Annotated in this window: 55 protein-coding genes and 1 pseudogene (1 of these 56 cut by a window edge); 22 read left to right on the forward strand and 34 right to left on the reverse strand. The window is 61.0% G+C overall.

Annotation, left to right across the window (positions count from 1 at the left end):
• The 4 genes from cobD to FB009_RS23765 form a co-directional block, all read right to left on the reverse strand.
• Positions 1–14: the start of a threonine-phosphate decarboxylase CobD gene (cobD, locus tag FB009_RS23750; protein ID WP_011975882.1), read on the reverse strand. The gene continues 988 nt to the left of window position 1, outside the view; 14 of the gene's 1,002 nt are visible here — the first part of the coding sequence; its start codon is at positions 12–14; its stop codon lies beyond the left edge, outside the window.
• A gap of 2 nt (positions 15–16) precedes the next feature.
• The gene (locus FB009_RS23755; protein ID WP_145161991.1) at positions 17–1,306 is read right to left on the reverse strand and encodes a cobyrinate a,c-diamide synthase; all 1,290 of its coding nucleotides are present in this window, start codon (positions 1,304–1,306) and stop codon (positions 17–19) included.
• Positions 1,303–2,142, reverse strand: coding sequence for a uroporphyrinogen-III C-methyltransferase (gene cobA, locus FB009_RS23760; RefSeq protein ID WP_011975884.1), 840 nt, complete (start codon positions 2,140–2,142; stop codon positions 1,303–1,305). The genes FB009_RS23755 and cobA overlap by 4 nt, the downstream gene beginning before the upstream one ends.
• Positions 2,143–2,272: 130 nt before the next feature.
• Positions 2,273–2,710 (reverse strand): cobalamin biosynthesis protein, encoded by a 438-nt coding sequence (locus FB009_RS23765; protein ID WP_018208207.1) that lies wholly within the window; start codon positions 2,708–2,710, stop codon positions 2,273–2,275.
• Between the two features lie 327 nt (positions 2,711–3,037).
• On the opposite strand from FB009_RS23765, the gene FB009_RS23770 reads away from it, so the two are divergent.
• Entirely contained in the window at positions 3,038–3,823 is a 786-nt protein-coding gene (locus FB009_RS23770) for a TSUP family transporter (RefSeq protein ID WP_145161994.1), read from the forward strand.
• Positions 3,824–3,871: 48 nt separating this feature from the next.
• Here FB009_RS23770 and FB009_RS23775 read toward each other — a convergent pair whose 3' ends face one another.
• The 12 genes from FB009_RS23775 to cobU all read right to left on the reverse strand — a co-directional run bounded on the left by FB009_RS23775 (position 3,872) and on the right by cobU (position 18,912).
• Entirely contained in the window at positions 3,872–5,647 is a 1,776-nt protein-coding gene (locus FB009_RS23775; RefSeq protein ID WP_024311613.1) for an ABC transporter ATP-binding protein, read from the reverse strand.
• A gap of 67 nt (positions 5,648–5,714) precedes the next feature.
• Positions 5,715–6,659 carry an acetamidase/formamidase family protein gene (locus FB009_RS23780; RefSeq protein ID WP_011975888.1) on the reverse strand — a complete coding sequence of 315 codons (945 nt, stop codon included), beginning with the start codon at positions 6,657–6,659 and terminating at the stop codon, positions 5,715–5,717.
• Complete coding sequence (locus FB009_RS23785; protein WP_011975889.1) at positions 6,649–8,265, reverse strand: ABC transporter substrate-binding protein; 1,617 nt, start codon at positions 8,263–8,265, stop codon at positions 6,649–6,651. The genes FB009_RS23780 and FB009_RS23785 overlap by 11 nt, the downstream gene beginning before the upstream one ends.
• Before the next feature lie 40 nt (positions 8,266–8,305).
• Entirely contained in the window at positions 8,306–9,226 is a 921-nt protein-coding gene (locus FB009_RS23790) for an ABC transporter permease (protein WP_011975890.1), read from the reverse strand.
• Complete coding sequence (locus tag FB009_RS23795; protein WP_024311615.1) at positions 9,226–10,122, reverse strand: ABC transporter permease; 897 nt, start codon at positions 10,120–10,122, stop codon at positions 9,226–9,228. The genes FB009_RS23790 and FB009_RS23795 overlap by 1 nt, the downstream gene beginning before the upstream one ends.
• Entirely contained in the window at positions 10,103–10,717 is a 615-nt protein-coding gene (locus FB009_RS23800; protein ID WP_011975892.1) for an ANTAR domain-containing response regulator, read from the reverse strand. Before FB009_RS23800 ends, FB009_RS23795 begins: the two co-directional genes overlap by 20 nt.
• Positions 10,714–11,880 (reverse strand): transporter substrate-binding domain-containing protein, encoded by a 1,167-nt coding sequence (locus FB009_RS23805; RefSeq protein ID WP_011975893.1) that lies wholly within the window; start codon positions 11,878–11,880, stop codon positions 10,714–10,716. The genes FB009_RS23800 and FB009_RS23805 overlap by 4 nt, the downstream gene beginning before the upstream one ends.
• A 495-nt stretch (positions 11,881–12,375) precedes the next feature.
• A complete protein-coding gene (locus tag FB009_RS23815) occupies positions 12,376–12,801 on the reverse strand; it encodes an EamA family transporter (RefSeq protein ID WP_011975895.1) in 426 nt (141 codons plus the stop codon).
• Positions 12,801–13,445: a cob(I)yrinic acid a,c-diamide adenosyltransferase gene (gene cobO / locus FB009_RS23820; protein ID WP_011975896.1), complete on the reverse strand. Its 645-nt coding sequence runs from the start codon at positions 13,443–13,445 to the stop codon at positions 12,801–12,803. The genes FB009_RS23815 and cobO overlap by 1 nt, the downstream gene beginning before the upstream one ends.
• A gap of 10 nt (positions 13,446–13,455) precedes the next feature.
• Positions 13,456–17,277 (reverse strand): cobaltochelatase subunit CobN, encoded by a 3,822-nt coding sequence (gene cobN / locus FB009_RS23825; RefSeq protein WP_127581350.1) that lies wholly within the window; start codon positions 17,275–17,277, stop codon positions 13,456–13,458.
• Positions 17,278–17,316: 39 nt separating this feature from the next.
• The gene (gene cobW, locus FB009_RS23830) at positions 17,317–18,381 is read right to left on the reverse strand and encodes a cobalamin biosynthesis protein CobW (protein WP_011975898.1); all 1,065 of its coding nucleotides are present in this window, start codon (positions 18,379–18,381) and stop codon (positions 17,317–17,319) included.
• A gap of 3 nt (positions 18,382–18,384) precedes the next feature.
• Complete coding sequence (gene cobU / locus FB009_RS23835) at positions 18,385–18,912, reverse strand: bifunctional adenosylcobinamide kinase/adenosylcobinamide-phosphate guanylyltransferase (protein ID WP_011975899.1); 528 nt, start codon at positions 18,910–18,912, stop codon at positions 18,385–18,387.
• Between the two features lie 763 nt (positions 18,913–19,675).
• Here cobU and FB009_RS23840 point away from each other — a divergent pair.
• Entirely contained in the window at positions 19,676–20,560 is an 885-nt protein-coding gene (locus FB009_RS23840) for a FecR family protein (protein ID WP_024311617.1), read from the forward strand.
• A 27-nt stretch (positions 20,561–20,587) separates the two neighbouring features.
• On the opposite strand, the gene FB009_RS23845 is transcribed toward FB009_RS23840, so the two are convergent.
• The 3 genes from FB009_RS23845 to FB009_RS23855 all read right to left on the reverse strand — a co-directional run bounded on the left by FB009_RS23845 (position 20,588) and on the right by FB009_RS23855 (position 25,351).
• On the reverse strand, positions 20,588–22,765 hold the full coding sequence (locus tag FB009_RS23845) for a CHASE2 domain-containing protein (protein ID WP_011975901.1): 2,178 nt from the start codon (positions 22,763–22,765) through the stop codon (positions 20,588–20,590).
• A 224-nt stretch (positions 22,766–22,989) separates the two neighbouring features.
• Positions 22,990–23,805, reverse strand: coding sequence for an alpha/beta fold hydrolase (locus tag FB009_RS23850; protein ID WP_011975902.1), 816 nt, complete (start codon positions 23,803–23,805; stop codon positions 22,990–22,992).
• Between the two features lie 91 nt (positions 23,806–23,896).
• Positions 23,897–25,351, reverse strand: a complete 1,455-nt coding sequence (locus tag FB009_RS23855; protein ID WP_011975903.1) for a cobyric acid synthase — start codon at positions 25,349–25,351, stop codon at positions 23,897–23,899.
• Positions 25,352–25,596: 245 nt separating this feature from the next.
• Between FB009_RS23855 and FB009_RS23860 the strand changes: the two genes are divergently transcribed.
• From FB009_RS23860 to FB009_RS23870, 3 genes are all read left to right on the forward strand, one after another.
• Positions 25,597–25,740 carry a hypothetical protein gene (locus FB009_RS23860; RefSeq protein WP_011975904.1) on the forward strand — a complete coding sequence of 48 codons (144 nt, stop codon included), beginning with the start codon at positions 25,597–25,599 and terminating at the stop codon, positions 25,738–25,740.
• Between the two features lie 450 nt (positions 25,741–26,190).
• Positions 26,191–27,189, forward strand: coding sequence for an ABC transporter substrate-binding protein (locus FB009_RS23865; protein ID WP_102045527.1), 999 nt, complete (start codon positions 26,191–26,193; stop codon positions 27,187–27,189).
• A gap of 171 nt (positions 27,190–27,360) precedes the next feature.
• Positions 27,361–28,407, forward strand: a complete 1,047-nt coding sequence (locus tag FB009_RS23870; RefSeq protein ID WP_011975906.1) for a quaternary amine ABC transporter ATP-binding protein — start codon at positions 27,361–27,363, stop codon at positions 28,405–28,407.
• A 64-nt stretch (positions 28,408–28,471) separates the two neighbouring features.
• On the opposite strand, the gene FB009_RS23875 is transcribed toward FB009_RS23870, so the two are convergent.
• A complete protein-coding gene (locus FB009_RS23875; RefSeq protein ID WP_011975907.1) occupies positions 28,472–28,879 on the reverse strand; it encodes a tautomerase family protein in 408 nt (135 codons plus the stop codon).
• A 102-nt stretch (positions 28,880–28,981) separates the two neighbouring features.
• Between FB009_RS23875 and FB009_RS23880 the strand changes: the two are divergent.
• Positions 28,982–29,864, forward strand: a pseudogene (locus FB009_RS23880) (LysR substrate-binding domain-containing protein).
• Between the two features lie 75 nt (positions 29,865–29,939).
• Entirely contained in the window at positions 29,940–30,953 is a 1,014-nt protein-coding gene (gene bmt, locus FB009_RS23885; RefSeq protein WP_011975909.1) for a betaine--homocysteine S-methyltransferase, read from the forward strand.
• 42 nt (positions 30,954–30,995) lie between these two features.
• On the opposite strand, the gene FB009_RS23890 is transcribed toward bmt, so the two are convergent.
• The 4 genes from FB009_RS23890 to FB009_RS23905 all read right to left on the reverse strand — a co-directional run bounded on the left by FB009_RS23890 (position 30,996) and on the right by FB009_RS23905 (position 36,418).
• Positions 30,996–33,047 carry an acyltransferase family protein gene (locus FB009_RS23890; protein ID WP_011975910.1) on the reverse strand — a complete coding sequence of 684 codons (2,052 nt, stop codon included), beginning with the start codon at positions 33,045–33,047 and terminating at the stop codon, positions 30,996–30,998.
• Positions 33,048–33,201: 154 nt separating this feature from the next.
• Positions 33,202–33,954, reverse strand: coding sequence for a phosphodiester glycosidase family protein (locus tag FB009_RS23895; protein ID WP_011975911.1), 753 nt, complete (start codon positions 33,952–33,954; stop codon positions 33,202–33,204).
• Between the two features lie 80 nt (positions 33,955–34,034).
• Entirely contained in the window at positions 34,035–34,739 is a 705-nt protein-coding gene (locus FB009_RS23900; RefSeq protein WP_011975912.1) for a 4Fe-4S dicluster domain-containing protein, read from the reverse strand.
• 107 nt (positions 34,740–34,846) lie between these two features.
• Positions 34,847–36,418, reverse strand: a complete 1,572-nt coding sequence (locus FB009_RS23905; RefSeq protein ID WP_011975913.1) for a trimethylamine methyltransferase family protein — start codon at positions 36,416–36,418, stop codon at positions 34,847–34,849.
• A gap of 525 nt (positions 36,419–36,943) precedes the next feature.
• Between FB009_RS23905 and FB009_RS23910 the strand changes: the two genes are divergently transcribed.
• Positions 36,944–37,642, forward strand: coding sequence for a corrinoid protein (locus FB009_RS23910; protein ID WP_011975914.1), 699 nt, complete (start codon positions 36,944–36,946; stop codon positions 37,640–37,642).
• 106 nt (positions 37,643–37,748) lie between these two features.
• Here FB009_RS23910 and FB009_RS23915 read toward each other — a convergent pair whose 3' ends face one another.
• Positions 37,749–37,907 carry an entericidin domain-containing protein gene (locus FB009_RS23915; RefSeq protein WP_018208194.1) on the reverse strand — a complete coding sequence of 53 codons (159 nt, stop codon included), beginning with the start codon at positions 37,905–37,907 and terminating at the stop codon, positions 37,749–37,751.
• A 39-nt stretch (positions 37,908–37,946) separates the two neighbouring features.
• Between FB009_RS23915 and FB009_RS23920 the strand changes: the two genes are divergently transcribed.
• Complete coding sequence (locus FB009_RS23920) at positions 37,947–38,567, forward strand: DUF1638 domain-containing protein (protein ID WP_018208193.1); 621 nt, start codon at positions 37,947–37,949, stop codon at positions 38,565–38,567.
• A gap of 20 nt (positions 38,568–38,587) precedes the next feature.
• Here FB009_RS23920 and FB009_RS23925 read toward each other — a convergent pair whose 3' ends face one another.
• A complete protein-coding gene (locus tag FB009_RS23925; RefSeq protein WP_011975916.1) occupies positions 38,588–38,740 on the reverse strand; it encodes an entericidin in 153 nt (50 codons plus the stop codon).
• A 246-nt stretch (positions 38,741–38,986) separates the two neighbouring features.
• On the opposite strand from FB009_RS23925, the gene FB009_RS23930 reads away from it, so the two are divergent.
• On the forward strand, positions 38,987–39,166 hold the full coding sequence (locus tag FB009_RS23930; RefSeq protein WP_011975917.1) for a membrane protein: 180 nt from the start codon (positions 38,987–38,989) through the stop codon (positions 39,164–39,166).
• A gap of 68 nt (positions 39,167–39,234) precedes the next feature.
• Here the strand turns inward: FB009_RS23930 and FB009_RS23935 are convergent, their stop codons facing one another.
• Positions 39,235–39,705 (reverse strand): BA14K family protein, encoded by a 471-nt coding sequence (locus FB009_RS23935; RefSeq protein ID WP_011975918.1) that lies wholly within the window; start codon positions 39,703–39,705, stop codon positions 39,235–39,237.
• Positions 39,706–40,103: 398 nt separating this feature from the next.
• Here FB009_RS23935 and FB009_RS23940 point away from each other — a divergent pair, with 398 nt between their 5' ends.
• The 7 genes from FB009_RS23940 (at position 40,104) to FB009_RS23970 (ending at position 46,358) form a co-directional block, all read left to right on the forward strand.
• Complete coding sequence (locus tag FB009_RS23940) at positions 40,104–40,406, forward strand: virulence factor (protein ID WP_011975919.1); 303 nt, start codon at positions 40,104–40,106, stop codon at positions 40,404–40,406.
• Positions 40,399–40,986 carry a methylenetetrahydrofolate reductase C-terminal domain-containing protein gene (locus FB009_RS23945; protein WP_011975920.1) on the forward strand — a complete coding sequence of 196 codons (588 nt, stop codon included), beginning with the start codon at positions 40,399–40,401 and terminating at the stop codon, positions 40,984–40,986. Before FB009_RS23940 ends, FB009_RS23945 begins: the two co-directional genes overlap by 8 nt.
• Positions 40,983–42,086: a methylenetetrahydrofolate reductase gene (locus tag FB009_RS23950; RefSeq protein WP_011975921.1), complete on the forward strand. Its 1,104-nt coding sequence runs from the start codon at positions 40,983–40,985 to the stop codon at positions 42,084–42,086. Before FB009_RS23945 ends, FB009_RS23950 begins: the two co-directional genes overlap by 4 nt.
• 145 nt (positions 42,087–42,231) lie before the next feature.
• On the forward strand, positions 42,232–43,191 hold the full coding sequence (locus FB009_RS23955; RefSeq protein WP_020487353.1) for a methyltetrahydrofolate cobalamin methyltransferase: 960 nt from the start codon (positions 42,232–42,234) through the stop codon (positions 43,189–43,191).
• 1 nt (position 43,192) lies between these two features.
• On the forward strand, positions 43,193–43,531 hold the full coding sequence (locus FB009_RS23960) for a hypothetical protein (protein WP_011975923.1): 339 nt from the start codon (positions 43,193–43,195) through the stop codon (positions 43,529–43,531).
• 19 nt (positions 43,532–43,550) lie between these two features.
• The gene (locus FB009_RS23965) at positions 43,551–45,602 is read left to right on the forward strand and encodes an ASKHA domain-containing protein (RefSeq protein ID WP_011975924.1); all 2,052 of its coding nucleotides are present in this window, start codon (positions 43,551–43,553) and stop codon (positions 45,600–45,602) included.
• Positions 45,603–45,695: 93 nt separating this feature from the next.
• Positions 45,696–46,358 carry a phosphotransferase-like protein gene (locus tag FB009_RS23970; RefSeq protein ID WP_018012387.1) on the forward strand — a complete coding sequence of 221 codons (663 nt, stop codon included), beginning with the start codon at positions 45,696–45,698 and terminating at the stop codon, positions 46,356–46,358.
• 30 nt (positions 46,359–46,388) lie between these two features.
• On the opposite strand, the gene FB009_RS23975 is transcribed toward FB009_RS23970, so the two are convergent.
• A complete protein-coding gene (locus FB009_RS23975) occupies positions 46,389–47,285 on the reverse strand; it encodes a LysR substrate-binding domain-containing protein (RefSeq protein ID WP_011975926.1) in 897 nt (298 codons plus the stop codon).
• Between the two features lie 14 nt (positions 47,286–47,299).
• Positions 47,300–47,587: a hypothetical protein gene (locus FB009_RS32820; protein ID WP_153321230.1), complete on the reverse strand. Its 288-nt coding sequence runs from the start codon at positions 47,585–47,587 to the stop codon at positions 47,300–47,302.
• Between FB009_RS32820 and FB009_RS33975 the strand changes: the two genes are divergently transcribed.
• Positions 47,496–47,765: a hypothetical protein gene (locus tag FB009_RS33975; RefSeq protein WP_375714203.1), complete on the forward strand. Its 270-nt coding sequence runs from the start codon at positions 47,496–47,498 to the stop codon at positions 47,763–47,765. The two genes, FB009_RS32820 and FB009_RS33975, sit on opposite strands and share 92 nt — an antisense overlap.
• 95 nt (positions 47,766–47,860) lie before the next feature.
• The gene (locus FB009_RS23985) at positions 47,861–48,061 is read left to right on the forward strand and encodes a hypothetical protein (protein ID WP_011975927.1); all 201 of its coding nucleotides are present in this window, start codon (positions 47,861–47,863) and stop codon (positions 48,059–48,061) included.
• 119 nt (positions 48,062–48,180) lie between these two features.
• Here FB009_RS23985 and FB009_RS23990 read toward each other — a convergent pair whose 3' ends face one another.
• The gene (locus tag FB009_RS23990) at positions 48,181–49,044 is read right to left on the reverse strand and encodes an alpha/beta fold hydrolase (RefSeq protein ID WP_127581353.1); all 864 of its coding nucleotides are present in this window, start codon (positions 49,042–49,044) and stop codon (positions 48,181–48,183) included.
• Positions 49,045–49,259: 215 nt separating this feature from the next.
• Between FB009_RS23990 and FB009_RS23995 the strand changes: the two genes are divergently transcribed.
• Entirely contained in the window at positions 49,260–49,859 is a 600-nt protein-coding gene (locus tag FB009_RS23995; RefSeq protein ID WP_011975929.1) for a YdeI/OmpD-associated family protein, read from the forward strand.
• A gap of 22 nt (positions 49,860–49,881) precedes the next feature.
• On the opposite strand, the gene dmeF is transcribed toward FB009_RS23995, so the two are convergent.
• Both dmeF and FB009_RS24005 read right to left on the reverse strand, forming a co-directional pair.
• Positions 49,882–50,853: a CDF family Co(II)/Ni(II) efflux transporter DmeF gene (gene dmeF, locus FB009_RS24000; protein WP_011975930.1), complete on the reverse strand. Its 972-nt coding sequence runs from the start codon at positions 50,851–50,853 to the stop codon at positions 49,882–49,884.
• Positions 50,850–51,122, reverse strand: a complete 273-nt coding sequence (locus tag FB009_RS24005) for a metal/formaldehyde-sensitive transcriptional repressor (RefSeq protein ID WP_011975931.1) — start codon at positions 51,120–51,122, stop codon at positions 50,850–50,852. The genes dmeF and FB009_RS24005 overlap by 4 nt, the downstream gene beginning before the upstream one ends.
• 490 nt (positions 51,123–51,612) lie before the next feature.
• Here FB009_RS24005 and FB009_RS24010 point away from each other — a divergent pair, with 490 nt between their 5' ends.
• Complete coding sequence (locus FB009_RS24010) at positions 51,613–52,617, forward strand: GlxA family transcriptional regulator (protein ID WP_024311620.1); 1,005 nt, start codon at positions 51,613–51,615, stop codon at positions 52,615–52,617.
• A gap of 32 nt (positions 52,618–52,649) precedes the next feature.
• Positions 52,650–53,006, forward strand: coding sequence for a hypothetical protein (locus FB009_RS24015; protein ID WP_024311621.1), 357 nt, complete (start codon positions 52,650–52,652; stop codon positions 53,004–53,006).
• 164 nt (positions 53,007–53,170) lie between these two features.
• Here FB009_RS24015 and FB009_RS24020 read toward each other — a convergent pair whose 3' ends face one another.
• On the reverse strand, positions 53,171–53,995 hold the full coding sequence (locus FB009_RS24020; protein WP_024311622.1) for a response regulator: 825 nt from the start codon (positions 53,993–53,995) through the stop codon (positions 53,171–53,173).
• Between the two features lie 174 nt (positions 53,996–54,169).
• Positions 54,170–55,783: an SMc04171 family calcium-binding repeat protein gene (locus FB009_RS24025; RefSeq protein ID WP_011975934.1), complete on the reverse strand. Its 1,614-nt coding sequence runs from the start codon at positions 55,781–55,783 to the stop codon at positions 54,170–54,172.
• Between the last annotated feature and the right edge of the window lie 196 nt (positions 55,784–55,979).

Raw genomic sequence — 55,979 nt, forward strand, 5'->3', positions numbered from 1 at the left:
ATCGGATTGGGCATGGTCATTGCGAAAGATCGATGAGGTGCATGAAGGATCCGGCGACGTTCCGGCGTCTGAGCCCGGCGCGGCCAAGATCAACGCCTGCCGCATCCCTTACCGCGAAGAGAGGCTCGGCCGTGCCCTCTGAAACAATCGTGGCATAGTGAAATTCGTGCGCCGTCATCGGTCCCCGAAAGAATGCGTCGTCAAGCGGCGTCACGTGCCGATAGCCAAGATGTCGCTTGCGTTCGGCAAAGCTGGTGACAAGCGGCAAGAGCCCGAGCATCTCGTACTTCCCGCCATCCGCGGCAATAAGCCCCTCACCCAGCGTCATGTAGCCGCCGCACTCTCCGAAGATGCGCGTCCCGGCGCTGGCGGCCTTGTGCATGCCGATGCGGAAGGCCGCTGCACTGGCGAGGCGTTCGGCATGGAGTTCGGGGTAGCCGCCGGGGAGGTAGATCGCATCGGCATCCGGATGCGGTGCCTCGTCGGCAAGAGGCGAAAAGAATGTAATCTCACATCCTTGCGCGCGCCAGCCTGCGAGAAGATGCTCGTAGCAGAAGGCGAAGGCGACGTCGCGAGCAACGGCTGTCCGCTGTCCGACCGGCCTTGCCGCCTCGACACCCTCGCCCCTCGTCAGGGGCGTCGCGGCGCCAAGCATTGCATCGATATCGCAAGCCGATGCAACGCTTGTGGCCGCATTGTCTATGAAGGCTTCAAGCGAGCCGTGCTCGCCCGCCTGCACCAGACCCAGGTGGCGTTCCGGCAGCTTCAGCGCAGCGTCCTGCCGCAGCACGCCGAAGACCGGCATCGCGATTGCGGCAAGCGCATCGCGCAACATCCCCTCGTGCCGGTCGCTGCCGACCCTGTTTAGGATGACGCCGGCGACGTGAACGGTGTCGCGGTGGCGGGCATAACCGCCGACCAGCGCGGCCACGGAATGCGAAAGGCGCGCACAATCGACGACGAGGATCACGGCAAGCCCGAGCGCCGAGGCAAGGTCCGCCGGGGCGCCGGTGCCGTCCGCGGCACCATCATAAAGGCCCATCATCGCCTCCATGATGAGCACGGAGCCATCTTCAGTCGCGGCCGCCGCGTTGGCGAGGAGCAGTCCGGGGCGCATGGCCCAGGGGTCATAATTAAGGCAGGGTTTGCCGCTCGCAGCGGTGTGAAACGCCGGATCGATATAATCCGGTCCTGCCTTGCCAGGGGCGATCGATACTCCGCGCCGCTTCAGCGCCCGCATCAGGCCGAGGGTCACGGTGGTTTTGCCAGAGCCGGAACTCGGGGCTGCAATCATGATCCCCTTCATGCCGGATTCCGGAGAATGCGGCTCGAAAACGGATCGGGAGCAAGCGCTCGGCCTCCGAGCGCACCGAGCCAATCGAGTGAGGCGCGCAGCCGCACGACCTCGCCGACAACGACGATTGCCGGCGGCTCGAGTCCCGAAGCGGCGATGTCGGTTTCGCAGCGGCAAAGCGTTGTTTCAAGCACCACCTGCTGCGGTGTCGCGGCGTTGCAGACAAAGGCGACCGGCTCATCCGGCGAGCGACCGGCGGCGATGAGGTTGGCGGAGATCTGGCCGATATGTTTCATCGCCATGTACATGACGATGACTGGAGAGCCCCTGGCAATGCCGACCCAGTCGATCCTGTCCGGGACGACACCCGAAGAATCATGGCCCGTCAGGAATGTGACAGCATGATTGACCTCGCGATGGGTTACCGGAATACCGGCATAGGCAAGCCCGCCTATCCCGGCTGTGATGCCGGGAACGATGCGGAACGGTATGCGGTGCTCGACCAGGGTCAGTGCCTCTTCTCCGCCTCGCCCGAAGACGAAAGGATCACCGCCCTTGAGACGCAAGACTCTTTTCCCCTCGCGTGCCAGTTCGACGAGACGCAGCGAGATGTCGCGTTGCTTCGGCGAAGGCTTGCCGCCGCGCTTGCCCGCAAATTCGAGAGTTGCGCTCGGCTTGGCCAACTCAAGACAATCCGCGTTGACCAGGGCATCGTGAACGATCACATCGGCCTGACGGAGCGCATTCGCGGCATGCAACGTCAAAAGGCCGGGGTCGCCCGGACCCGCTCCGACGAGCCAGACCGAACCAGCCTCGAGTTCAGGCAAGCCGGTAAAGATATCCGTCATCGGTCGACACTCCGGGCAAAGCAAGGCATTCCATATGGTCGGACCGAGCAAGAACTTAAAGTCAGTATGAAGGAAACTGCCACAGACAATTGAATCGGCTGGTTAAAGGAAGTCCGTGTTTGAGCCAGCGTCATCGCAGGGTTCCCCTTGCAAAGTCAGCCGGTCCGGCGATTGCCACCGTTGCCCGAGCCGAGCGGATCTTAGGTACGAGCAGCACCGCATCAGATCCCGCACCCGACAGAGCCGCCCCCTCGGCAACACCGTGGCAGCCCGTATGAGCAAAGACCACTTTTGACGGATTTTTTAGACGTGGCGATTGCGCCTCCAGCGTGGCAGCGTCGAAGAAACGCGGCGGCACGGAAAAATGCCGCGCGACCGCGTGGATCGCCGGCTCCTCGGCGCGTGCGTCCAGCGAGGCCACAAGCGCGACATCCCGGCCGGAGACACCGGCGTGCGCGAGAGCCTGCTCTGCAAGCGCGATCACCTCTTCGGGCGCCGTGTCGCGTTCACATCCAAGGCCCATCACGAGCTTTGCGGTAACGAGGGTCATTCCTTCGGCGGAAGGCATATGCGGTGTGGCTCCCTGCAGCGTCGGCGTTCATACGAAGCGCCGGCGCGTGGCGAGATGCCTCATACCGGTCTGGACAGCACCGGGTAAAGCCCCCTGAATGGGTCGGCCGCACCGGACGCTCTTTCAGTCCGCCTGAACGGACGCCGTCGCATGATTGTCATTTTTAACGAAGGGCCTCTGGACGGTCAAACCGGATTGCGCCATTGGCGTGTCGTAAACCGTACGGAAGTCCGAAAATCGCGCTGAAGACAAATCTTTGCATTTCGGTATCACCTCTGACACAAGGCTGATGCAATTCAGCCGACCACTTCATCCGAGACGCCAGTGCACGACCTCGCCCTCCACATCCTTTTCTTTCTCTTCGCTGCGGCATTCCTTGCCGGCTTCATCGATTCGATCGCCGGCGGTGGGGGGATGATCACCATTCCGGCCATGCTGATTGCGGGGATTCCTCCGCTCGAAACGCTCGGCACCAACAAGCTGCAGTCCCTGTTCGGCTCCGGCTCTGCGAGCATCGCCTACGCCCGGCGCGGCCACGTCAACCTCAGGGAGCAACTTCCTATGGCGCTGATGTCGGCGGCCGGCGCCGTATTGGGCGCATTGCTTGCGACGGTCGTTCCCGCCGACATACTGGAGGCGGTGCTGCCCTTCCTGTTGATCGGAATTGCGCTCTACTTCGGTTTCAAACCTGATGTCGGCGACATCGACAAACACCGGCGGCTGTCGGTTTTCCTGTTCACCATAACCTTCGTCCCCCTGATCGGCCTCTATGACGGCGTTTTTGGTCCGGGCACGGGCTCTTTCTTTATGCTCGGTTTCGTCTCGCTGGCCGGGTACGGCATTCTGAAGGCGACGGCGCATACCAAGTTTCTGAACTTCGGTTCCAATATCGGTGCATTCTTCGTCTTTCTGCTGAGCGGCGTCGTGCTCTGGAAGGTGGGGCTGACGATGGGTGTCGGGCAATTCCTGGGCGCGCAGGTCGGCTCCCGCTATGCGATGGCCAAGGGTGCAAAGATCATCAAGCCGTTGCTGGTGATCGTGTCCATCGCGCTCGCCATCCGGCTGCTGGCCGATCCGGCGCATCCACTGCGGGTCTGGGTGGGGCTGTAGGCCGGTCGATGACCGACTGGCGGCGGACCGGCTGAAATGGCACTCGTTTCAAACGTTCCAGACGAGATGCCCGCCGCCCAGATCCGATGCCGGCGGGAAGGATGGCGTATAGTCCAGTGGGCGCACGGGACTTGGCAGGTCTTCCGCTTTTGGTACGAAATCCCGACGTGGTCTCGTCGGATCGGCCACGGGGACCGCAGCCATCAGTTTCTTCGTATAGGGATGCTGCGGATTCTCGAATATCTGTCGCCGCGTCCCCATTTCGACGAACCGGCCCATATACATGACCGCTACCCGATGGCTGATCTGCTCGACGACCGCCATGTCGTGAGAAATGAACAGGTAGGAGATGCCTGTCTCGTCCTGGATGTCCTGCAGGAGATCGAGCACCTGAGCCTGGATCGACACGTCGAGTGCCGCAACGGATTCATCTGCGACGATGAGCTTCGGTGACAGCGACAAAGCCCGAGCAATGCAGATGCGCTGCCGTTGCCCGCCGGAAAACTCATGCGGGTAACGCTTCATCTGCTCAGGCGATAATCCAACCCGCTTTAAGAGATATTCCACCCGGTCACGCAATGCGCTGCCGGTTGCCAGCCCATGGATTGCCAGAGGCTCCGCCACCAGATCGCCAACCCGCATGCGCGGATCAAGGGATGCGTAAGGATCCTGGAAGATCATCTGGACGTCTCGAAGGATGGGCCGCATCGTGCTCCCCCGTAAGCCGCGGGTGGAGCGTCCGTTGACGCGTATCTCCCCCGCCCATGGCAAAAGGTTCAACAGAGCCTTTCCGGTCGTCGACTTGCCACAGCCGGATTCTCCGACAAGAGACAGCGTCTCCCCCTTCAGCACATCGAATGAGATGCCCTCCACCGCGTGAAGGCGCTTGACCGGGCGCTGTAGAATGCCGCCCTTGATGTCGAAACGGACCGTCAGGTTTTTGACCTCGAGCATCGGCTGCTCGGCGTCGCTCGAAGATCCGGCGACCGCCCTTCCCGCAGCGCGCTTGGGTATCTCCGACCCTGCCATTTCGCCGAGACGCGGCACGGCCGAAAGAAGCTCCTTCGTATACGCATCCTCAGGACGCGCGAAAAGATCCTTGGTGGTTGCATGCTCGACAGTTCGGCCATGCTTCATCACCAGCACCTCGTCGGCCATCTCCGCGACCACGCCCATGTCATGGGTGATCATGATCACCGAAATTCCGTGATCGGCCTGCAGCTTGCGGATAAGCGCCAGGATCTGGGCCTGAACCGTTACGTCGAGCGCAGTCGTCGGTTCATCCGCGATCAGAATGCGCGGGTTCTGCGCGAGCGCCATCGCGATGACGATACGCTGACGCAAGCCACCGGAAAGCTCGTGCGGATACTGGCCGAGCCGGCGCTCCGGTTCCGGAATCTGGACCTGGTCCAGGAGTTCGACGGCGCGCGCATGCGAAGCGCGCCGGCCTCGGCTGCCGTGGGCGGTGATCGCTCCGACCAGTTGCGCACCGACGGTCATCACGGGGTTGAGCGAGGTCATGGGCTCCTGAAAGATCATCCCGATCTTGCGCCCGCGAACCTGCCGCATGCGTGCTTCGGGAAGAGCGAGTATGTCGTCACCATCGAGAATGGCCGAGCCGTCCGCGATTCGCGCCGTCGGCTTCGGCAGCAGTTGCATCAGCGACAGGGCCGTCATCGATTTTCCAGATCCGCTCTCACCTGCAAGGCAAAGCGTCTTGCCTGGAAGCAGATCGAAGGACAGCCGCTCCACGACGACCTTCGGCCCGGTCGGCGTGGCCACCTGGACGCTCAGGTCGTTCACGGAAAGCAGAGGGAGAGTCATCGGGCAAAGCCTTGGCAATGTCATCGAAGAACGTCCTGCCCCTCCAACCGGGGCAGGACCGGTTTCGTCACGCGAACACGACGCGCGGAAAATAGAAGGATACGACCCAGTTCGGCTGGTCGACGATCTCGCTGATGCGCAGATCACCGCAGACCGAGCAGAGCATATAGGCATCTTCCGGTTTCATGCCGTGTGTCGCACAGAGAAGGTCAATCATGCCGGATACGGCTGCACGCGCACCTTCCATCAGATCGCTTCCGATACCCGTCGTAACTTCATAGCCTTCGGCATCGAGATGCCGCGTGACCGGTCCGGGTGTGGTAAAGCGCGGCATGTGAAGATTCGCGCCCTTGACCACATCCAGCTTCACGACCACATCCATGGCGCTCTCGATGGCGGTTCCGCAGACTTCGCCATCACCCTGTGCCGCATGCGTATCGCCGATGGAGAACAAGGCGCCTTCGACCTCGACGGGCAGGTACAGGGTCGTTCCCGCCGCAAGGTCGCGAATGTCGAGATTGCCTCCCACACGCCGCGGCGGAACGACGGAATGCAGCCCCGGCTCCGCCGGGGCAAGCCCGATCGTGCCGGCGAACGGCTTCAGCGGAACCCGGCCGAACTCGCCAAAGGCAGCCGGAGCAAGGGTATCCGGATCATATTTCCAAAGGGCCAGCGCCGGCTCCTCAAATTGGTCGGCGAGGAGCCCGAAGCCGGGAATGTTGGCGGTCCAGCCAAAACCGCTTGGCTTGAAATGCTCGATGGTGACCTTCAGGGCGTCACCCGGCATGGCTCCATCGACATAGATGGGGCCGGTGACCGGATTGACCTTCGTGAAATCCACCGTCGAGACATCGGCCACCGTGCTGCCGGCAGTAAAATGGCCGGAGCCTGAATCGAGGCAGTTGAACTCGAGCCTCGATCCGGACGCCACGGTCTCCGCCGGCGGGATCGAACGATCCCAGCCGTAGTGGTGATGGCGTCCATGGATGGTGTAGTCGCAGTTACTGCACATCTTTTGCATATACCTGATCGTAGTGAACGGGAATGTGGACCGGATCGACGAACAGCTTGTCGTCGCCGCCGATACGCTCCGAGCGAATGGTAAAGCGCTCCTCGTTGAAGATCGGTGCCCAGGGTGCGTCCTCCATGATCTTCACATAGATGTCGCGCCACATGGCCTCGCGCTCGGCGGCCTTTGCCGGGTCTACGATGGCATCGGCTTCGGCTGCCTTCTTGTCGAGCTCCTCATTGCAGTACCAGGACCAGTTCCAGCCTCCCGGCACGGCACCGCCGCACCCCAGAATGGGGCCGTAGAAATTCGAGGGATCCGGGAAGTCGGCAATCCATGCCATGCCGCCCGACCAGACCATCGGCGCCTGGTTCTCCTCGCCGCCCGCCGCGATGACATTGGCCTGTGCCAGCGACTTTATCGATGCCGTGATGCCGATCGCCTTCAGGTCCTGCTGGATGGCCTGGGCGATACGCGGCTGAGGGTCGGTGTTCATGACATAGAGTTCGGTCGAGAACCCGTCGCCCAGGCCGGCCTGTTCGAGCAGCTTCTTGGCGCCCTCGGGATCATAGGCATATCCTTTATAATCCTTGGCATATCCCGGCATCGAGGGCGGCAGCGGCTGATTGGCGGCGACTGCGCGACCGTTGATGATGCGCAGGATGCGATCCTTGTTGATGGCCATGTTCACAGCCTTGCGCACCTCGACCTTGTCGAAGGGGGCCATCTTGACGTTCATCGTCACATAGCCGGTGTGCAACTGACCGCCCTGAATGATCAGCTCCTTGAAATTAGGATCTTTGGTCACCTCGACGAACTTCGCCGGCGGAATGCCGTCTCCGGGCACGTCGATTTCGCCGTTCTGCAGGCGAAGGAGCGCGACAACGGGCTCCTGGCCGACCTCGAAGGTAATGCGGTCAAGCTTCGGAAGCCCTTCGTTCCAGTAGTCGGCGAAGCGTTCGAACACCAGGCGTTGCCCAAGCGTCCACTCGGCAAGCTTGAACGCTCCGGAACCGACGGGATTTTTCCCGAAATCCGCACCGTGTTTCTCGACCTCTTCCTTTGGCACGACATGGGCAAAGTTGAGCGCCATGACGTGGAGGAAGGTGGCGTCCGGCCGGCTCAGTTCGAACCTGATTGTGTGCGGATCCTGCACGGCGATGCCGGACAGATCACCCCCCTTTCCGGCCGAGACATCTTCGAAGCCTTTGATCGATGAGAAGAACCCGGCACCCGGGCTCTGGGTCGTCGGATTCACCACGCGCTCAATCGAATATTTCACGTCCTCGGCAGTCAGCTCACGACCATTGTGAAACTTGACGCCCTGGCGCAGCTTGAACGTGAAGATTTTGCCGTCCCCGGAGATTTCATAGGCTTCGGCAAGATCGGGACGCAACTCGGTCGTGCCCGGGACATAATCCATCAGGCCGTCGAACAGCGACTTGATCATCGACCAGTTCTGCCAGTCGTAGCCGATCGCCGGATCGAGTGTCGAAACATCGTCCTTATAGGTGACGGTCATTTCGCCACCCTGCTTGATGTCGTCGGCGAATGCGGGATTTCCCATCAGTGCGGCGGCGCAGACGCCGGCCAGTAACAAGTTCCTCATCTGAAGTTCCTTTCTGTTGCTGCAGTTTGTTCTTCCCGCGTCAGCGCAGCTTGATGCGCGGGTCGATAAGCGGCGTGATGAGGTCGGCGAGCAGATTGCCGAGCACGATCGCGAACGCCGAGACGAGCGTGACGCCCATGATGATCGGGATGTCCACCCGCTGGATCGCCTGCCAGGCCAGCTGGCCGATCCCGGGCCAGCCGAAGACGCTTTCCACCACCACGATACCTGACATGAACAGGCCGATATCGATGCCGATCATCGCGATGACAGGAAGGATCGCGTTGGGCATTGCGTGCCGGAACAGGACCTTGGCGCGACCGTTGCCGGTTGCGCGCGCCGTACGGATGAAATCCTGACGCATCACTTCGATCAGCGACGAACGCATCATGCGCGAATACCAGCCGGCCCCCAGAAAACCGAGCGTGAGGGAGGGCAAGACCAGATGGGCGAAGGTGCCGTAGCCGCCGATCGGAAACCAGCCGAGCTTCACGGCGAAAACGTAGAGGAGCAGGATTCCGACCACGAACTGCGGCGCCGATACACCGACAAATGACGCGATCATCAGCGTATCGTCGGTGCGTGAGCCGCGCCGAAGTGCTGCAACGATGCCCATCGTCAGCCCGAAGATCAGTTCACAGGTAATGGCTCCGGCCATCAGCAGGAGACTTGCCGGAAGGCGCGATGCGATCAAAGTCGAAACTTCGGTCTTCTGCAGATAGGATCGGCCGAAATCGCCCTGCACGAGGCCCCCGACATAACGCATATACTGTTCGTAGAAGGGCAGATTGAGCCCGAGCTGTTCGCGGATGTTCTCCACGGTCTGGGCCGTTGCACTGCGGCCGGCGATCTGCCTCGCCGGATCGGCCGGGATCAGGTACAGCAGAATGAAGGTGACAAAGCTGATGCCGAGCAGGATGACGACCGTCTGAAGCAGTCGCCGCGCAATATAGGCCATCATCAATGCCTCCCCTGCTGCGTCGGATCGAGAACATCGCGCAGCGCATCACCGACCAGATTGAAGGCGAGCGCAAGCGCGAGGATCGCGGCACCCGGTATGAACACCAGCCAGGGTGCCGAGGTGAAATAGGTCTGGTTTTCGAAGATGATGTTGCCCCAGGAGGGAATGGGCGGCTGCACGCCGATGCCGAGGAAAGAAAGCGTCGCCTCCAGAAGTACTGTCGTCGCGATACCGAGCGTCGCCCAGACGATGATAGTGGACAGGAGATGCGGCAGGATGTGACGGAAGAGAATTCGCCCGGCACCGGCCCCCAGAGCGCGCTCCGCCGTGACGAAATCGCGCTCGGCAATCGAGCGGGTTTCCGTATAGACGACGCGGGCGATCTGCACCCAGTTCACCATGGCGATGACCATCGCCACGATCCACAGGCTGGGGGTGAAGATGGCGGCCAGAACGATGGCGAGGAGAAGCGCCGGGAAAGCCATCATCAGATCGGTGAAGCGCATCAGCACGGTGTCCACCCAGCCCCGAAAATAGCCGGCTGCAATGCCGACGAGCGAGCCGATGAGAACGGCAATGCCATTGGCGACCACGCCGATGATGAGCGAGGTACGCGCACCGTATATCAGGCGGCTCAGCAGATCGCGTCCGACAAGATCGGTACCCAGCCAGAATTGGCTATTGGGCGGCAGCGGCGCGCCTTCGATGGTCAGGCCCTCGAAGAACTGCTCGTGCGGGTCATATGGCACTATCCATGGCGCAAGCGCTGCTGCGCTTACCACCACGACGATGATTGCAAAGCCGATGATCGCGAGCGGCCTCCGCAGGAGACGCGCCAACACGCCCGGTGTCCTATTATCTTTACTGCGCGCCGTTTCAGCGACCATTGTCGGCATTCTTCAATCCGTGGTTAGCGAATTCCTCAACGATGGCTGCAGCGACGTCCTCGATGCTGCAGCGTCGTGTCATCGCGGTCAGACGCAGATGCTGGTAGGCTTCATTCGCCCCGCAATTTTTGCGAAGCATCAGCAGCGCGGTCGCCTGTGCGAGTTCCTGGCGCCTCGCGAGGCGCTCCTTCAGCGCGGCGACATTGCGATCGAGCGCGCGGCGGCGGGCGAAACTGTAACTCGCGACCATCAGAGCACTGTAAAGTCCGGCGCTCCCGATCGGCTTCAGAAGCTGGGCGTCGGCCCCTTGCGCGATGGTCCAGGCAATACGGCCGGGTGCCTCCGAGCCGATCAGCGCGATGAGCGGCAGAGGCGCCTCCCCCGGTCGCCAGGGAAACTGCTCGTCATGCCCCATATCCGCATCGATCAGGAGGACGTCGAACTCCTCGGCAGATCGAGCCTCGGGAAAGGTCGGCCAGGCCTGCTCCGCCGCAGCCCCGATACGGGCGCATTGCGCGAAGAGCGCGTCTACGTTCCGGTGAGGCCGGTGCAGGATGAGCATCCGCCAGCCGTCGAAATTCGGGGTGACATGAACAGAACTCATTTCACCACCCTCAGTTCAGGCCGCACTTCATCCCGCCCAAGTGGGCGGACGAGCGGCGTGGATGTCAGAAAAGGATCCGGCGCGATGGCTTCATGTGAGCGCTTGACGATTTCGAAACTGCCGTCCGCACGCGCGCGGCCGATATGGGCCGGCAACTCCACATGGTTGGTCCATCGGTCGACGCTGATTGCGCCCAAAGGCGTGTCGACAGACTGGCCGCGCAGGGCGCCGCGCACGAGATCCGCATCGTCGCTGCCGCAACGCATGATCGCCTCGGCTATCATCACCACGGCGCTGAATGCCTGCGCGTAGAAAGCATCGACAATGGCACCGGGATCCAGGGCCGCAAGCGTCTTCAGGAAGGAGTCGTTTTCCGGCGACTGGAGCGTGCGGAAATAGCAACTGACCGTGAAATGCCCCGCCGCGGCGTGTCCGAGCCCGGTGATCTCGCCCTCATAGAGGTTGCAACTGATGATCGGGCATTTTTCCGGGCGGAAGCGATCATCGGCTTCACCGAGCGCCTGGTATGCGCGCAGGAAGGCATAGGAGGACGGGCCAATCAGATTGTTCAGGATGAAGTCCGGTCTCTTCTCACGCACTTCATCGATGAGGTGGTCGATATCCGTGTCTCCGATCGACACAAAGCGCTCGCCCAGGACCTCGCCACCCGAGCGGTGGAGAATGTCGCGTGCGATCCGGTTGTTCTCCCAGCCCCAGATATAGTTCGCGCCCACAAGCATCGCTCTGCTGCCGAAGCGCGGCGCGATATAGTCGAGAAGCGGCACCAAGTGCTGGTTGGCACAGGCGGCAACGTAGATAAGGTTTTCGGAAACCTCGAAGCCTTCGTAGACGCATGGATACCAGAGCAGCGCGTCGAGTTTCTCGACCACCGGAATCGCTTCCTTGCGGCTCCAGGACGTGGTGCAGCCCACCACGTGGCGGACATCACGCTCGCGGATCAGCTGCCTGCAAAGCGATGCATAGCGGTCCGCCTCGCCCGCGGGATCGAAATGATGTGCCTGCAGATTGAATGGAAAACGCCGGGATGCATTGATATGCGCAATCGCCGTCATGGCGCCGCGAAAGCCCTGCCTCGCAGGCTGCGCGTAGCTGCCGCTTCCCGAGAACAGTACCCCCACCGGAAAGGAAATTTTGCCTGCCATCCGCCCCTCGAAAAGCAAAAAGGCCCCGCCGAGAAACAGAGTTTCTCTTCGAGGCCCAGATGCCGATACGTAATTTCAGCCAAGCCTAACGTTAGGATACGGCTTGTCAATACGGATGGACAGATTTCCGCCTGGGATGTGCCCACCGGACCGGCTGTATTACAGGAAATAAGGTGGAGATTTGTCGTGGACAGCTCTGCGCGACGCACTCCAGAAGTGGTTCTCCGGGCGGCCCTCTCCTCGACGATAGGCGGGGCTGATCTTGGCGCGGCTGATGGCGGAGGTGAAAGCGGCGGGCCAGCCACCCAGCGCGCTCATGACTATCGCCGCAGTCGCCGGTGCGAATGAATGCAAGGTGGTGACGGATAACGAAAAGGACTGCGCCGGAATTCAGGTCGTCAATCCAATACGCCGGCCAACACGCCGGCCAATACGCCGGGCTGTCTGATACCGACAGCCTAACCGGAAGTCCGCGGTGACCGTTGTGCAGAACTATCAGAATACCGCCAGCAGCAGAGCGCCAGCCGCGATCAGGCCCACACCGAGCCAGTTCATCAGGTTGAGTTTCTCGCCGAGAAAAAGCACGCCGAACAGTGCAACCAACACGATCGACAGCTTGTCGATCGGTGCGACGCGAGCGGCATCGCCGAGCTTCAACGCGCGAAAATAGGCAAGCCAGGAGGCCCCTGTCGCAAGACCGGATAGGCCAAGGAAGAGCCAGGTCCGCCCGGAAATCTCCGTCGGGCGCTGCCATTGTCCGGTCGCGGCAACGATGCCGACGACCACAACAAGAATGACACCCGTCCGGATCAGCGTCGCGAAATCGGAGTTGACATTGGCGACACCGACTTTGGCGAAGATGGCAGTCAGCGCTGCGAAGGCCGCGGACAGCAGCGCCCAGAACTGCCAGCTCTGCGTCATCAGAATTCGACGCCCTTCTGGCCCTTGATACCCGAGCGGAATGGATGCTTCACCAATTCCATCTCCGTCACAAGATCTGCAATCTCAATCAGGTCCTCCTTGGCGTTACGGCCTGTCAGGACCACATGCGTCATGTGCGGCTTCTCCTCCTTGAGAAAGCGAACGACCTCGGCGACGTCGATGTAGTCATAGCGCAGGGCGATGTTGATTTCGTCGAGGAGGACCATGGAGTTGCGCTCGTCGCGGATGAGTTCCTTGGCTTTCTCCCAGGCCTTGGCCGCCATGGCGATGTCGCGTGCGCGGTCCTGCGTTTCCCAAGTGAAGCCCTCGCCGAGCGTGTAGAACTGGCAGATGTCGCCGAAGTGTTTCTCGATCAGGTCGCGCTCGCCGGTGTGCATGGCGCCCTTGATGAACTGAACGACGGCACAGGGCATGCCGTGGGCGATGTGGCGAAAGATCATGCCGAAGCCCGCGGTCGATTTGCCCTTGCCCTTGCCGGTGTGGACGATGATCAAACCTTTTTCGTCCGTCTTCGTGGCCATGATCTTGTCACGGGCGGTCTTCTTCTTCGCCATCTTCAAGGCATGACGCGCTTCGTCCTTTTCGGCAGTCGGTTCGCCGGTATTCGCGATTTCCTCGCTCATGTTGTCCTCCCTATTGATTTCCGGCCAGAAGGCGGTCAGTAGCCGCGCGGCCGGAAAGGCTGTTCAGTTCGAATCGCGCCGAATTGGAGCGCGGGTTCCACAGTCCTCTATCGATAGCCTCCAGCAGCCGCTCGGACATTTCCGAAAGCGCGGCCGGGTTCTTCTCGCGAAGAAACCCGAGAACCTTCTCGTCGGCGATATAGGCTCGATAGGCGGCCTCGAAGTGATGATCGCGCACCGCGCCTGTGGTCGCAGCGAAGGCGAACATGTAATCGACCGTCGCGGCGATTTCGAAGGCGCCCTTGTAGCCGTGCCGCATCACGCCGTCGATCCATTTCGGATTGACGACACGGCCACGCACGACGCGGCCGATCTCCTCCTCTAGCGAGCGGATGACGGGCTTTTCCGGGCGCGAATGGTCGTTGTGGTAGATGGCCGGACGCTGGCCGGCGAGATGCTCCGCCGCCGCGCTCATGCCGCCCTCGAACTGGTAATAGTCGTCGCTGTCGAGCAGATCGTGCTCGCGGTTGTCCTGGTTCTGGACAACAGCCTCTATCGAGCGCAGGCGATCCTCGAAAATGCCACGCTCCGCCTTTCCATCCTCGCCGGCACCGTAGGCATAGCCGCCCCAGGTGAGGTAAGCCTCTGCAAGATCGCCGCGCGTTTGCCAGCCCTTCTCGTCGACAAGCGCTTGCAGGCCCGCGCCGTAAGCGCCGGGCTTCGAACCAAAGACACGATAGGAGGCACGGCGTTGAGCCTCTTTTGGGTCGGTGCCCCGCTCTTCCCATCGCCGCGCTTCGGCACGCATGCGGGCGGCGATCACATTGTCGGCATCGTCCTCGTCGAGAGCCCCGACGGCGCGGACCGCTTTGTCGAAGAGAGCGATCTGCTCCGGAAAAGCATCACGGAAGAAGCCGGAAATTCGCAAGGTGACGTCCACGCGGGGGCGGCCGAGGATGGCGAGCGGTACGATCTCGTATCCGGTCACCCGCCGCGAGGCCATGTCCCAGACGGGCTTGGCGCCGATCAGCGCCAAAGCCTGAGCGATGTCGTCGCCGCCCGTGCGCATGTTGGAAGTGCCCCAGGCCGTCAGTCCGAAGGAAGATGGCCACTCGCCATGATCCTGCAGATATCGGCGGATAAGCAATTCCGCCGATTTCTTGCCAAGCTCATAGGCCGCGGGCGTCGGCACGGAACGGCTGTCGACCGAATAGAAATTGCGGCCCGTCGGCAGCACGTCCGGCCGGCCGCGCGTCGGCGCACCGGACGGACCGGGGGCGACGAACCGGCCGTCGAGACCGGTCAGAAGACCCTTGATTTCCGCCTCGCCCGAACGCTCGATCGAGGGCTTCAGGCGCATCTCGACCTCGTCAAGTACGGCTCGGGTGTTGGCCCAATCCATCGAGCAGGCGATTTCGCCTGAAACGAGCTTCGCCGCAAGCAGTTCGATACGCTCGACGGTGTCGCCGGCGGTGCGCCAGGGCGCATCCGAGAGGGTCGCGAGGAGATCGGGCCTCGTACCGGTCCAAGGATCGGACATGACGCAATCCAGCGGGTCGAAGGGTTGGGTGCGTGGCAGTGCCGCTGCATACAACCCCAGGTCCGCCGCAATCGCACGCTGCAGGCTCTGATCCCCACCCTCACCCATGCCCCGCGGTACTCGGGCGAGCGCGACGGTGAGATCGGTCAGGAGCCGCCCCTTGGGCGCCAGGCCGAAAACGTGCAACCCGTCGCGGATCTGCATTTCCTTCAGGTCGCAGAGATAGGCGTCGAGCTTTTCGAGAGCCCGGTTTTCAGTGTCAGCCTTGTCGATGCCGGCGTCGTGATCAAGCCCGATATCTCGTACGAGGTCGAGAATCTGCCGGCTCAGCAGCCTCAGCCGGCGCGGATCGCCGCCAGCAGCCTCGTAATACTCATCGACCAGCGCCTCCAGGTCCTTCAGCGGTCCGTAGGACTCGGCCCGCGTCAAAGGTGGCGTGAGATGGTCGATGATGACGGCACTCGTTCGCCGCTTGGCTTGCGTGCCCTCTCCGGGATCATTGACGATGAAGGGATAAAGATGCGGCGTCGGACCGAAAATCGCCTCGGGATAGCAATCCTGGGAAAGCGCCAGCGCCTTTCCGGGAAGCCATTCGAGATTGCCATGTTTTCCCATGTGAACGATGGCATGTGCGCCGAAAACCGCGCGCAGATAGGCATAGAAAGCAAGGTAGCCGTGCGGCGGCACAAGGTCCGGAGCGTGATAGGTTTCCTTCGGATCTATATTGTAGCCACGCGCCGGCTGGATGCCGACAAGCACTTCGCCGAAGCGCGCGAGCGGCAGGGCGAAGACGCCGTCGAGGAAGAACGGGTCGCCCTCGGGCGCGCCCCAACGCGCGGTCATCTCCTGATGAATCTTTTTCGGAAGAGTGCCTAAGAAGTCTCTGTATTGGCTCAGCGAAATCGTTTCGCGAACTTCACGGTCGCGGCTCGCGGCATTTGTCGGCCCGGCCATCAGAAAACGCATGAGGGCGTCGCCGTCTTCGGGCACATCGCCGACAGCGTAACCCTCTGTCGCCATGGCCCTCAGCACCTCGATTGTCCCTGCTGGCGTGTCGAGTCCAACACCGTTGCCGAGCCGGCCGTCGCGGTTTGGATAATTGGCCATGACGATGGCGACCCGGCGCCTTTGAGGTTGTGTTCGACGCAGGCGAGCCCAGTTCGAGGCAAGGCGCGCGGCAAAACGGACACGGTCTGCGAGCGGCTCGTGGCCGACGATGTTCGCTTCGACGAGCGGATCATAAATCGACGCTGCCTTGAACGATACGGCGCGCGAGAGGACGCGCCCATCGACTTCCGGCAAGGCGACGTTCATGCCGAGATCGCGCGCCATCAACCCTTGCGCCGAGGCTTCCCAGGCCTCCCGCGACGACCCGGAAAAGATCACCTGCAGCACCGGCGCGCCGTTTGCTTCGAGTACGGTCGGCCGGCGATCCGCGCCGGGAGCGGAGACGGCAAAGCCGGTTGCGTTCATCACGACATCCGGCACAGCCTCGGCGAAGATCGCTTCGAGTGTTCCGATCGAGACCTGATCCTTGAGACTGGAGACGAAAACAGGAAGTGCCCGCACACCCTCGGCCGCAAGCGCCTCGATCAGCGCTTCCACCGGTTTCGTCTCCCCGCTCTGCACGAGAGCACGGTAGAAGCAGATGGCGACCATCGGTTCGGATTCCGGACTGTCCGCCGGATCTTTGTCGCCCCGACGCAGTTCCGACAGGCGCCCCCATTCCTCGACGCCGATTACCCCCGCGCCGGGCCACCAGATACCGGCCTTGAGCAGCGGCCGCGCCTGCTGCGGCTTCTCGCAGCCATCGATCAGTGCCTCTGCATAATCGAGGAGAAGGGCGGCATTATCGGCGCCGCCTTCGTTGAAATAGGCCCAAAGGTGCTGACGGTCTTCCACTGACACGGTCGAAAAGGGATCGAGGCCGGGGTCCCGCTTGTCGTCACCCGGCAAGACAGCAATCTGGAACTTGTTGGTGACCGCGGCGGCGTACAGCGCCTCCACGATATAGCGGAAGTAGCTTGCACCGCCGAGCGTCCGAACGATGATCAGTTTCGCATGTCTCGCCGTGCGCTCGACATAAGTGTCGACGGACATCGGATGCATGAGATTCATCAAGCTGGCGATCCGCAGGCTTCTTGCGCCCGCGCGCTGGCGGTGGGCAGCAGCGACCGAGGCAAGCTCCGTATCGGCCGCGGAGAGGAACACGATGTCGCCCGGGCTCTGCCCGAGGTCGATCGCCTCGTTGCCGTCGGCGATCGTACCTTTCTGGGCTAGGAGGAGATGCATGGATGCTCCTCGATTTCCGCGCGCAAGGTCAAAACCACCTTACACAAGTGCCGATATTGCCGCCCGCAGGGCAGGCTCATCCATGTCATGCAGGCCTATGACGACCAGCCGTGTGCTGCGCGTTTCGCCCGGAGCCCATGCGCGATCGAAATACTGGTCGATGCGGCTGCCCACCGCCTGTATCAGGAGGCGCATCGATTTGCCGGGAACGTCGACGAAACCCTTGAGGCGCAGCACGTCGTGCTGTGCGATCACATTTCTGAGCCGTTCCACGAAAACGGCAGGATCGGCTATGGCACCCAGTTCGACGACGAAGCTGTCGAATTCGTCGTGATCATGCTCCTCGCCCGCCTCGTGCTCCATCTCGTGGTGAGACTTGCGGTTGACGATGTCGCCCTCCGTACCCACCCCGAGCCCGAGCAGGATGGCAGCTGCTACCTCACCGTTCTTCGCCTCGATCATGGTGGGCTTGCGGTTGATGCGTGAGGCCACTTCATCGCGCACCGACTTCAACCCCGCGGCATCGATGAGATCCGTCTTGTTGAGAACGATGAGGTCGGCAGCTGTGAGCTGGTCCTCGAAGAGTTCTTCGAGCGGGCTCTCATGATCGAGATTTTCATCGCCTGCGCGGAGTGCGTCCACCTTGTCATGATCGTCTGCGAAGCGGCCCGCGGCAACGGCGGCGCTATCGACGACGGTAACGACGCCGTCGACCGTTACCTCGCTGCGGATGTCCGGCCAGTTGAATGCCGCGACGAGCGGCTGCGGCAGCGCCAGGCCCGAGGTCTCGATGATGATATGGTCCGGACGGTTCTCTCTTTCGAGCAGCTTCGTCATGGTCGGAATGAAGTCGTCGGCAACAGTGCAGCAAATGCAGCCATTGGTCAGCTCGATGATATCATCCTCCGTGCAGGCTTCAGCTCCGCAACCCTTCAACACGTCGCCGTCGACGCCTAGGTCGCCGAACTCGTTGATGATCAGCGCGATGCGCTTGCCGTCGGCATTCTGCAGCAGATTGCGGATCATCGTCGTCTTGCCGGCACCGAGAAACCCGGTGATGACGGTAGCGGGAATCTTGCCCTGCTGAGACTTCGCGAGTGTCATGGATCAACCCTTCATTTTCAGCGGCAGTCCGGCCGCGACAAAGTAAACTTCTGCGGATTTCTCCGCCACGATCTGGTGGAGCCGGCCGGAGTGATCGCGAAAGTCGCGCGCCATCCGATTGTCCGGGACAATTCCGAGACCGACCTCATTTGAAACGAACACGAGGCGCGAGCGTGCCTCGGGCAGGAAGGCGGCGAGCGCTGCGAATTCAGCGTCCATGTCGCGCTCCTCCATCATCAGGTTGGTCACCCACAGGGTCAGGCAGTCGATGAGGACAGCACGCCCGGGATCATTGATTCGGCGAAGCAGTCCCACGAGCTCGAGCGGTTCCTCATGGGTGGTCCAGCCCTTGCCCTGCCGTGCAGCCTGATGAAGGACGATGCGTTCCCGCATCTCCTGGTCAAAAGCCCGGCCCGTCGCAAGGTAATGCATCGGCAACCCGAAGGTCTCGACGCGCTTTTCTGCGAAACTGGATTTGCCGGAGCGAGCGCCGCCCAACACGAGGGTGGGGCCGACGGAGGAAGTGGCCATGCTGCTCGCCTCAACTCTGGGTACGGAGGCAAAAGCAAAAGCGCGCGCAATAAGCGCGTTCGATCAGAAATCTATGAGCCACGACAACCTCCGTGCTGGCATTGGGGAGCATCTCCCCTCGGGCGGAATACCCTGACGGATGGCAGGTCTCCTGGCTCACGGCGCCACGGTCCTCGTCCGCACGTTTCCGACGGACCGATCCGGTCCGGAAAACGATGCGCAGAAGACCGAACGGTTCGCCTCGCCTTCCCGGCGTCTGCGGCATCGCGAAAGGCGGACGATTCGTAGAAGAAGAGGCGTCCTGCCCGGCTGATCGCGATGCCACGCCAGTGGCTTTTCCGGTATCCTGCCGAGGTTCGACGAAACTGCCCCATGCAGCGCCTCGAAACCGGCAAAATCCCCGATGGCGAACCCTGACCGTTCTACAGTCGCGGGGTCGGCTGCGATAAGGGCGCCCGGCATGGGTCCGCCCCGTCACATTCCCATTTACTCCCTCGCCCCACCTCGGCACGAGGGAACCATCCATGCTGCGTTAATTATGAAGCGTTGGCGGCAAAGTCAATCGACGGCCTGCGACAGCGCGTCCGCCGATTACGGCAGAAGCGCGCTTTCGGCTACTCCGAACGGGTAGGCAGACGGTTCCGCCCACATCATGGTAATAATCACGCTTGGGGTCCGCCGACATCGTGTCGATACGGTCATTCTCATTCACGCTCATGATCGCGGCTTTCATTGGCCGCAGAGGATCATCGTGGAGGGTGCGATGTTTGACTTGCGTCGTGTCGCAGTCGCTGCGTTGGGGGCAGCGCTTTACGGTTCCACACCGACAATTGCGGCCGAACCAGTTGGAGAGGCGGTCCGAATCAGGACCTCGGTCACCGGCAGCGGTGGACCGCTCGCGGAGCGGGACGCCGTTCATCGTGATGAGCGAATAAGCACGTCCAGATCGGGCCTCGGTCAATTCGTGTTCCGCGACGGCAGTAAATTGGCAGTGGGAGCCGGCTCTTCCGTCGTCATCGACAACTTCGTCTTCGACGACGCAAAAACCGTACAGAAACTGACCGTCGCCGCTGCCAAGGGAACGTTCCGATGGATCAGCGGGAATTCGAAGCACTCGGCCTATCAGATCCTGACGCCGGCCGGAACGATCGGCGTACGCGGAACCGTTTTCGATTTCTACATCGGCAAGGATGGAACGACAGCGATTGTTCTTTTGGAGGGGGCGGCCCGATTCTGCGGCCCGGCGGGGTGTCAGCAACTCACGCGCCGCTGCGATTGCGTGATCGCAAAACGCGACGGCACCATGACGGACACGCATAGAGCCGGGCGCAGCACGCTTTCGACGCTCGGCAACCGTAAAGCCCTTCCCTTCCTTTCAGGCGATCAAAAACTGTCCGCCTCCTTCGGGAGCATGAGCGGCAGTTGCGGAATTTCTGCGGCAATCGAGATCAAGCCGACAGCTCCGCACCGGGCACGCCCGCCGGAAAGAGCAACCCCGCAGAAGGCGCGCCCGGGCAAGACGCGCAGCAACGAGCCCGGTAAACGAGGTCTCGACAAGGGAAAGAAGGGACAAGATTCGGGGAAAAAGGGGCAGGACACCGGCAAGAAAGGCCAACTGGATACCGGTACGAAGAAGGGCCGCGGCTGAACGGGAGGAGACCCCTCCTCATGCGGGCTATTCAGCCGACCTGCCCTCGTTCTCGACGGCCATTTGTTCACCTGCGAAATGTTCCGCCCGGCGCGTGATCCGGCGGTAGAAATCCGACAATCCACCACATAGAGCCGACGCCTTTAGCTTCGCCGCATTCACGATTTCGCGACGCGGACGAAATCTCAATCGCAGAGATCCGATCAACTGCTCATGAAGGTGCTGCAGCTCTGAAAACTCGGGCGATGCGGCCACCCGCTCGTCACCCACGACGGCAAAGACCTGTGTTCGCGTGCTCTTGCCTTTCAACCCCAGCGACCCTGCCTCGAGCAAGGCGCATCTGCCGGCCGCTTTTGCCGCCGTATCGGATATCAGAATGTCGAAGCCTACATCCTTGCAGGCGGCCTCGATCCGAGCAGCGACATTGACCGCGTCACCAACCGCGGAATAGTTGAAGTGCATCTCCGCTCCCATGTTGCCGACGCAGGCAACCCCGGTATGAATGCCCACGCCGATGGCCACCGTTTGCTTGCTGCCGAAACCGAACGCATCGCTCTCATTCAGACGAGCGAGCGTTTCGCGCATGGCCAGGGCGGCGCGGACGGCTTTGCCCGTGTGATCGGCGACGTCAACAGGCGCGTTCCAGAATGCCATGATCGAATCGCCGATAAACTTGTCCAGCGTGCCCTCGTTCGCGATCACGTGGCGGCTCAACGCATCGAGAAGCGTATTGAGGAACCGGACCACCTCTCCCGGCGTGAGGCGCTCGCTCATCTCCGTAAAATTGCGCACGTCGACGAACATGATGGTCAATTCCCGATCGTCACCGCCAAGACGCAGGGCGTCTTGCGTATGCTCGATTCGATAGAGTAGCGACGGCGACAAGTATTGCCCAAAGGCGCGCCGCACCACGCGCCGCTCCCGGTCGATGACCAGGAAACGATAGGCCGTTGCCGCAAAATGGGTGATCGATCCGGCGAGAATGGGCGCCAGGGGGTCGAGTAACAAGCCCCCATAGAGAAAGGCGGACCAGGAGGCCACGAGGGCCAGCGCCGTTATCATGAGGCCGCATCCAAGCGCGACGGCTGGGCTGACGAAGGTGGTCAGCAGGACGAGCAGAATTCCGGCCACGGCAATGGCGAGTATCTCCAGCCCGTCTGCCCAATCCGGCCGTGAGAGAAACCGGCCGGACAGAACCTGTTCGACGGTCTGCGCGTGCAGCGACACGCCGGGCACGTTGTGCCCAAGCGCGGTGGTCCGAATATCCTGAAGGCCCGCTGCCGACGTGCCCACAAAGACAATGCTGCCTTCGATGGCCGCCCGCGTTTCAGAGGAGGCGCCGGCGGGCGCCAGCACCTGGCCGGCCGAGACATATCTTTCAGCACGGTCGGGACTGACATAAAGCCAGAGCTCACCGGTTGCCGTGACCGGCACGACGAACGCCCCAACCTTTATCAGTGTGATTGTGTCGGGTATGTCCGGAGCACCGGCAATAACGTATGTGGAGACCCCTTGGGCAACGCGGAGCGCTTCAATCGCCAGGTTCGGATAGAGCTGGCCGCCATCACTCAACAGCAGCGGGACGGCGCGCACGACCGCGGACCGGCTCCCGGGATTGAGACTGATATGTCCTAATCCGGCAGCACTGGTTTCGAGTTGCGACCTCAAAGGCGTCGCGGCCGTCAGTCGCGGCGGGGCATCGAACGGGCTTTCACCGGTGAAGGCGAAACCGGCTTTCACCGGTGGCCGGTAGTCTCCTGCATTTGAAAGGCCGAAGCCGAGGACGACGGGCCGGTCGGCGATGGACCGGGCAAATATCTCGTCATTGTCCGGCAGTAGCCCGAGGAGATCGGGATCGACGCCGGCGACATCGCGCATGACGCTGCGTGGCGACAGACGGTCGGGTTCGGAGAACAGGATGTCAAAGGCAATGACCGCCGCACCCAGTTCCGAGAGCCTGTCCACCAAGGCCGCAATGCGATCGCGCGGCCACGGCCACTGGCCGAACTCTGAGAGCGATGCCTCGTCGATGTCGACGACGCGAACGGGAACGTTCTCGAAGCTGCGCGGCGCCAGGCGTTGATATTCATCGAAGGTGAGGTCGCGGGCGAGCCGCAGAAGTGGTGGGTCGCTTGCACGCAGGGTCGTAAGCGCCGCCACGATCACAAGGCCGACGATGACCCCAAATAGCTGCGTGCGTGTCATGGCAGCGCCCTTCGCGCCGGACGCCGTCGCCATAGCGGCGAAAAAACCGTCCTGCCCCGAAGCCATGCTGCATTTTTCGCAGGGCGTATGCAACGGAGAACATTAGGAGGGGTTGAGCGCCTTAAAAACAATTCCAGGAAAAGTGCGTAGCGGTTTTCCGTCCGGATTTGCGGCAAAGTAAAGGATTAGAGAGTTTCCGCGATTCGGAAAAAAGCGGAAATGCTCTAACTACCCGCGGGACGTATTCGCTCCAGGAACGCAAGCATGGCACCATTGAACACTTCCGGTCTCTGCAGCGGAGCAAAGTGGCTGACGCCTTGAAGCGGAATCAGTTCGGCCGAGGGAATGCTCCGGGCGAGATACTCGGCGTGCTCCATTTTTATGAACTCGTCCTTCTCTGCATGCACGATCGCGACAGGCACGCGGATCGCGGAAAGATCGGCTGCCGAATAATCGGGTTGCGTCCGCATCATCTCGCCGACGTCCGCGACAAAGTCATCGAAATCATCCGGCGTGGCCGATAATTCGGCGTAGTCCTTCCGGTGGCGGGCGAAGCAACGGTCGATGACGGGTGTCGCCTCGAACGCCTTTGTGCCGCTCGGGTCCATGTTGCAGGCGAAGAAAAAGACGCCGGCAATCCGCGCGGGAGCCTGCCTTGCAAGAACGAGGCTGATGCATGCCCCGTCGCTCCAGCCTACCAACGCCGCGTTGTGGAGCTGCAGCCTGTCCATGACCGCAAGCACATCGGATGCCATCAATTCATAGCTGTAAGGCCGCTTATCGCGCGTACTGCGCCCATGTCCGCGACTGTCGACAAGCACGACGCGGTGGCCCGCCTCGAGAAGCGGCGCAAGCTGATAGCCCCAGTTGCCGCTGTGGCCGAGGCCGCCGTGCAGGAGGAGCACCGGTGTTCCGGCGCCGTATATCGAAAACCATATTCGGGCGCCATCGTGCTCGACAAAGCCCTGTTCCGCGGCAGGAGGCAGAGCCGCCGCCCCCTCCGCTTCGAAACGCCGAAGATCGTCGTCGCAATAATGCATTTCAAACCTTCCTTCGTGTAGGCGCTGTGCCGACAGCGCCAAGGGTGCCCCACCGGGAGGCTCCGAACAGGCGGGCGCCTTGCCTTCGGCGCTAACCCAGCAATGTCTCGAGCCACACCCGGTCGAGTACCGCGTCGAGTTCTGCGGCGATCTCGTCGAGAGCCGCATCCACCGACTGGCGGTAATTGCCTCCGCCGCCTTCGATTCCGAAGCTCCTGAGCAGTTCGGCCCTGTAGGGGTCGCTTCCGAAAAGTCCGTGGAGATAGGTTCCCATGACGCGGCCGTCCGCCGACATCGCTCCATCACGACGACCGTCGATCTCAACCGGAGCACGACCGCAGTCGATCCCTGCCGTTCTGCCGAGATGGATCTCGTAACCTTCGAGTAACACGCCGTATTCCCGCGACCAGGCACGGCTGTTGCGCACGGTTTTTTCGGGCGCCATCTCCGTCTCGACAGAAAGCAGCCCCAAGCCTTCGATCTCTCGCTTGCCGCCTTCGATACCGAGCGGGTCGATGACTCGTGTTCCGAGCATCTGGTAGCCGCCGCAGATTCCGATGACCCGGCCACCGCGCCGGATGTGCCGATCAAGGTCCCGGTCCCAGCCCTGCCTGCGGAAGTCTTCGAGATCGGCGATGGTGGATTTGGAACCGGGTATCACGACCAGGGCCGCGTCGTCGGGAAGCGGCGTACCCGGCCGGACAAAGACGATCTCCACATCCGGTTCTGCGGCCAAAGGGTCGAGGTCGTCGAAATTTGCGATTCGGGACAGAACGGGCACGGCGACCTTCAGCGCCTTGCCACCGCCCCGCGCCAGTCTCTCGAGCACGACGGAGTCTTCGGCAGGCAGCCGCCCCGCGCTCTTAAGCCACGGCACGACCCCGAAACAGGGCCAGCCGGTAAAGGTACGGATCGATGCTATGCCGTCGTCGAACAGCGTCACGTCGCCGCGGAACTTGTTGATCAAATAGCCGGTGACCATTCGCCGATCCTCATCCGACAGGATCGCATGCGTACCGACCAGAGACGCGATTACGCCGCCACGATCGATATCTCCGACCAGAACGACAGGCACGCCGGCACGGGTCGCAAACCCCATATTGGCGATGTCGCCCGCGCGCAGATTGATCTCGGCGGGTGAGCCCGCCCCCTCGACAATGACGAGATCGGCACCGGCAGAGACCAGCTCGAAACTCTCCATGACGGAACCGAGGAGACCCGGCTTCAGAGCCTGGTATTCCTTCCCCCTGGCCTGCCCCGCCACCCTTCCCTGGACGACGACCTGGCTGCCCACGTCCGATTGCGGTTTGAGCAGCACGGGGTTCATGTGAACGGAGGACGGCACGCGCGCGGCAAGCGCCTGGAGCCATTGCGCACGGCCGATTTCGCCGCCGTCGTCGGAAACGGCGGCGTTGTTCGACATGTTCTGGGGCTTGAAGGGCTTTACGCTGAGCCCCCGGTTTGAAGCGAGCCTGCAAAGGCCCGCGACAAGTACCGATTTTCCGACATCCGAGCCGGTTCCCTGCAGCATGATCTTCCGTGTCATGCCTCCCCCGTAGCATCGAAACCGAGTGCCGCAAAGCTCTGTACCGACGCGTTTCCGCCACCAATGCGGCACTGGCGATCACGGCTCGTTTCCGACCTTCTTCAAGCGTGCGACGATTTCTCGTGAACTAGCTCAATTGCGACGTCCCGTGCCGAGCCTGGCATTCAAGCCGAGCCTGCGGGAGCCTATATCCGCGCCATCGAAACCACTCCGTACACTACGGGGTCTCCCAATGTAAACAAGCCATGCTGTTCATCTTCAGCAAACCCAACTTCGTCCAGATCGCCTGGAACTCCCGAGCGCCGGAAGGCCAATCCCGCGTTCGCAATGTGGTCGCGGAAGCGCCGGTCGGCCCGCTCGGCTTCATCCGCACGACCAACATCGGATAGAGCGGAGCAAAGAAATCGTATTCGCCCTGGGCGGCCTCCCACCGTTCTCTTCCCGGGGAAATGCAAAAAACCGCACCCAACCGATCGAACGGAAGGGTGCGGCCGCAGGCTTGTTCCGCGTAAAATCGGGTCCGGCACGCACTACCTGATCCGGACCGCGGCAGTTTCCCGCCGCAGGCAACAATTATCCCCACAACCTTACCGGATCGTTAGCGAGGTCTTAACCAAAGGTGAATTTGCGCCATTTTGCTGCTGGCGGCGCTGTGCCGCATGCTCATCACGAAAAGGCCGCCGCTGCTCCCGCCCGATTGAAAAGGTTGATTTCTCACCCCGAACACTTAGGCTTGGCGTAGTGAGAACGGAAGAGGCCGGCCGGCATGTCAGACCGCGGGAGCGGCTGGGCGGCGCGCCTCCCACGTGTGGCCGCACTGACTGAAGGTGTCGAAGGACATGAAGAAACTCCTTGCTCCCCTCCTACTCGCTGCGGGCATATGCCTTATGGCGGGTTCCTTAGGAGCTGACGAATGCGGAAACGTCACTATTGCCGAGATGGACTGGGCCTCGGCTGGCGTTGCGGCTCGCGTGGACAGGCTCATCCTTGAAAACGGCTATGGATGCAGCGTCAAGCTGGTCCCCGGCGACACTATGCCGACATTCTCTTCGATGAACGATAAGGCAGAGCCCGACCTGGTCCCGGAACTCTGGATCAACTCCGTGCGGACGCCTTTCGACGCCGCAGTCAAGGAGGGTCGCCTCGTCGAAGGCGCCAGGGTCTTGAGCGAAGGCGGGGTAGAAGGCTGGTGGATTCCAAAGTTCATCGCCGACGCACACCCGAAGATCCGAACGGTGCAGGACGCTTTGAAGCACCCGGAACTCTTTCCCTCACCCGACGACCCCGCAAAGGGGGCAGTCCATAATTGCCCATCGAGCTGGAACTGCCGGTTCTCCACCGCCAACCTCTACAAGGCACTCGAAGGGGATAAGGCCGGCTTCCAGCTTGTCGACCCAGGCTCGGCCGCCGGCCTCGACGGTTCTATCGCCGAAGCATTCGAGAAGAAGACCGGCTGGCTCGGCTATTATTGGGCCCCCACCGCAGTGCTCGGTAAATACGAGATGACGTTGTTGTCCTTCGGCGTCGATCACGACAAGGCGGAGTGGGACTCCTGCACCGCCGTTCCGGACTGCCCCGCCCCGAAGGTAAACTCCTATCCGGTCTCCGATGTCTACACTGTGGTGACCGGGTCCTTTGCCGACAGAGCAGGTAGCGCCATGAATTATGTCGGGGCGCGGCAATGGGAGAACGCGACGATCAACAAGGTTCTGGCCTGGATGGATCAGAACCAGGCCACGAACGAAGACGCGGCCCGCTACTTCCTCGGAAACTTTCAAGAGATATGGACGCAGTGGGTGAGTCCGGAAGTCGCCGAAAAAGTGAAGGCGGCGCTCTGAAGATTTCTCATCCGCTCTGAGGATGCAGCTGCCGATGCGCGACGCAGGACCGGCCCCGGCGTCGCAAACAGTACAGCGGCCGAAACATTCCGCTGTCACAGTTCCAATGCAAGGAGCCGAAAAGTACAGTCGCCGAAGAAAGCTCCGAGCCAAGAAGGGGAAAATTCGTTCATGGCAAGTCACGCAATCGAGGTGAAAAACCTCTACAAGATTTTCGGCCCCCGCGGCGAGGATTACGTTAAACTCGTCGAGAAGGGGATGGGCAAGGCCGAACTCAACGAAAAACATGGTCACGTGCTCGGGCTGCAGGATATCAACATCTCCATGCCCGGCGGTTGCATAACGGTCGTGATGGGCCTGTCCGGTTCCGGCAAATCGACGCTGATCCGACACATAAACCGGCTGATCGATCCGACCGCCGGAGAGGTCCTCTACGACGGCGTGGACGTCTGCAAGATGAACGAGAACGACCTTCGCTCGTTCCGCCGCCACAAGACGGCCATGGTATTCCAGAAATTTGCGCTGCTGCCGCACCGCACCGTTCTCGAAAACACAATCTACGGCCTGGAAATCCAGGGTATTGACCGGCGCGAAAGCGAAAAGCGTGCGCTTGGGTGGATCGATCGCGTCGGCCTTCAGGGTTTCGAGAAGCATTATCCGAACCAGCTTTCCGGCGGTATGCAGCAGCGCGTCGGCCTTGCCCGCGCGCTGACAAACGACGCCGACATCCTGCTGATGGACGAGGCCTATTCGGCACTCGATCCGCTGATCCGCGTCGATATGCAGTCCGTGCTGCTCGAATTGCAAAAGGAACTGAAGAAAACCGTGGTCTTCATCACCCACGATCTCGACGAGGCCCTGAGGCTCGGCGACAAGATCGCGATCCTGCGCGACGGGCACGTCGTGCAGCAGGGAACGGGTCAGGAGATCGTCCTGTCGCCGGCTGATGACTACATCACAGCCTTCGTACAAGAAGTGAATCGCGGGCGGGTTATCAATGTCGAGACAATCATGCGACCGCTCTCCGGCAATCCGGAAGGTCTGTCGCTCGCCGCAGGCACCGTGCTCGAAACCGCTGCACGCACGATGACCGGTGCCCACATCAGCAACGCGCATGTCGTTGACGCCAACGGGCGACCGATCGGCGCGATCGACCTGCAGATGATCATTTCCGCCATGGTGACGCCGGTAAAGCATACTGATCTGCAGGCGGCTTGATGTCATTCCGACAGAACGCACATGCAAGGGGCACCCTCGCGAGGTGCCCTTTGCTTTTTCCGGCTCACGAAGCGGCCAGTCTGCCGCTGATGTAGCGAAACTCCTGAGTCTTGCCTCCATAGCCGTAAGCCGCGGCGGGTACTTCATGCACGAGTACGTAACTTTCCGGATGGAGCTTTCCGAGAAATTCCTCGAAGGCACCGAAGGTCGCCTCGATATATCCGGCGAGTTCCTGTTTCGTATTGGTGCCGTCGACGACCTTGATATCGAGCCAGAAACTGTCGAGCTGCTGCGATGCGATCGATTTGCCGCCGGCGAACCAATGCCGCGGATCGACATAGGTGACTATGATAGCCGTTACCGACGGGTCCTTACGGAGATGCGATTGCGTAAGCTCGCTTAGCCTTGCCGCTATTTTCGTGGAACGTTCCGGATCGGGTTCTCCGGCAATGCTGATATTGATGATGGGCATCAGAGGCTCCTCTTTTTGAAATTGCCACCCCCGGAAATTGTCACTTCATTCACATCAAGAAAATTGAATTGTTTTTCAGCGATACTTTTGCAACATTGAATTATGAGGCCAATCGATCCTGACCTTTTGCGTACCTTTCTGGCGTTCGCCGAAGGAGGCTCACTTGCGAGAGCCGCGATAGTCGTCAACCGAACACCCTCTGCCGTAACGGCGCAGATGCAGCGATTGGAAGCTCTGATCGGTGAGCGGATTCTTGCACCCGCCGGCCGCGGCCGGGTGCTTACGCCCATCGGCGAGGAGCTCGCCGCCGCACGCCCGGCGCATTCTCGATGCGCATCGTGACGCGTGGCTCAGCCTCAGGGGCGCGCGCGCCGATGGACGAATTGTCCTCGGCAGCACTCAGGACTTCGCCGATACGATGCTGCCCGGATTGCTGCGCCTCTTTGCGCGCTCTCATCCGCGCGTTCGCCTGGACTTGAGAATCGGCCGATCGAAGGAACTGACGATCGCCTTCGATCAGGGCCAGATCGACATTCTTCTCGCCATGCGGCAGTCTGCTGCCGCAGACGAGTTGATCGTCCTCCGAGAACAGATGCTTTGGCTTTGCTCCGACAGGGGCTTGGTAACGGACACGGATGAAGTGCCGCTAGCAGTCCTCGACGCGCCCTGCGGCTTCCGCACGGCCGCCATATCCGTCCTCGAAGCCACCGGCCGTCGCTTTCGAATCGCGGCAACGAGTCCCAGCCTGTCAGGTCTGCGCGCAGCGGTCCTGAGCAGCATCGCCGTCACCACCCGGACGGAACTGTTTCTCAGTGCCGGAATCGGGCGCGCTCCTGAGCACCTCGCCCTGCCGTCGCTGCCGCCGGCCGAGTTCAGCCTGCGCCTGCGCACCCGTGCGGAGGAGCCGGCAGCCGATCTTGCCGCCCTTCTGGCGGACGAACTGCGACAAGACTGGGCTCAGAGGCCAGAACGCATTTCAGCCTGATGCGCGCAATTCTGTTGCCAACACATAAAGATATCTTTATATCCTGTTACAGTTCCATTCAGCCGGGAAAAACCGATGTCCGTTGCACCGCATGCTCTTGCCGACCTCCTCGCCCAGAAGGGTGTCCTGCTTGCCGATGGTGCTACCGGCACATCGCTCTTCGCCATGGGGCTCGAAGCGGGCGAAGCACCGGAGATCTGGAACGAGACGAAACCGGAAAACATAACCAAGCTGCATCAGGACTTCGTAGATGCGGGCGCGGACATCATTCTTACCAATTCCTTTGGTGGCACGCGCCACCGGTTGAAGCTTCATCAGGCCGAAGACCGGGTCCATCAGCTCAACAAGCGCGCTGCGGAAATCGCGCGCGCAGTCGCTGACAAAGCGCCGCGAAAGGTCATTACGGCTGGCTCGGTCGGCCCGACCGGCGAACTGCTGATTCCGCTCGGCGCACTCTCCTATGAGGACGCCGTCGCAGCCTTTGTGGAACAGATCGAGGGGCTGAAGGCCGGCGGTGCGGAAGTTGCCTGGATCGAAACCATGTCTTCTGCGGACGAAATCCGCGCAGCCGCCGAAGCGGCCGTGAAGGTCGGCCTTCCCTATGTCTACACCGGTTCCTTCGACACTGCCGGCAAAACGATGATGGGCCTGCACCCGAAGGACATTCACGGCGTCGCCGCCGACATCGGCGAAGGCCCGGTCGCCGTCGGCGCCAACTGCGGCGTCGGGGCGTCGGATATCCTCTCGTCCCTCCTCGACATGACGGCCGAAAGCCCGGATGCAACGATCGTCGTCAAAGGCAATTGTGGAATTCCCGAGTTCCGCGGCTCCGAGATCCACTATTCGGGCACGCCGCCGCTGATGGCGGAATATGCGCGGTTGGCCATGGACGCCGGCGCCAGGATCATCGGCGGCTGTTGCGGCACCTCCTGCAACCATTTGGCCGCAATGCGTCTCGCGATCGACAATCACATCAAAGGTGAGCGCCCGACACTCGAGACGATCGTCGAGAAAATCGGTCCGTTGCGCAACAAGTCTGCAAATGAAGGCCCCGCCGCCCCCGCTCGCGAGCGCCGCCGGCGCGCATAAATCACTGCTGGCAGGAGCTCCGGCAATAAAGCCGTAGCTCTCCTATTGCGCGCGTTCAACGCCAGTGCGTGAACGTGCTGGGAAAACGTCGTTTGCGCTGGCACTCACCATAATGGTGTCCTCGGCAGGATTGCATATCCCGCGAATGGGCGCCCCGAGCCGACCGCGTTCCGCAGTGCAGCCATATTCGGCTGCGCTGGCAAACACTTGGTAAAATTCAAGCGTGGTGCCGAGGTGGCGGGAGCCTTCGTCTGAAAAATGCCCGTGGTCCTCGAAAATAGCCACGCCTTTGTCCTCGGTCCTGCAGCGGCCGTCATCGCAGAGATAACCGTTGAAGCTCACGACCGGATAGTCCCGGGCGATGCCCGCCAGGACAGTGAGCACGTCTCGGTCGTGCATCCGTACGGTTTCAAACGATGCACCGCAGCCTTCGGCAGAGGCGCCGAGCAGGCGCGCTCGCGCAACGCAAAGGCCGCTGTCGCGCCCGTCCTGTGGTGGCGGTGCGATGACGACTGGCCGAAAGCCATTGCTTCGCAACCATGCAAGGCTTGCTCGAAAGCTGTCGGCAACAATCCAGGCGTCCGACTGCACCGCTCCCCTGCCCTCGAGAAGCATCGTTTTCTCCGCGAGATACTGGTTCAGTGGCGAGGACAGAACGACATAGCGGATTGACCTGTGCGCCAGAAGGAAGCGCTGCACCTCCTTATTGTGGCCGATGCACTTCTGCGGCCAGGCGGGGTCCAGCCTGGGGAGAATCGGGGCAAGTCCGGTGAGCGGACCGCAATTATTGTTCGTCAGTTGCACGAGCCGGGCTTCTGGTTCGGAGGCCAGGATCCCGTCGACGAGGTGCCGGGCGAAGGAGTCTCCCCAGACGGCAATCACCGGCTGGCTGCTTGTGCTGCACTTCAAGTCGATTACCGCATTGCAGTCCTTGCTTAAGCCGACGCTCGGCTTGGCCAGACGGGCGAGTTCGACGTTGTGTCCAGCAAGCCCGTCGCTGCCGTCCAGGACGAGGCCAGCCGCAACAGTGATGGAGCCGATAGATGCGACGGTCGCGAATATCGCCGTCCGGCTGAAACGGGCACGATTGCGAAAGGGCCTCTCGACATATCGCCAGCTTAGATAGGCCAGTCCGAAGCAGAGCGAGATCAGTGCCAGGCAGCCGGCAGGCGTCAAACTGTCGTTCATGCGCATCCGCGCAAATGCGAATACCGGCTGATGCCAGAGATATAGGCTGTAACTGCAGAGCCCGATCGCAACGAGCGGGCGGACTGAAAGGCACTTGCCGATCAGCGTGTCTCTGCGGCCAAAAGCGATGACCAAAGCCGTACCGGCGACCACCGGGACAGTCGCCCAGCCTGGATAATGTTGCGCTTCGGTAATTGACAGATAGCTCGCGCCGATCAGGAAAACCCCGAAGCACGCGAAGCACTCGCGCAGCGATCTGGAAAGCTCACGATGCGCAATGCCCGAGAGGGCAACAGCGGCACCGAGGCCGAGTTCCCAGAAGCGACTGGGCAGGAGATAGAAGTTTGCCGCCGGGTCGATGCCCACGACGAGCTGGGTCGCACCGAAGCTCAGAACAGTCACCGCGACGACGGCTCTGAGCGCGGCCGCCTCCGTGAAGCGGCGCAGCGAAATCAAAAGCAAGGGGAAAACGACGTAGAACTGCTCCTCCACCGCCAGAGACCAGGTGTGCAGCAGCGGCATGAGGCCGGTATCGGGCGTGAAATAATTCGTCTGGTCCCAGAAGAAGAAATTGGCCGCGAACAGATTCGCCGCATAAAGGCTCTTGCCGAACTCGTTCAATTCCTTCGGCAGCATCCACATAAGCGCGAAGGGAATGCAGGCGATACAGACGAACAGAAGAGCCGGCGCGAGCCGCCGGGCACGACGCTCATAAAATCCGATGACGCTGAATGCGCCACTGCGGATTTCCTGATGAATGAGGGCCGTGATCAGGAAACCGCTGATCACGAAGAAAACGTCGACCCCCGCGAAACCACCGGATATAAAGCCGAAACCGGCGTGAAACAGCAGGACGGGGATTACAGCGACTGCGCGAAGCCCGTCGATTTCAGGTCTGTAATGCATAATGCGAGGCAGAAGCTTTCATAAAAGTCGCGCGTCGTTAACACGAGCGGCCACCCGAAACCACCCCGCCGGATGTCAGTGCACCGCAACTTTCGATGGATCAAACCCTTCGCATACCGACCACCCCAACGCCTGTGCACTCGGGCTCGTCAGCTCACCGCGGAAAATCGGCAACCACCGCGATAATTGGCCCGAGCGGAAAAAGCCGGTCGTGACGGTTGATCTCAGGCGCGTAGAGGCTCGAGATCGTTCCGTCCAGAAAGAGCGCATTGGGACAATCGAGCGCATCGCGGAACAGCGTGGCGAAGTCGTGGAAGCGTACGGGCCGTTTCGACGCGGCGAAAACCACCTTGCCGTTCGTGGCGACCCCGACGCCGTTGCGTGTCCTGAGGCTGTCACTATCCGGAAGGAAGCGCGGATGGAGCGCGCCGTCGACGACGAGCATCGGGCCGGATTGCGTGGCGAAACGCGGCTTGATGCCCGCGAGCCGATAGGCCTCCGCCGCAATGACACCGGCCTTGCCGCCGTCGACATGAAAGACGCCGTTCGGCAGCATGTGAAAATTGCCCCAACCGGGATTTGTGTTAAGCGGCGTCTGCTCCGTGCCCTCCTCCACATGCAGACCGACTGGAGAGAGGTCTTCTTGGTACATCCCGCCGTTCATCGCAAAGATGAGATACTGGCCGCGACGACGGAGTTCGAGCGACAGGGCTCTGAATGAGCTGAACGGTACCCCCGCCCGATCCTTGTTGTAGATCCGTAAATCGTTTGTCTGAGGGTCGAACGAGCACGCGATGTAGGCTTCGCCGAGATGGCGGACATCGCGGCAGGCAGCCGATGCGGGCGCAGCGATGCCGGCGGACAGAAGTGCGGCGCCAGCGATGAAAGCTCTTGAAAACAGTGGCATCGACTAGACCTGAAGGGAATCTCCTGGTGCAGCATCGCTCGGATTGCGGCGGATTGATGTGACCCGCCCGCGCTTGCCGTTCACGGCTTGAGCGCCGCCATATGAAAACGCAATTGCCGGACCGCATAACGAAAGTCGCGCCCCACCGGGCAGGCATTGCGGGAGAGGCAGCCGTGAGCAAGGCAGCCTGCCTCGCCCTCCCCGCTTCTCAGATGCGCACGGCAGCGTCCGTAATCGAACATACGTCCCGCTAGTGCATCCGGGGGGCAGCTTGAAAGGCACGGCTTCTCCGTGCAGGTTTCGCAAGGGTGCCCAACTACCGTCTCGCCCGTCACCGGCATCTCTCGATCGAAGCCGAGCGCACCGCGATACCCGTGCCACAGCCCGTAGCGAGGATGAATGAGAATGCCGAGCGGCGATGGCTTCAACCCTTCGGCACGCATCGCCCACTGCTGGAACGGCTGCCAAGGGGGATCGGACGGAAACCAGGCCGTGGCGCGCGCTGCTGCCGCGACCGGGCTGATGATCTGTTTCGACCAGGTGTCGAGCGGGTCCTTCCCGCCGCCATCCGGTTCGCCTTCGCGCCAGTGACTGAAGGGCTCCCAGTTCGAGCCGCCGAGATTGCCGATCAGCACCACGCTTGCAGCCGGTTTGCCGCCTTCGAGCGCCGGTGCCGCCGTCCGCGACGCGAAATTCACGGTCCCGCGCAAAAAAAGACCGTGCGGCGCAAGCGCCGCACGGATTGCTTCGAGTACATCGCTGGTCGATGCGGAAGGAGCCGTCATTTCGGTTTCGGCCCTTGAGTTTCGTAATGCGGGCGCCAGACCTCCTTCTGGATCATATCGGCCACCTGCGCCGCGCCGCCTTGCTCCCTGGCTCGCTCGGGAGCCTTTCAGGTGAAGGCGTCCGGCATCGAGTCCTTACGCTTGGCGATGAATTCCTTCAGCGCGTCGTCGATCGCCGGATCGAGATAAGGCGCCTCGTATTGCTCGAGCCAGGAGCGGGCGAGCGCATTGGCGCGCTGTTCAACCCGCTTTTCCCCCTCGATTTCCCACTGCTCGAAGGAATTGTTGTCGGCGAGCTGCGAGCGATAGAAGGCGCTCTGGAAGTTCGCCTGAGTGTGGGCGCAGCCGAGATAATGGCTGCCGGGGCCTACTTCGCGGATTGCGTCGAGCGCCTGAGCATTTTCGGAAAGGTCAACGCCCTCGGCCATCTTCTGCATCATGCCGAGCTGATCCTGATCGATCATGAACTTCTCGTAGGACGAGACGAGACCGCCCTCGAGCCAGCCGGCCGCATGCAGCACGAAGTTGGTGCCGGCAAGCAGCGTCATGTTCAGCGTATTGGCCGATTCATGCGCAGCCTGGGCGTCCGGAACTTTCGAACCGCAGAGCGAACCGCCGGTACGGAACGGCAGGCCGAGACGGCGGGCAAGCTGAGCGGCGCCATAGGAAACGAGCGACGGCTCCGGAGTGCCGAAGGTCGGCGCGCCCGACTGCATCGAGATCGACGCGGCGAAGGTGCCGAACAGCACCGGCGCACCCTTGCGGATGAGCTGGGTAAAGGCAGCGCCCGCAAGCACTTCGGCCAGGATCTGCGTCAGCGTGCCCGCAACCGTGACCGGACTCATGGCCCCCGACAGAATGAAGGGCGAAACGACGCAAGCCTGGTTATGGCGAGCATAGACCTTCGCGGCACCGAGCATCGTCTCATCGAAGACCATCGGCGAGTTGGCGTTGATGAGGTTCAAAGTCACGGCATTGTTCTCGACGAAATCGTCTCCGAACAGAATCTTTGCCATTGCGACGGTGTCTTCGGCGCGCTCGGGCGCGGTGACCGATCCCATGAAGGGTTTGTCGGAATAGCGAATATGACTGTAGACCATGTCGAGATGACGCTTGTTGACGGCGACATCGACCGGCTCACAAACAGTACCGCCGGAAGAGTGCATCGACGGCGCCATATAGGCGAGCTTCACGAAATTCCGGAAGTCTTCGATCGTCGCATAGCGGCGGTTGCCGTCGAGGTCGCGCACGAAGGGCGGACCGTATACCGGCGCAAAGACGGTCGACTTGCCGCCGATCTGAACGCTGCGCTCGGGATTGCGCGCATGCCAGGTGAATTCCTTCGGCGCCGACTTCAGGAGCTCGCGGCAAAGGCCCTTGGGAAAATGCACGCGTTGGCCGCGAACGTCGGCTCCAGCCGCCTTCCAGAGGTCGAGCGCTTCCGCGTCGTCGCGAAACTCGATGCCGATCTCCTCGAGCACGACGTCCGCATTGCGTTCGATGAGCTGCAGCCCCTCCTCATCGAGCACTTCGTATTCGCGAATCCTGCGCTGGATATAGGGCAGAGACGGTCCCGGGCCGCCGCCGGTACGAGACGCGCGACGCGCCGCTGCTCCCCGTCCTTCGCCACGCGCGCGGCGTCCGCCGCCTTCGGCACCTTGTACTGTAACGTCGCTCATTCGCTCATTCCTCTTCCCGCGGCACCCCGCGCATCATGCGCGATGAACGCCGCAACACTTTGATGGGTGGGCGCATACCCCTTTCGCGAGGTCAAATCCAGCGGCGGGCATATGCATCCGATAATCGATTTAGCCTAATGCTACCAAGGCGCCGGGCCGGTACGGGTCTTAATGCGCCAACGGTTGGCGCATCTTAGACACTCAATCTTCGGTCGTTGCTCCCTGCGATGTCTTGGGCACGCTTCTTTCGGATGCTGCAGGAAGGACCGCATAAGCGCCACTCTAACGCCTTGAAGACCTGCATAATTTTACGGCGCGACAGTTTCCGGATCGCGGAATGATTCCTTGTGATCACCTTGTGGCAGCACTTACGTCGGGCGCCGTCGTTTTTCATCATATGCGACGTCGCTTTCAACAAGAGATTATTAGGTGTAGCCCGCTAAGGATTGGGGAACGCGTCCGGATTGCGACCTCTCTCGTGCCACCCGTGCGAAATGACTGTGCCAGGAACCGAGGAACCCAACTATGGCAGACGATGAAATCATTCTCGAGGACCTTTCCGATGAGGAACTCGTGCAGCAGATGCATGACGACCTTTATGACGGTCTCAAAGAGGAAATCGAGGAAGCGACGCGAATCCTCCTCAAGCGTGGCTGGACGCCATACGACGTCCTGACCCAAGCCCTGGTCGAAGGCATGCGCATCGTCGGGATAGATTTCCGCGACGGCATTCTCTTTGTTCCGGAAGTGCTGCTTTCCGCCAATGCGATGAAGGCCGGTATGTTCATCCTGCGCCCGCTTCTCGTCGAGACTGGAGCGCCGAAGCTCGGAAAGATGGTTATCGGTACGGTCAAGGGCGACATCCACGACATCGGCAAGAACCTCGTCGGCATGATGATGGAAGGCGCCGGCTTCGATGTCGTCGACCTCGGTATCAACAACCCGGTTGAAAACTACCTCGAAGCGCTCGAGCGTGAGAAGCCCGACATCCTCGGCATGTCGGCACTGCTCACGACCACCATGCCCTATATGAAGGTCGTTATCGACACGATGAAAGAGAAGGGGTTGCGCGACGAATACGTCGTCCTCGTGGGCGGTGCACCGCTCAATGAGGAGTTCGGCAAGGCCGTCGGCGCTGACGCCTATTGCCGCGATGCCGCAGTCGCAGTCGAGACCGCCAAGGACTACATGAAGCGTAAGCACAACCAGCTTGCAGCCGGCTGAGACGATTCGACATGAAAAAGCCGGCTGCTCGTGTGAAACGAGCAGCCGGCTTTTCTGTTTTTAGCGACGAGGAGAGCGTGAACGCGGCGGCTCTATCGCGCCACCGTCAGTTGGCGGCCCTCGCAACCCGATTGCCGGCTCCCTGTGTCGCATTTACTGCATTTGCAGTATCCTGCCCCGCACCGCGGATCGTGTTTGCGCAGGAACTCAGGGTTGCCAGCGCTATCAGAACGGCTCCGATCGTCGCAATGGATTTTGTCGTCATGACCATGATTCCTTTGTGTTGATACAAGGCGGAGTTAAGATGGAAAGTGCAATGTCGGCAAGAGAACGTGCACAACCGAAGAAAGTTCATGTTATAGCTTGCGGTGCGATTGCGCGCGAGATCCTTGCCGTCTGCGAGGCCAACGGGCTGGAGCACATCGAGCTTAGCTGTCTGCCCGCCATCTGGCACAATACGCCGGAGAAAATCACACCCGGGTTGCGAGAGGGTATCGTCAAGGCGCGGGCGAGCGGCTTCGAGCACATCTTTCTCGCCTATGCCGATTGCGGCACCGGCGGGCTGATCGACCGGCTCTGTGAAGAGGAAGGGGTGACACGAATCCCGGGTCCGCATTGCTATTCCTTCTTTGCAGGAAACGCGGACTTCGCCGCGCGATGGGACGAGGATATCACCGCCTTCTTCCTGACAGACTTTCTCGCCCGCCAGTTCGAGGCCTTCGTTATCGAACCGCTCGGTCTCGACCGGCATCCGGAATTGCGCGACATGTATTTCGGCCACTATCGCAAGCTCGTCTATCTCTCCCAACAGGAGGACAAGGCATTGCAGGAGAAGGCCCGGCGCGCAGCCGATACTCTCGGGCTCGAATACGAGTACCGCTACACCGGCTATGGCGACCTCACCGAGTCGCTGCTCGCCGTCTGATAGGCATGTTGATTTGCCGGCTATTGCGCCCCCGCGCCCAGCACCCGGTGGGTCGCACGGTCGACGGCATGGCCGGTCTGCGCGCTGTCTTCCCTGAATCCGTGTGCCGTGTTGGCGCAGGAGGAGGCGACGATCAGCACTATGCATAGACTTGCAATCACAGTGTTCGGCATGACGACCTCGGCAACAGACCGGCGATCCTACAGCGCCGTGCGTCTTATCAGACGCACAAAGGTCGCTGCAGCACTTTGATTTGCGCATGTTTTATCCTTCAGTCGGATCCGATTAAAGGAAACATGCAGCAGGGAAGATGATGCACGCTTGCGGGAAATCAAGAGCGGTAAGCAAGCTTGTCTTCGGCTGAATCATGAGAGAGTATTAGATTTCCCTTATATCCAATCCGGGGATTGGAGAACGTCATGATCGCCAGACCATCGATCCTCGCAGCCGCGCTCGCCCTGTTGGCCCTCGCGGGGTGCATGAGCAGCCAGTCCGCCCGCACGACCAACAGTCCTCAGCAAAGTGGCGGTACCAGCGCAGCAGCAGGCGCCGGCAGCGGTGGAATGGGAAGTTCCGGTGGTAGCAGCTCCGGTTACTGAGCCGGCCCGCCGCAAACCGAGTTGGCGAGCCGGCTCATTCGTCGTTGTGGAGACGGCCCCCCGCGGTCTCAGGAATATGGCGAATAGCACTGCTGCCTGGGGCCGTTATAGGGCTGGTAGGAATTGTCCGCAGCCCGGTACGAGCGATAGCGGCCATAGCACCAGTTGACATGACTTGCCGGCAGTGCGGGCACCGCGTAACGCGGCTCGGCATAACGGGGCGGCTGAGCGATGGCGCCACCGATGATCATCCCGGCTCCGAAAGCGGCCAGAGGATACCACCAGCCGTCGCTGTGCCTGCGGTAGCCGTGCCGGTGGTAGTTGTAGCCGCGATGGCCATTGTGCCATCCATGACGATGGCCGTGACGGCGCCAGCCGTGGCGTGGGCGGTGTCCGTGACCGCGCCAGCCCCGGTGATCGACCAGCTTCACGTCGCTTTCCTGCGAGACCCGAGCGGAAATGACGGGCATAGCCTCAGCAGGCACATTGCCGGTGAAAGCCGTCAGGGCCGCCAGGAACAGTATCCCAATCTTCTTCATCACCACACCTATATGCTTCGAATACCGCATGTCGCCCGAATGTGCGATTTGAGAAAACGACATGCACGAACAACATCTGAAAGCGCGTGGCGTGAATTGGATCGAATGCGACGCGCTTCAGGTGCAGCTTTTGCCGCCAGCCAGGTGAACGCGCCGTGAATGCCAAGTTGATGATATTCTTAAAGAGCCTGATCGATCCGGTTCGCACATTACCTGCCTCTGTTTCATGGTGATGACGGGAAGGTTTTCGCCTTGGCAAAGGGCACCTGTTGCTCCGGGAACGCAAGCTTCTCACAGACGGCGGTGCAGCGTCGTTTTTGGACATATCGGACGTCGTGGCAAGGTGAGCCACGGCGCGTGGACATGCGCATTGTCGCCCTATAGGAGAACAGGATCCGATGGCAGACCGCATTATCGTCTACTGGCGCGATATCCCCGCGCAAGTCATCATCAAACAGGGCCGCAAGAGCGCGAAACGCGAGCTATCGCTGCGCTTCACGGAGGCAATCGACATGTGCGCCATGCGCACTGGCGCCGCCGAAACCGACGACTACCTTGCCGAATGGCGCAAGGGGGATCCCGTTTCGGTCTCCGACGACCTCGAGGCCGAAGCGGACAAGGCGGCGGCCGAACTGGAGGCCGCCTTTGATCGGGAGCGCCTCGTCGCACTTGTTAAGGCCGGGGGCCGCGACAATGCCTGACCCGAAGGTCGTAACGGGCAACGCCCAGTCGGCCAAGAAGGCGGCAACCGGCGCCTATACGCCACAGGGCGTGTCCCCCAGCCGGCGCTCGCGCCACAAATACACGGTGCGCCTTTGGGCCGTGCGCAATTCGCGTTTCTTGGAATGGTTTTACAACCGCTTCGCTGACCTGTTCCTACTGCTGCATCCGCTGTGGAACGCAATTGGTTATAACAGGGTTGAAAGGCCAGTGACCTTCGTCGAGCGTCACGTCAAGGGCTTCCTCTTCGACTGTCGCATGTGCGGTCAATGCGCTCTGTCATCGACCGGCATGTCCTGCCCAATGAACTGTCCGAAGCAGCTCAGGAACGGACCCTGCGGCGGCGTGCGCGCAAACGGCAATTGCGAGGTCGAGCCGGACATGCCCTGCGTCTGGGTGCAGGCCTGGAAGGGTTCGCAGAACATGGTGAAGGGCGACGCAATCATGAGGGTGCAGCAGCCGGTCAATCAGTCGCTGCGCGAGACCTCTTCCTGGTTGCGGGTGACGGCCGAAGCCGCGGCCGCCCGCGAAGCAGCGAAATCGGAGGGCCAGCAGCTATGAGCCCGGATATCAATCCTTACGATCCGGGCGCCCCGCTCGACCCGCTCCCCGGCCATTCTTCGCGCGGGCGGCTGGAGCGCGTTCTGCGTCGCGGTGAATTCGCCGTGACCGCCGAGCTCAACCCGCCGGACAGCGCCAATCCGCATGACGTCTACGAGCGCGCGGCGATCTTCGACGGGTGGGTTGACGGCATCAACGCAGTCGACGCCTCGGGCGCCAATTGCCATATGTCTTCCGTCGGTATCTGCGCGCTGCTGACGCGCATGGGCTATGCGCCGATCATGCAGATCGCCTGCCGGGACAGAAATCGCATCGCCATTCAGGGCGACGTTCTCGGCGCCTCGGCCATGGGCGTCCAGAACATCATGTGCTTGACGGGCGACGGCGTACAGGCCGGCGACCAGCCCGGGGCCAAGCCCGTCTTCGATCTGGACTGCATGTCCCTGCTCGAGACGGTGCGCATCATGCGCGACAATTCCAAGTTTCTTTCGGGCCGCAAGCTATCGACGCCGCCCCACGTATTTCTTGGAGCGGCAATCAACCCTTTCGCCCCTCCCTACGATTTCCGCCCCTACCGCCTCGCCAAGAAGATCGAAGCCGGCGCTCAATTCGTCCAGAGCCAGTATTGCTTCGACGTTCCGATGTTCCGCGAATATATGAAAAAGGTGCGCGACCTCGGTTTGCACGAGAAGTGCTTCATCCTGGTGGGCGTCGGGCCGTTGGCTTCCGCCAAGACTGCCCGCTGGATCCGATCCAATGTTCCTGGCATCCACATTCCGGATGGCATTATCAGGCGGCTCGAGGGCGCCCAGGATCAGAAGAAGGAAGGCAAGCAGCTCTGCATCGACGTCATGAACGAGGTGAAGGAGATCGAGGGTGTCTCAGGCGTCCATGTCATGGCGTACCGCCAGGAGGAGTATGTCGCGGAAATCGTACATGAATCAGGCGTCCTGAGGGGCCGCAAGCCGTGGAAGCGCGAAGCCGCGCCGACCGATGCGATGGTTGCCGAACGGCTGGAGCATATTCGCGAAGGCAGGGAGGAAAACCAGCAGCAGATGGCCGAGGCCGCCGCGCACCACCCGCATGAGACAAAGCAGTGAACCAGCGGCTTTACTGCATGTTTCCTTTCATCCAATGCGGTAAGGAAGCATGCAGCAGGTCAAAGTGCTCGGACCGTCCGGCACGCTACAAAAACACGAACGGCCATTTCATGAAGGCCATCGCTCGAGGATCAGAGGATCTTATATGACTCGCACCATCGTCGCCTCCGCCACCCGTGAGATCGTGATCGGCTTCGACCAGCCCTTCTGCGTCATCGGCGAACGCATCAATCCGACCGGCCGAAAGAAGCTCGCCGCCGAAATGCTCGAAGGCAACTTCGACACAGTGATCAAGGATGCGCTGGAGCAGGTCGCCGCCGGAGCTACGATGCTCGACGTCAATGCGGGCGTGACAGCCGTCAACCCGAACGAGACCGAGCCTCCGCTCCTCGTCAAAACACTCGAGATCGTCCAAGGCCTCGTCGACGTACCGCTGTCGATCGACAGCTCGGTGACCGCAGCCATCGAGGCGGGCTTGCGTGTCGCCAAGGGCCGCCCGCTGGTGAACTCGGTCACCGGCGAAGAAGAGAAGCTGGAAGCGATCCTGCCGCTCATCAAGAAATACGACGTCCCCGTCGTAGCCATCTCCAACGACGAAACCGGCATTTCCATGGATCCGGACGTTCGCTTTGCGGTCGCCAAGAAGATCGTTGAGCGCGCCATGGACCACGGGATCAAGCCCCACGATATCGTCGTCGATCCGCTCGTCATGCCCATCGGGGCCCTGGGCGATGCCGGCCGGCAGGTCTTCGCGCTTCTGCGCCGCCTGCGCGAGGAGCTGAAGGTCAACACGACCTGCGGCCTCTCCAACATCTCCTTCGGCCTGCCGCACCGCCACGGCATCAATGCCGGCTTCATTCCGATGGTTATCGGTGCCGGCATGACCTCGGCAATCATGAACCCCTGCCGCCCGCAGGAGATGGAGGCGGTTCGCGCGGCCAACGTGCTTAACGGCACCGACCCGAACTGCACGAACTGGATCATGACCTATCGCGACCACAAGCCGGCCGAAGGAGGCCACGCCGTGGCGGCCGCTGCCCCGTCGGCATCCGGAGGACGGCGCGGAGGCCGCGCAGCCCGCGCCGGCATCGCTCGGGCGGAATAAAATGGCAAAGCATCACTCCTTCACAAGCGATCTGATTGCACTCTGGTTTCAGGCGCCGATGGTCATCGCCGCGCGCACGCAGGCGATGGCGGTGGCCGCGATGACCGGCTCCACGACCGATTACGTCGAAGCGAGCCGGATGGTGACCGAAAAGATGGCTGCCGCCGCAGAAAGCGTCGCCGCCGTCAATGTCGCCCTGGTGAAGGAAGGAATGGGTGCCGCCGCGGCACTTGCCACCGGAAAGATGAACTCTGCCGCCGCGCACAACCGAATAGCGGCGGCGGTTGTTCGGCCCTATGCCAAGCGCGTGCGGGCTAACGCCCGCCGGCTGGCGAAATAATCTGCTGGCGAGATAGAAAATGTTGAACGTGCCTTCGAAGGACGAAAAGAACGAACCGCTGGTGCTCTTCATGCCATCGGGCAAACGCGGCCGCTTCCCGGTTGGCACGCCGATCCTCGATGCCGCTCGCTCGCTCGGGGTCTATGTCGAAAGCGTCTGCGGCGGTCGCGCCACCTGCGGGCGGTGCCAGGTGTCCGTCCAGGAAGGCAATTTCGCCAAGCACAAAATCGTCTCTTCCAACGACCATATCTCGCCATTCGGGCCCAAGGAGCAGCGTTACGCCAGCGTACGTCAATTGCCCGACGGCCGCCGCCTATCGTGCTCGGCCCAGATCCTCGGCGATCTCGTCATAGACGTGCCGCAGGACACAGTCATCAACGCTCAGGTGGTGCGCAAGGCCGCGACCGACCGCGTTATCGAGCGCAATGCTGCAGTACAACTGTGTTATGTCGAAATCGACGAGCCGGATATGCACAAGCCGCTCGGCGATTTCGATCGGATGAAGGCCGTATTGGAGAAAGACTGGGGCTGGAAGGATCTCCTGATCGCTCCACACCTCATCCCACAGGTGCAAGGCATATTGCGCAAGGGAAATTGGACGGTGACCGCAGCAATCCACCGCGACATGGATTCCTCCCGTCCCTTTATCGTCGGGCTATGGCCGGGGCTGAAGAACGAGGCATATGGCGTCGCCTGCGACATCGGCTCGACGACGATTGCGATGCATCTCGTATCGCTGCTGTCCGGACGTATAGCCGCCTCCTCGGGAACCTCGAATCCGCAGATCCGCTTTGGTGAGGATCTGATGAGCCGCGTTTCTTACGTGATGATGAACCCGGATGGCCGGGAGGCAATGACCAAGGCCGTGCGCGACGCCGTGAACGACCTCATCGGCAAGGTTTGCGCCGAAGGCGAGGTCGATCGCCACGACATCCTCGATCTGGTCTTCGTCGGCAATCCGATCATGCATCATCTGTTTCTCGGGATTGATCCGACAGAACTCGGACAGGCACCATTTGCCCTCGCCGTCTCCGGTGCCCTACAATATTGGGCGCATGAGATCGACATCGAGGTCAACCGCGGCGCGCGCATCTATATGCTTCCCTGTATCGCCGGCCATGTCGGAGCGGATGCCGCAGGTGCGACACTTTCCGAAGGGCCGCACCGCCAGGACAACATGATGCTGCTGGTCGACGTAGGGACCAATGCCGAAATCGTACTCGGCAACAAGGAGCGCGTCGTCGCGGCCTCCTCGCCGACCGGCCCGGCGTTTGAAGGGGCCGAGATTTCTTCCGGACAACGTGCAGCACCAGGGGCGATCGAGCGCGTGCGCATCGATCCCGAGACTTTGGAGCCGCGGTTCCGGGTGATCGGTGTCGATAAATGGTCGGACGAAGAAGGTTTCGCCGAAGCCGCCGCGGCAGTCGGTGTAACTGGAATCTGCGGCTCGGCGATTATCGAGGTCGTGGCGGAGATGTACCTCACGGGCATCATTTCGCAGGACGGCGTCGTCGACGGCGCAATGGCGGCGAAAAGCCCCCGCATCATCCCGAACGGCCGCACCTTTTCCTACCTACTGCACGATGGCGCACAACGAATCACCGTGACGCAGAACGACATCAGGGCGATCCAGCTCGCCAAGTCGGCGCTCTATGCCGGAATTAAGCTGCTCATGGAGAAACAGGGCGTCGATCACGTCGACACGATCCGGTTTGCCGGCGCCTTCGGCTCCTTCATCGATCCAAAATATGCCATGGTGCTGGGCCTGATACCCGATTGCGACCTCACGGAAGTGAAGGCGGTTGGCAATGCCGCCGGCACCGGCGCGCTGATGGCGCTCCTCAATCGCGGACACCGTCGCGAAATCGAGCAAACCGTGAGGAAAATCGAGAAGATAGAGACGGCGCTTGAATCAAAATTTCAGGAGCATTTCGTCAACGCAATGGCGATGCCGAACAAGGTGGATGCCTTCCCGAAACTCGCCGAAGTGGTTACCTTGCCGGCACGCAAGGTGCTGACCGATGACGGTGGCGACGGAAGTGGACGCAGACGGCGACGCAACAGGGAATAGTCCCCCTGCGCCGCCACCACCTTGAACTGCCGGATAGGGCCAAGGTCGCCACCTTCAGCAAAGCAGCCTTGCCTCGGCGAGCGAGGGGATTCGATGAAGACCGGCTGCAATCCTGGACAGATCGTCATCCTCAACGGTGCGCCACGATCCGGAAAGTCTAGCATAGCGGAGGCGATCCAGGCGACGTTCGACGGTCCATGGATGAACCTTGGCGTCGACACCTATATGGAGCGGGTCACGCCTCCGCGCTACCTGCCGGGCATAGGGTTACGGCCCGGCGGTGAGTTGCCTGAGATCGAAGCGCTGGTACCCGTTTTCTATGCCGCCCTCTACGAGTCCATCGCCGCGCATAGCCGGTTGGGTCTGAATGTCGTCGCCGATTTGGGCCACCACGACGCCTATGCCGAACCTCGCAATATCCTTCCCGACTGTGCCCGTCGGCTCCTGGGCCTGCCGGTTCTCTTCGTTGGAGTGCGCTGCCGGGTGGAGACTATCATGGAGAGACGCAATCGCGGGCAGCCCGGTCGCGAAGGCCGCTATCTAACCGGTGGCGGGTCCGAACCCGTTCCGCACCAAGTGCTCGCGTGGCAGCGCGAGGTGCATCGCCCCGGCATCTACGATCTCGCGGTCGATACGTCGATGATGACGCCTGGGGAATGCGCCGCGCTCATCCGCAAGCGGCTGGATGCCGGGCCGACCACGCCGACGGCATTCCAGCGACTGGCCGCGACCGCAAGGGGTTCGCAGCCGGATTAAATGTTCATTCCCGGCATGTTCCGCCCGCCGCTATGCCGCCTGCATCTGCAGCTCGGCGAATGCGGCGCGAACATGCTCCGCAACCGCCAGAACCGGCGCCGGCGCATCCTCGATGACCTTGAGGCCAATGTCGTAGTGACCGAGATCCGGCAGGCCGTCACGCTCGCCGAGTTGAACCATTTCGCCCTGCACGAGATAGCGCGGCAGCGGTGCGATCGCGAGCCCGGCGAGGACAGCGGCGCGCTGTCCGGTCGTATAGGCACTCAAAAATGCGACGCGGAACTTCCGGCCGGCGCGCGACAGCTTCTCGACCGCATCGGCGCGCCAGACGCAGCCGTCCTCCCACATGGAAACCGGCAGAGGATCGCGCAGATGTGCGTTTCCGCATTTCGCACCGGCCCAGACCAGTTTCTCCTGCATCAGAATCTCGCCGTCCTTCGAAGATTCGTCCGATAGGCTGTTGTACACCGCGATATCCAACCGATGCTCGTCAACCCGCTTGCGCATAGCATTGCTCATGCCGATCGAAACGTCGATGGTGACGTTCGGATAAGTCTCGGCAAAGCGCTTCAACACGGCCGGCAGGATTCGTTCGCCGACATCCTCCGGCGCACCGACCCGCACAACACCGTTCATGTCGGGCAGCAGGAAGCGGGACACCGTCTCATTGTTCAGCGACAGGAGCCGCCGGGCATAACCGAGCAGGAGTTCGCCCTTCGGAGTAAGCGAGACAGATCGGGCGTCGCGCAGGAACAACGTGCAGCCGAGCATTTCCTCGAGCTTCTTGATCTGCATGGAAACAGCTGAGGGCGTGCGGTAGACCGTCTCCGCCGCAGTCGTGAAGTTGCCGGTCTCGGCAATGGCGACGAAGGTCTTGAGCACATCCATTTCGAGCAGCGGAAGAGCATGGCGCATCATCATGTTCATGGCGGCATCCTAGATCAGAAAAACTGAATGATAACATTCTTCCATTTCGTTTGATTGAACATCAGCCATGCGCGATAGTCAAGCTGCAACGACGGGAAAAGTCCCACTGACAAGGAGAAGGCTATGTCCACACTGACATTGGCGATTGACAATGGCACCCCCGGCACAGGATGGACCTCAAGCTCCGCAGCGGCCGGTAAAGCGCCTTGGATACTGAACAGCAGCTTAGACAGCACCATGGAACGCTTCATCGATGAAGGAGACATCGTACTGACACTGCTGTGGCATGCCCGGTCTTTCATCGAACGGATTGCTGAACGACGACGCGTTGGCAACCTTGTCAGGAATCGGGTGGAAACGCGCCGACAATTGGCGAGACTCCCGAGCCGGGTCCGCAATGACCTGTTACCCGTGGAACACCAGCCTGTCACAGCATTTGATAGACCGGCGGTAGCGGGCGGAATCGATCATTATGTTTGATGAATCACATCAAACATATTCGTTTGAATGATCAATCGCGTTGCACCATAACGTCCATGGTCGCGACCTTTTGAGGAACTCAGAAGGAACCAGCAATGTCTATGAACGAACATGTGTCGTCCGCCTCGAGGCAGAGCCTTGCATCCTTGCCCGGCCTTTTTAACCTGCGCGCTCGCGCCTGGGCCGCCTGGAAGCGGCATCGCAACGAACGTGTGCTGGAGAACCTCTCCTACGACACGTTGAAGGATATCGGCTTCCCCTCCGTCGATGACGCGGCGCATAAGACGGAACAATGAATAAAGACCGCAGATGCCAACCTCCCGGCATTGACCGCAAGACCAAACTATAGGGCATTCCAACGGAATGCCCTTTTTCATTGATGCCTGCCGGCGACTGTTGCTTCGCGCGTTGCTGCCTATTCGAAAAACCCCTTCGGCGTTTTGCCCTGCAAAAAAGGCTCGACGAACGCATGAAGAAGGTCGGGCTGACTTATGACGGCTGTATGCGACGTAGCCGGAAGCACGGCGAGCCGCGAAGCCGGCAGCGGTTTGCCCATGTCGCCCATGACGCCGCCGCCAAGCAGCCGGAACAGCGCGACCGAATGTTCGAGCGTCGCCACATCCGCATCGCCGGTGATGATGAGAACCGGGGTCTTCAGCGCCTTGACCTCCGGCTCCCATGCCGTGGGCTCCTTCTCGAGCGCTATCAGCTTCCTGACGAGTTCGGGAAAGCCGTCGGGATTGGCCGCGAGCTTACGATAATCCTCAGCGAACGGCATGTTGACGAACATCTCGACGGACATCTGGGGAATGAAGGCCTTGAACTCCGGTTGCCAGCCCTCGGCATCATAGGCTACGGAGGCGGCGGCGAGCTTCTTCACTTTACCCGGATGGCGAATGGCAAGCTGCAGGCCGGCACCGGCGCCCATGGAGTAGCCGAAAACGTCCGCCTTCTCGATCTGCACGGCATCCATGAAGGCTGCGACGTCGTCGGCCAGATTGGAATAGGTGATCGGCCGATCGATATCCGTGGTGCGGCCGTGACCTTGGAATTCGATTGCATAGACCTTGTGGGTCTCTGCGAGCTTCGGGATAATGGCACCCATAGACGGAATGTTCATGTAGGCGCCATGCAGGACGATCAAGGGATCGCCTTCGCCCGAAACCTCGAAATACATCTCCATGCCATTGACGCTGACCCTATCGCCCGCCGGTTCGGATTGGGCAAGTGTGGTTCCTGCAACAAGCAGAGCTACGGTGAACAGTATAGTGCGGAACATCTGTCTCTCCTCGATTTTCACCCGACCTATGCCGGCGTCTACGATAAGACGAGCGAGGTTCCCGCTCCCCGACATCAAGCCCGGAATTTTCTCAGCGGCTGCGCGTCCTCTCGCTGCTTACCTTCTGGTAGAAACGTGTATCTGGCGTCGCCACATGTTTTTGCTTTCGTAAAACTCGGTTCGATCCGAGATCTTTCAGCAGATTGGTGATTCTCATGAGTGAAAAAGAAATTCAATTGCCCGTGATTCATTTCGTGGACGCGAAGGCCTTCGAGACATGGATGGCAAAGCAGGGCCCCGCGTCCCAAGGCCTTTGGGTGAAATTCGCGAGAAAAGCGTCCGGAATAGCAAGCCTTACGCCGAGAGAGGCACTCGACGTAGCGCTCTGTCATGGCTGGATCGATGGTCAGCGACTGGGAGCCGACGGCGACTATTTCTTGAACAAGTACACGCCGCGTCGGGCGCGCAGCAGATGGTCGCAGGTCAATTGCGCTCGAGCGATGGAATTGATTGCCGAAGGGCGCATGGCCCCCCGCGGCCTTGCCGAAGTGGAGCGCGCCAAGGCCGACGGCCGGTGGGATGCCGCTGCCCCGCCGCCGAGCAAGGCCACCGTGCCTGACGACCTTCATGATGCGCTCGCGCAGAATGCAGCCGCGAAGTTGCTGTTCGACGATCTCGACAGCCGGAACCGCTACGCCATCCTATTCCGCATTCACGACGCGAAGAAGGCTGAGACGCGCGCTGCGCGCATCGATAAATATGTCGGGATGCTGAGCCGGGGCGAGACGCCCTACCCGCGGCGCAAAGCTCGATAGTATCTGGGAGACAGACGGCGCTTCACGCAGCCAGAGGCTCGACCTCGACCGTCACATGTGAAAGCTCGTGGATATGCTGAAGCTTCCGGCGGTAGATCGACGGGCTCTGCGGGTTTTTCGTCACCAGCGAAACGATGGCGCCATGGTGACCGGGCCCAAGCTGCCACACGTGCAGATCCGTAATCCGATCCCCGTCCTTTTCGATTACCGCACGTATCTCGTCCGGCAGATCCTCGCCCGCCTGGATATAATCCAGCAGCACGCTGCCGCTATCCCGGATCAGCCCCATGGACCAGCGGGCAATCACCAGAGCGCCGACAATACCCATCAGCGGGTCGAGCCATATCCAGCCGTAGACGCTGCCGGCTGCGAGCGCGACAATCGCAAGAACCGAGGTCAGCGCATCCGCCAGCACATGCAGATAGGCGGCACGCAGGTTGTTGTCCCGGGCTTGGGCGGCGGTGTGGTGGTGTCCGTGATCGTGATCGTGCCCGTGGCCGTGGTGGTGATGGTGACCATGGTGGTGATGCGAATGGTCCTCGCGAAGCAGCCAGGCACAGACGAGATTGACCACAAGCCCAAGCACGGCTACCGAAATGGCCTGCGGAAAACTGATCGCCACCGGATTGGCCAGCCGGAGAAGACTTTCCCAGCCGATGAGCAGAGCGATCAGGGCAAGTACGATCGCACTGGAAAAACCAGCAAGGTCGCCGAGTTTGCCGGTACCGAATGTAAACCGGGGGTTGCGGGCGTTTCGCCGCGCATAGAGATAGGCGAGCGCCGCAATCAGCAGAGCTGCAGCATGCGTCGACATGTGCCAGCCGTCGGCGACCAGAGCCATCGAGCCGTAGAAGGTACCCGCGGCGATTTCCGCGACCATCATTCCCGCGGTGAGCGCAATGACGAACCACGTTCGCCTTTCATTGCGCTGGTGATTGTCGCCGAGAAACACATGATCGTGGGCGGCAGGCGCCGGTGAATGGATATCGGTCATTTCAGGTATCTCCTGACGATTTCAATCAGTTCGGCAGCACCTTCTTCGCGCTCGACCTGCGTATCATGGCCGGCGACGTGCCCTCGGATATGGTCCTCTATCAGCTCGACCGTCAGCCCGTTGACCGCTCCGCGAACGGAGGCGACGAGATTGAGAATGTCGCCGCATGACTGGCCCGCATCGAGCGCGCGTTCGACAGCCTCCATCTGACCCTTGAGTCGGCGGATACGGGCGAGCAACTTTGCCTGATCTCTGTTCGTGTGTGACATAGCATAGGGGGGTACCCTATCTTTGCCGTCTATGCAAGCCGTCGGCTGACGGCTGCATTGCCGCCGAGCCGCGATCCGTCGATTGTCAGATTCCGACATGCGAAAGCCGCCGAGCCCAGGAGTCGCAATCGGCACAGCCGCAACTTTAGCTCGCATGGGCTGCATCGGGTCAATCAGCGTTGTTTTTGCTCTATTGCGGCATGCGCCTCCCCGATATTGTCGCATTTCACACAACCACCGGGTCGAGCCCGCAACGGGCTCCCGGCCCATGCATGTCGCAAGCAAAATTTCTTTCCAGTCGCGGCTTTCCATGCGAATGTCGTAATTCGACAAGCTGAAGCGCATATTCCAAGCGACGAATATGTAAGCCTTGATGCATGTCGCCCATGAGTGCGCAGCGGTTTGGGGCTGACGACTTGCACAGAAGCAATGATCTGAAGCGCGCGCATGAACTCGATTGATTGCAACGCCCTTCAGCATGGGAGGTTTTATGCACAAACCGCTGACGAAGAAGCGTTCGCTCGTCTTCTTTCTGGTGCCGAATTTTTCGATGCTACCCTTCTCGGCCGCGATCGAAACACTGCGCATTGCCAATCGCATGCTCGGTTACGAGGCCTATACCTGGCGCCTCGCTTCGACCGACGGCCAGAAGGTCTATTCGTCGGCGGGCATTGCGCTCGAAGTCAACACCTCGCTTGCCGACGAGCGCAAATATCTCGGTGGAGAGAACCGGCCCTCGATGGTTCTGGTCTGTTCGGGCGTCTATGTCGAAGACTTCCAGAACAAGTCGGTAAATGCTTGGCTGCGCGAGGCCTACAACCGCGGCATTGCGGTCGGCAGTCTCTGTACCGGCGCCCACGTGCTCGCTTCGGCGGGCCTGCTCACGGGCAAGCGCTGCGCGATCCATTGGGAAAACCTACCAGGCTTCTCCGAGAGCTTCCCTCAGGCCGACGTATATGCGGACCTCTATGAGATCGACGGCAACATCTATACCTGCGCCGGCGGCACCGCTTCGCTCGACATGATGCTGAACCTGATCGATCAGGATTTCGGCGAGAACCTCGTCAACCGCGTCTGCGAGCAGGCGCTGACCGACCGCGTGCGCGGGCCGCACGACCGGCAGCGGCTGCCACTGAGAGCACGCCTTGGCGTTCAGAACTCCAAGGTCCTTTCGATCATCGAACTGATGGAAAGCAACCTTTCCGAACCGCTGTCCCTCCTTGAGATAGCGGAGAGCGCCGACCTGTCCCGCCGTCAGATCGAGCGGCTCTTCCGCCAGGAAATGGGACGGTCGCCAGCCCGCTACTATCTCGAGATTCGCCTCGATCGCGCCCGGCATCTGCTTATCCAGTCTTCCATGCCGGTCGTGGAAGTCGCTGTGGCCTGCGGTTTCGTATCCGCTTCACATTTTTCGAAGTGTTATCGGGAGCTCTACAACCGCTCGCCGCAACAGGAACGCGCCGAACGCAAGCTGACGTTACAGATGGCGCGGTAGACCACGATGATTTAAGGCGGAAACGGCCTGAAATGTCCTCGTTTCCATTGAGTCAGGGCGAATCGCGCGGTCGTTCGTCCAAAACAGGTAGGGAGCAGAAAGCGGGTTTTGCTTCCGGCTGCGGCAGCGCGGTCGTGCAGCACACCCGTATCGCTGAAAATACGTCGACGGGGATCGCCTTGAAGGTCGCTACACTTTCCATCGCCAACGACGCCCAGGGCGCCACCCTTTTGTCGTTGAGCGGCGCGGATGCGCCGCTTCGCGCCACGCGGGCGAACTCATTTATAAAACCTTCAATCCCGCGGGCACCGCCGACGACAAGACGGTTGTCTATGGCGATCTCAACGGAGACGGCCGCGCCGATTTCCAGATTGAGCTTTCCGGCTTGAAGAGCTTGACAGCCGGCGATTTTTTGCTGTGAGCCGACGAGCGTTTGATGCTGTCGTTCTCAAGCCGAGATCCAACTCCTCCGAAATCGGCCGTCGACCTTCAAGCCGTAATCGATTTCAACAAGATGAGATGCGGGATGCGGCCGGAAAACCGCACGCTTCCCTCATCCCGCCCTCGCGTTCAGTGTTTTTATCTTGGTCAGCGTATCGAGGTTCTGGTTGACGCGGCAGTAGAATTCCTCGTTTACGAAGGGCCGGACGACAAAATCGTTGCCGCCGGCTTTGAGGAAGCGCGCAGAGAGCAGCCGATCCATCGACGACGACACGCCGATGATGCGTACCTGATGTGGGCCGTGCGCTGCTCGGATCCGACGCGTAAGCTCGAATCCATCGATATCCGGCATATTGTAGTCGGTAATGACGAGGGCAATGTCCGAATTGTTCTTCAGGATTTCCAGCGCGGCGAATCCGCTTTCCGCCGTGCTCGTGCGGAAGTTGTGGCGCTTCAACTGCGTCGTCAGAACGGCTCGTGCGGTTGGGCTATCGTCGACGATCAAAACGTGGTGCTGCTGATTGGTCAGGAATCGGCAGACGGATTCCGCCAGCATGTCGACGGCAAAGACGCTGTCCTTAATCACGTAGTCTACAATATCCTTCGCGAGAATGGCCTCGCGCGTGCTCTCCTGGAACGAGCCGGTGAAGACGACCGTCGGTACGCTCATATCGATCAGATAGGTGAGCGCCTCCCCGTTCTCCGCGCCAGGGAGATTGATATTGGAAATGGCAAGAGACGGCGCGAAAGAAGCGTTTTCGACCGCGAACAGCAGGTCCTCATAGTCGCGACAGACGATGACGTCGATGTCGAAAAGCTCCTTCAACCGCTTTGAGACCATTGAGGCAAAGAGATGGGAGTCCTCGGCAAGCACGATCCGGTGCTCGCCAAGGGATTCGCCGGAATAGTACATTCCGGAAACGCCGAAGAATGACATTTATCGCCTATGAAAAGATTGTCCCCGCATGACACCGTAGCGGCAAAAGAATTTATTCGGTGTTAATAGCGGCCAGCGCCGATATCGACACAAACCGCGGATGGATTGCATACCCCGGCCGCCGAAAAGCGGCCGTTGTGTACCAATCAGCGATTCAAGAAGCTGCTCGGGCTCTCAGACAAAAACGATATCGTCCGCGGAAAGGTCTTGAAGCGCAACGTTGTCCAGGAACAGTCCGAAATTGTCGGACCCGTTGAAGGCGATATAGAGCCCGTCGTCCGTCTCGGTCGCAGCAGCAACCAGATCGGCGAAGCTCTCGATTCGTGTCGAATCCGATGCATTGCCGATAAAGCGCAGCACATCCCCGCCGTCGAAATCGAAATCGGTAATGCGGTCGACACCCGAGAACGAAAACGTGTCCGAAGACCAGAGGTAGGTATCGGCACCGGCGCCGCCCGTCATCACATCGTCACCGCCCCCGCCCCAGAGCACATCCTTGCCGGCTCCTCCGTCGAGCCGGTCGTTACCCTCATTGCCGGCGAGCTGATCGTCGCCTCCAAGCGTGCGGATTGTATCGTCCCCTGAGTCGCCGGAAAGTTCGAACCTCTCGATATTGGTAAAGACAAGAGAAGTGCCCAGCATGCCCGTCGAGGCATCGAAATGTGTGCCCGTCAGAGGGCCGACGACGCGCAATGTATCGCTGCCGGCGCCGCCATCGATGAAGCCGGAGGGCGCAACCATCTGGATGAGATCGTCGCCGGAGCCGCCGTCAATATACGTGTCACCGTCATCGAAGCGCGATCCCGAGTCATGAATCTCGTCGTTCCCATCGCCCCCGACGAGCACGTCATTACCGCCGTTGCTGATCAGGATGTCGTCGCCACTGTCGCCATAGAGGGCATCGTCTCCGCTCCCGGAAGCGATGTAATCCCTGCCGCTGCTGCCGGCTGCGTAATTGTCACCTTCGCCCAGATGAGCGCTGAGCGAAAGGAGATTGCCGGCGATCAGCGTGTCGCTGCCATTACCGAGATTGATGTTGGCGACCTCGATGCCGTTGATCAGAGTACCCGTCGAGGCGAATCCCCGCGCAAAATCGAGGGTCACGTCCCCGGTTCTTTCTTCATCGAGCAGGGTGAGTCTGTCCCAGCCGGTCCCGCCGTCGATCACCGTGGAAGAAAGCGTCGTAAAGATGATGTCGTCATGGTCACCGGCAAAAATCCGGTTCGAGCCAACAGTGTCATTGATGATGTCGCCCCCGGTGCCAGTGTTGATCGTGTCGTCGCCCTGCATGCTTGTGCCGTCATCGCCGTCGGTGCCATACGGCCCGACAATGTCGTTACCACCACCGGTCGAGATGATATCATCAGTCGAGGCGCCGAATATTCGGTCATTGCCGCTGCCGGTGGTCAGCACTAGCCTTTCGATGCGGTTGAAGAATATATGCTCCCAGTCTGACGTGTTGTAGCCGATGATGCCGTGACCGTGCTCGCCGCTGAACCGGACGGAAGTGCTGACGTTCGCAAGGTCGATCACCAACGTATCGGTACCGGCCCCGCCCGTAACCGCGCCGCCGGTACCGATCAGGGTTATTTGATCATCCCCCTCGCCGCCGTCGAGGCGGTCGTATCCGCTCGTACTTGCCAGACGATCGTCCCCGGCGCCACCGTCGACGAGATCGTCGCCGCCACCGGCCTCGATATCATCCGCGCCTGCAAGGCCCCAAATGCGGTCCTTCTCCTCTGTTCCAACCAGTATATCGACTCCGGCCGTGCCCACTACTGTGGTCATGTCGCTCTTCCCCCTGAATGCGAAGCATGAGATTAATATTATTGCTTAAAGAAAAATCGAGATGCAATCAAAAATAAATACTGGTGATAATATACATTAAATTACTTCAAATATATAATTAAGTTACTCGCAGGTGTAGACTGCGTATACCCCCCGCACCTATCCCGGAAGGCGCAACCAAGAAGGCAATGAAGTG

The organism is Sinorhizobium medicae, assembly GCF_007827695.1.
Lineage (GTDB): Bacteria > Pseudomonadota > Alphaproteobacteria > Rhizobiales > Rhizobiaceae > Sinorhizobium > Sinorhizobium medicae.

Bases quoted from the DNA above. Each gene is read 5' to 3' on its own strand.
- FB009_RS23755 (WP_145161991.1), bottom strand. From the start codon at position 1,306: ATGAAGGGGATCATGATTGCAGCCCCGAGTTCCGGCTCTGGCAAAACC.
- cobA (WP_011975884.1), bottom strand. From the start codon at position 2,142: ATGACGGATATCTTTACCGGCTTGCCTGAACTCGAGGCTGGTTCGGTC.
- FB009_RS23765 (WP_018208207.1), bottom strand. From the start codon at position 2,710: ATGCCTTCCGCCGAAGGAATGACCCTCGTTACCGCAAAGCTCGTGATG.
- FB009_RS23775 (WP_024311613.1), bottom strand. From the start codon at position 5,647: ATGACTCTCCCTCTGCTTTCCGTGAACGACCTGAGCGTCCAGGTGGCC.
- FB009_RS23780 (WP_011975888.1), bottom strand. From the start codon at position 6,659: ATGTGCAGTAACTGCGACTACACCATCCATGGACGCCATCACCACTAC.
- FB009_RS23785 (WP_011975889.1), bottom strand. From the start codon at position 8,265: ATGAGGAACTTGTTACTGGCCGGCGTCTGCGCCGCCGCACTGATGGGA.
- FB009_RS23790 (WP_011975890.1), bottom strand. From the start codon at position 9,226: ATGATGGCCTATATTGCGCGGCGACTGCTTCAGACGGTCGTCATCCTG.
- FB009_RS23795 (WP_024311615.1), bottom strand. From the start codon at position 10,122: ATGCCGACAATGGTCGCTGAAACGGCGCGCAGTAAAGATAATAGGACA.
- FB009_RS23800 (WP_011975892.1), bottom strand. From the start codon at position 10,717: ATGAGTTCTGTTCATGTCACCCCGAATTTCGACGGCTGGCGGATGCTC.
- FB009_RS23805 (WP_011975893.1), bottom strand. From the start codon at position 11,880: ATGGCAGGCAAAATTTCCTTTCCGGTGGGGGTACTGTTCTCGGGAAGC.
- FB009_RS23815 (WP_011975895.1), bottom strand. From the start codon at position 12,801: ATGACGCAGAGCTGGCAGTTCTGGGCGCTGCTGTCCGCGGCCTTCGCA.
- cobO (WP_011975896.1), bottom strand. From the start codon at position 13,445: ATGAGCGAGGAAATCGCGAATACCGGCGAACCGACTGCCGAAAAGGAC.
- cobN (WP_127581350.1), bottom strand. From the start codon at position 17,277: ATGCATCTCCTCCTAGCCCAGAAAGGTACGATCGCCGACGGCAACGAG.
- cobW (WP_011975898.1), bottom strand. From the start codon at position 18,381: ATGACACTCGCGAAGTCTCAGCAGGGCAAGATTCCCGCTACCGTCATC.
- cobU (WP_011975899.1), bottom strand. From the start codon at position 18,912: ATGGCCACTTCCTCCGTCGGCCCCACCCTCGTGTTGGGCGGCGCTCGC.
- FB009_RS23840 (WP_024311617.1), top strand. From the start codon at position 19,676: ATGTTTGACTTGCGTCGTGTCGCAGTCGCTGCGTTGGGGGCAGCGCTT.
- FB009_RS23845 (WP_011975901.1), bottom strand. From the start codon at position 22,765: ATGACACGCACGCAGCTATTTGGGGTCATCGTCGGCCTTGTGATCGTG.
- FB009_RS23850 (WP_011975902.1), bottom strand. From the start codon at position 23,805: ATGCATTATTGCGACGACGATCTTCGGCGTTTCGAAGCGGAGGGGGCG.
- FB009_RS23855 (WP_011975903.1), bottom strand. From the start codon at position 25,351: ATGACACGGAAGATCATGCTGCAGGGAACCGGCTCGGATGTCGGAAAA.
- FB009_RS23860 (WP_011975904.1), top strand. From the start codon at position 25,597: ATGCTGTTCATCTTCAGCAAACCCAACTTCGTCCAGATCGCCTGGAAC.
- FB009_RS23865 (WP_102045527.1), top strand. From the start codon at position 26,191: ATGAAGAAACTCCTTGCTCCCCTCCTACTCGCTGCGGGCATATGCCTT.
- FB009_RS23870 (WP_011975906.1), top strand. From the start codon at position 27,361: ATGGCAAGTCACGCAATCGAGGTGAAAAACCTCTACAAGATTTTCGGC.
- FB009_RS23875 (WP_011975907.1), bottom strand. From the start codon at position 28,879: ATGCCCATCATCAATATCAGCATTGCCGGAGAACCCGATCCGGAACGT.
- bmt (WP_011975909.1), top strand. From the start codon at position 29,940: ATGTCCGTTGCACCGCATGCTCTTGCCGACCTCCTCGCCCAGAAGGGT.
- FB009_RS23890 (WP_011975910.1), bottom strand. From the start codon at position 33,047: ATGCATTACAGACCTGAAATCGACGGGCTTCGCGCAGTCGCTGTAATC.
- FB009_RS23895 (WP_011975911.1), bottom strand. From the start codon at position 33,954: ATGCCACTGTTTTCAAGAGCTTTCATCGCTGGCGCCGCACTTCTGTCC.
- FB009_RS23900 (WP_011975912.1), bottom strand. From the start codon at position 34,739: ATGACGGCTCCTTCCGCATCGACCAGCGATGTACTCGAAGCAATCCGT.
- FB009_RS23905 (WP_011975913.1), bottom strand. From the start codon at position 36,418: ATGAGCGACGTTACAGTACAAGGTGCCGAAGGCGGCGGACGCCGCGCG.
- FB009_RS23910 (WP_011975914.1), top strand. From the start codon at position 36,944: ATGGCAGACGATGAAATCATTCTCGAGGACCTTTCCGATGAGGAACTC.
- FB009_RS23915 (WP_018208194.1), bottom strand. From the start codon at position 37,907: ATGACGACAAAATCCATTGCGACGATCGGAGCCGTTCTGATAGCGCTG.
- FB009_RS23920 (WP_018208193.1), top strand. From the start codon at position 37,947: ATGGAAAGTGCAATGTCGGCAAGAGAACGTGCACAACCGAAGAAAGTT.
- FB009_RS23925 (WP_011975916.1), bottom strand. From the start codon at position 38,740: ATGCCGAACACTGTGATTGCAAGTCTATGCATAGTGCTGATCGTCGCC.
- FB009_RS23930 (WP_011975917.1), top strand. From the start codon at position 38,987: ATGATCGCCAGACCATCGATCCTCGCAGCCGCGCTCGCCCTGTTGGCC.
- FB009_RS23935 (WP_011975918.1), bottom strand. From the start codon at position 39,705: ATGAAGAAGATTGGGATACTGTTCCTGGCGGCCCTGACGGCTTTCACC.
- FB009_RS23940 (WP_011975919.1), top strand. From the start codon at position 40,104: ATGGCAGACCGCATTATCGTCTACTGGCGCGATATCCCCGCGCAAGTC.
- FB009_RS23945 (WP_011975920.1), top strand. From the start codon at position 40,399: ATGCCTGACCCGAAGGTCGTAACGGGCAACGCCCAGTCGGCCAAGAAG.
- FB009_RS23950 (WP_011975921.1), top strand. From the start codon at position 40,983: ATGAGCCCGGATATCAATCCTTACGATCCGGGCGCCCCGCTCGACCCG.
- FB009_RS23955 (WP_020487353.1), top strand. From the start codon at position 42,232: ATGACTCGCACCATCGTCGCCTCCGCCACCCGTGAGATCGTGATCGGC.
- FB009_RS23960 (WP_011975923.1), top strand. From the start codon at position 43,193: ATGGCAAAGCATCACTCCTTCACAAGCGATCTGATTGCACTCTGGTTT.
- FB009_RS23965 (WP_011975924.1), top strand. From the start codon at position 43,551: ATGTTGAACGTGCCTTCGAAGGACGAAAAGAACGAACCGCTGGTGCTC.
- FB009_RS23970 (WP_018012387.1), top strand. From the start codon at position 45,696: ATGAAGACCGGCTGCAATCCTGGACAGATCGTCATCCTCAACGGTGCG.
- FB009_RS23975 (WP_011975926.1), bottom strand. From the start codon at position 47,285: ATGAACATGATGATGCGCCATGCTCTTCCGCTGCTCGAAATGGATGTG.
- FB009_RS32820 (WP_153321230.1), bottom strand. From the start codon at position 47,587: ATGAAAGACCGGGCATGCCACAGCAGTGTCAGTACGATGTCTCCTTCA.
- FB009_RS23985 (WP_011975927.1), top strand. From the start codon at position 47,861: ATGTCTATGAACGAACATGTGTCGTCCGCCTCGAGGCAGAGCCTTGCA.
- FB009_RS23990 (WP_127581353.1), bottom strand. From the start codon at position 49,044: ATGTTCCGCACTATACTGTTCACCGTAGCTCTGCTTGTTGCAGGAACC.
- FB009_RS23995 (WP_011975929.1), top strand. From the start codon at position 49,260: ATGAGTGAAAAAGAAATTCAATTGCCCGTGATTCATTTCGTGGACGCG.
- dmeF (WP_011975930.1), bottom strand. From the start codon at position 50,853: ATGACCGATATCCATTCACCGGCGCCTGCCGCCCACGATCATGTGTTT.
- FB009_RS24005 (WP_011975931.1), bottom strand. From the start codon at position 51,122: ATGTCACACACGAACAGAGATCAGGCAAAGTTGCTCGCCCGTATCCGC.
- FB009_RS24010 (WP_024311620.1), top strand. From the start codon at position 51,613: ATGCACAAACCGCTGACGAAGAAGCGTTCGCTCGTCTTCTTTCTGGTG.
- FB009_RS24015 (WP_024311621.1), top strand. From the start codon at position 52,650: ATGTCCTCGTTTCCATTGAGTCAGGGCGAATCGCGCGGTCGTTCGTCC.
- FB009_RS24020 (WP_024311622.1), bottom strand. From the start codon at position 53,995: ATGTCATTCTTCGGCGTTTCCGGAATGTACTATTCCGGCGAATCCCTT.
- FB009_RS24025 (WP_011975934.1), bottom strand. From the start codon at position 55,783: ATGACCACAGTAGTGGGCACGGCCGGAGTCGATATACTGGTTGGAACA.